Annotated in this window: 54 protein-coding genes and 1 tRNA gene (1 of these 55 running past the window's edge); 23 read left to right on the top strand and 32 right to left on the bottom strand. The window is 52.0% G+C overall.

Annotation, left to right across the window (positions count from 1 at the left end; all coding sequences use genetic code 11):
• On the top strand, positions 1-908 hold the 3' portion of the coding sequence (locus ELY38_RS07010; RefSeq protein WP_127060851.1) for a histone deacetylase family protein. It extends 34 nt beyond the left edge of the window; the window shows 908 of its 942 coding nt (coding positions 35-942); the start codon falls outside the window, past its left edge; the stop codon is at positions 906-908.
• 55 nt (positions 909-963) lie between these two features.
• Complete coding sequence (locus tag ELY38_RS07005; RefSeq protein WP_127060850.1) at positions 964-1,596, top strand: helix-turn-helix domain-containing protein; 633 nt, start codon at positions 964-966, stop codon at positions 1,594-1,596.
• A gap of 19 nt (positions 1,597-1,615) precedes the next feature.
• Here ELY38_RS07005 and ELY38_RS07000 read toward each other — a convergent pair whose 3' ends face one another.
• The 7 genes from ELY38_RS07000 to ELY38_RS06970 all read right to left on the bottom strand — a co-directional run bounded on the left by ELY38_RS07000 (position 1,616) and on the right by ELY38_RS06970 (position 5,948).
• Positions 1,616-1,966 (bottom strand): TusE/DsrC/DsvC family sulfur relay protein, encoded by a 351-nt coding sequence (locus ELY38_RS07000; RefSeq protein WP_127060848.1) that lies wholly within the window; start codon positions 1,964-1,966, stop codon positions 1,616-1,618.
• A gap of 1 nt (position 1,967) precedes the next feature.
• Entirely contained in the window at positions 1,968-2,255 is a 288-nt protein-coding gene (tusB, locus tag ELY38_RS06995; RefSeq protein ID WP_127060846.1) for a sulfurtransferase complex subunit TusB, read from the bottom strand.
• 10 nt (positions 2,256-2,265) lie between these two features.
• Complete coding sequence (gene tusC, locus ELY38_RS06990; RefSeq protein ID WP_127060845.1) at positions 2,266-2,631, bottom strand: sulfurtransferase complex subunit TusC; 366 nt, start codon at positions 2,629-2,631, stop codon at positions 2,266-2,268.
• 12 nt (positions 2,632-2,643) lie between these two features.
• On the bottom strand, positions 2,644-3,033 hold the full coding sequence (gene tusD, locus ELY38_RS06985; RefSeq protein WP_127060843.1) for a sulfurtransferase complex subunit TusD: 390 nt from the start codon (positions 3,031-3,033) through the stop codon (positions 2,644-2,646).
• 81 nt (positions 3,034-3,114) lie between these two features.
• The gene (locus ELY38_RS06980) at positions 3,115-3,795 is read right to left on the bottom strand and encodes a Bax inhibitor-1/YccA family protein (RefSeq protein WP_127060841.1); all 681 of its coding nucleotides are present in this window, start codon (positions 3,793-3,795) and stop codon (positions 3,115-3,117) included.
• Positions 3,796-4,211: 416 nt separating this feature from the next.
• Positions 4,212-5,219, bottom strand: a complete 1,008-nt coding sequence (locus ELY38_RS06975) for an aldo/keto reductase (protein WP_185858931.1) — start codon at positions 5,217-5,219, stop codon at positions 4,212-4,214.
• Positions 5,220-5,366: 147 nt separating this feature from the next.
• A complete protein-coding gene (locus ELY38_RS06970) occupies positions 5,367-5,948 on the bottom strand; it encodes a hemerythrin domain-containing protein (protein ID WP_127060840.1) in 582 nt (193 codons plus the stop codon).
• 208 nt (positions 5,949-6,156) lie between these two features.
• Between ELY38_RS06970 and ELY38_RS06965 the strand changes: the two genes are divergently transcribed.
• Complete coding sequence (locus tag ELY38_RS06965) at positions 6,157-6,339, top strand: hypothetical protein (RefSeq protein WP_127060838.1); 183 nt, start codon at positions 6,157-6,159, stop codon at positions 6,337-6,339.
• A 99-nt stretch (positions 6,340-6,438) separates the two neighbouring features.
• On the opposite strand, the gene ELY38_RS06960 is transcribed toward ELY38_RS06965, so the two are convergent.
• From ELY38_RS06960 to ELY38_RS06950, 3 genes are all read right to left on the bottom strand, one after another.
• Positions 6,439-6,651: a hypothetical protein gene (locus tag ELY38_RS06960; RefSeq protein ID WP_127060837.1), complete on the bottom strand. Its 213-nt coding sequence runs from the start codon at positions 6,649-6,651 to the stop codon at positions 6,439-6,441.
• 275 nt (positions 6,652-6,926) lie between these two features.
• Positions 6,927-7,145: a hypothetical protein gene (locus ELY38_RS06955; protein WP_127060835.1), complete on the bottom strand. Its 219-nt coding sequence runs from the start codon at positions 7,143-7,145 to the stop codon at positions 6,927-6,929.
• 830 nt (positions 7,146-7,975) lie between these two features.
• Complete coding sequence (locus ELY38_RS06950; protein ID WP_127060834.1) at positions 7,976-9,115, bottom strand: mechanosensitive ion channel family protein; 1,140 nt, start codon at positions 9,113-9,115, stop codon at positions 7,976-7,978.
• 376 nt (positions 9,116-9,491) lie between these two features.
• On the opposite strand from ELY38_RS06950, the gene ELY38_RS06945 reads away from it, so the two are divergent.
• A complete protein-coding gene (locus ELY38_RS06945) occupies positions 9,492-9,866 on the top strand; it encodes an SPW repeat domain-containing protein (protein WP_127060832.1) in 375 nt (124 codons plus the stop codon).
• A 275-nt stretch (positions 9,867-10,141) separates the two neighbouring features.
• Positions 10,142-10,954, top strand: coding sequence for an MBL fold metallo-hydrolase (locus tag ELY38_RS06940; protein WP_222845114.1), 813 nt, complete (start codon positions 10,142-10,144; stop codon positions 10,952-10,954).
• A gap of 113 nt (positions 10,955-11,067) precedes the next feature.
• Here ELY38_RS06940 and ELY38_RS06935 read toward each other — a convergent pair whose 3' ends face one another.
• From ELY38_RS06935 to ELY38_RS06895, 9 genes are all read right to left on the bottom strand, one after another.
• Entirely contained in the window at positions 11,068-12,213 is a 1,146-nt protein-coding gene (locus ELY38_RS06935) for an NAD(P)/FAD-dependent oxidoreductase (RefSeq protein WP_127060829.1), read from the bottom strand.
• Positions 12,210-12,929 (bottom strand): methyltransferase domain-containing protein, encoded by a 720-nt coding sequence (locus ELY38_RS06930; RefSeq protein ID WP_127060827.1) that lies wholly within the window; start codon positions 12,927-12,929, stop codon positions 12,210-12,212. Before ELY38_RS06930 ends, ELY38_RS06935 begins: the two co-directional genes overlap by 4 nt.
• A gap of 14 nt (positions 12,930-12,943) precedes the next feature.
• Complete coding sequence (locus ELY38_RS06925; protein WP_127060825.1) at positions 12,944-13,990, bottom strand: type III polyketide synthase; 1,047 nt, start codon at positions 13,988-13,990, stop codon at positions 12,944-12,946.
• A gap of 50 nt (positions 13,991-14,040) precedes the next feature.
• The gene (locus ELY38_RS06920; protein WP_127060824.1) at positions 14,041-14,505 is read right to left on the bottom strand and encodes a hypothetical protein; all 465 of its coding nucleotides are present in this window, start codon (positions 14,503-14,505) and stop codon (positions 14,041-14,043) included.
• A gap of 242 nt (positions 14,506-14,747) precedes the next feature.
• A complete protein-coding gene (locus tag ELY38_RS06915; RefSeq protein WP_127060822.1) occupies positions 14,748-15,083 on the bottom strand; it encodes a hypothetical protein in 336 nt (111 codons plus the stop codon).
• Positions 15,084-15,544: 461 nt separating this feature from the next.
• On the bottom strand, positions 15,545-17,365 hold the full coding sequence (locus ELY38_RS06910; RefSeq protein WP_127060821.1) for a hypothetical protein: 1,821 nt from the start codon (positions 17,363-17,365) through the stop codon (positions 15,545-15,547).
• A gap of 951 nt (positions 17,366-18,316) precedes the next feature.
• Positions 18,317-18,703, bottom strand: a complete 387-nt coding sequence (locus ELY38_RS19610) for an acyltransferase (RefSeq protein ID WP_222845120.1) — start codon at positions 18,701-18,703, stop codon at positions 18,317-18,319.
• 1,753 nt (positions 18,704-20,456) lie between these two features.
• Positions 20,457-20,547: transfer RNA gene (locus tag ELY38_RS06900), tRNA-Ser, on the bottom strand.
• 58 nt (positions 20,548-20,605) lie between these two features.
• A complete protein-coding gene (locus ELY38_RS06895) occupies positions 20,606-22,312 on the bottom strand; it encodes a potassium/proton antiporter (RefSeq protein ID WP_127060818.1) in 1,707 nt (568 codons plus the stop codon).
• A 292-nt stretch (positions 22,313-22,604) separates the two neighbouring features.
• Here ELY38_RS06895 and ELY38_RS06890 point away from each other — a divergent pair, with 292 nt between their 5' ends.
• Positions 22,605-23,594 carry an ABC transporter substrate-binding protein gene (locus ELY38_RS06890; RefSeq protein ID WP_246009082.1) on the top strand — a complete coding sequence of 330 codons (990 nt, stop codon included), beginning with the start codon at positions 22,605-22,607 and terminating at the stop codon, positions 23,592-23,594.
• A gap of 39 nt (positions 23,595-23,633) precedes the next feature.
• Positions 23,634-25,022, top strand: coding sequence for a 3'-5' exonuclease family protein (locus ELY38_RS06885; protein ID WP_127060814.1), 1,389 nt, complete (start codon positions 23,634-23,636; stop codon positions 25,020-25,022).
• Positions 25,023-25,039: 17 nt separating this feature from the next.
• On the opposite strand, the gene ELY38_RS06880 is transcribed toward ELY38_RS06885, so the two are convergent.
• The 3 genes from ELY38_RS06880 to ELY38_RS06870 form a co-directional block, all read right to left on the bottom strand.
• Positions 25,040-25,846 (bottom strand): alpha/beta fold hydrolase, encoded by an 807-nt coding sequence (locus tag ELY38_RS06880; RefSeq protein WP_127060813.1) that lies wholly within the window; start codon positions 25,844-25,846, stop codon positions 25,040-25,042.
• A 52-nt stretch (positions 25,847-25,898) separates the two neighbouring features.
• Positions 25,899-26,567 carry a 7-cyano-7-deazaguanine/7-aminomethyl-7-deazaguanine transporter gene (locus tag ELY38_RS06875; RefSeq protein ID WP_127060811.1) on the bottom strand — a complete coding sequence of 223 codons (669 nt, stop codon included), beginning with the start codon at positions 26,565-26,567 and terminating at the stop codon, positions 25,899-25,901.
• 133 nt (positions 26,568-26,700) lie between these two features.
• Positions 26,701-28,614, bottom strand: a complete 1,914-nt coding sequence (locus ELY38_RS06870) for a propionyl-CoA synthetase (protein WP_127060809.1) — start codon at positions 28,612-28,614, stop codon at positions 26,701-26,703.
• 350 nt (positions 28,615-28,964) lie between these two features.
• Between ELY38_RS06870 and ELY38_RS06865 the strand changes: the two genes are divergently transcribed.
• Positions 28,965-29,285, top strand: coding sequence for an ArsR/SmtB family transcription factor (locus ELY38_RS06865; protein WP_127060807.1), 321 nt, complete (start codon positions 28,965-28,967; stop codon positions 29,283-29,285).
• Positions 29,286-29,307: 22 nt separating this feature from the next.
• On the opposite strand, the gene sohB is transcribed toward ELY38_RS06865, so the two are convergent.
• Entirely contained in the window at positions 29,308-30,351 is a 1,044-nt protein-coding gene (gene sohB / locus ELY38_RS06860) for a protease SohB (RefSeq protein ID WP_127060805.1), read from the bottom strand.
• Between the two features lie 150 nt (positions 30,352-30,501).
• Here sohB and ELY38_RS06855 point away from each other — a divergent pair, with 150 nt between their 5' ends.
• Positions 30,502-30,810, top strand: a complete 309-nt coding sequence (locus ELY38_RS06855; RefSeq protein ID WP_127060803.1) for an SCP2 sterol-binding domain-containing protein — start codon at positions 30,502-30,504, stop codon at positions 30,808-30,810.
• A gap of 46 nt (positions 30,811-30,856) precedes the next feature.
• On the opposite strand, the gene nudC is transcribed toward ELY38_RS06855, so the two are convergent.
• The 4 genes from nudC to ELY38_RS06835 are packed head-to-tail and all read right to left on the bottom strand — an operon-like array spanning position 30,857 to position 33,639.
• The gene (nudC, locus tag ELY38_RS06850) at positions 30,857-31,636 is read right to left on the bottom strand and encodes an NAD(+) diphosphatase (RefSeq protein WP_127060801.1); all 780 of its coding nucleotides are present in this window, start codon (positions 31,634-31,636) and stop codon (positions 30,857-30,859) included.
• The gene (gene dnaQ / locus ELY38_RS06845; protein WP_127060799.1) at positions 31,629-32,366 is read right to left on the bottom strand and encodes a DNA polymerase III subunit epsilon; all 738 of its coding nucleotides are present in this window, start codon (positions 32,364-32,366) and stop codon (positions 31,629-31,631) included. Before dnaQ ends, nudC begins: the two co-directional genes overlap by 8 nt.
• Positions 32,366-32,836: a ribonuclease HI gene (rnhA, locus tag ELY38_RS06840; RefSeq protein ID WP_127060798.1), complete on the bottom strand. Its 471-nt coding sequence runs from the start codon at positions 32,834-32,836 to the stop codon at positions 32,366-32,368. The genes dnaQ and rnhA overlap by 1 nt, the downstream gene beginning before the upstream one ends.
• A gap of 5 nt (positions 32,837-32,841) precedes the next feature.
• Positions 32,842-33,639, bottom strand: a complete 798-nt coding sequence (locus ELY38_RS06835) for a methyltransferase domain-containing protein (protein WP_127060796.1) — start codon at positions 33,637-33,639, stop codon at positions 32,842-32,844.
• Positions 33,640-33,737: 98 nt separating this feature from the next.
• Between ELY38_RS06835 and gloB the strand changes: the two genes are divergently transcribed.
• The 6 genes from gloB to ELY38_RS06805 are packed head-to-tail and all read left to right on the top strand — an operon-like array spanning position 33,738 to position 41,478.
• Entirely contained in the window at positions 33,738-34,505 is a 768-nt protein-coding gene (gene gloB, locus ELY38_RS06830) for a hydroxyacylglutathione hydrolase (RefSeq protein WP_127060794.1), read from the top strand.
• Positions 34,506-34,535: 30 nt separating this feature from the next.
• Positions 34,536-35,750: a transglycosylase SLT domain-containing protein gene (locus tag ELY38_RS06825; protein WP_127060793.1), complete on the top strand. Its 1,215-nt coding sequence runs from the start codon at positions 34,536-34,538 to the stop codon at positions 35,748-35,750.
• Between the two features lie 32 nt (positions 35,751-35,782).
• On the top strand, positions 35,783-37,699 hold the full coding sequence (locus tag ELY38_RS06820) for an extracellular solute-binding protein (protein ID WP_127060791.1): 1,917 nt from the start codon (positions 35,783-35,785) through the stop codon (positions 37,697-37,699).
• Positions 37,700-37,743: 44 nt separating this feature from the next.
• Positions 37,744-38,817, top strand: coding sequence for a microcin C ABC transporter permease YejB (locus ELY38_RS06815; RefSeq protein ID WP_127060790.1), 1,074 nt, complete (start codon positions 37,744-37,746; stop codon positions 38,815-38,817).
• 2 nt (positions 38,818-38,819) lie between these two features.
• Entirely contained in the window at positions 38,820-39,893 is a 1,074-nt protein-coding gene (locus ELY38_RS06810; RefSeq protein ID WP_127060788.1) for an ABC transporter permease, read from the top strand.
• Entirely contained in the window at positions 39,886-41,478 is a 1,593-nt protein-coding gene (locus ELY38_RS06805; protein WP_127060786.1) for an ABC transporter ATP-binding protein, read from the top strand. Before ELY38_RS06810 ends, ELY38_RS06805 begins: the two co-directional genes overlap by 8 nt.
• 118 nt (positions 41,479-41,596) lie before the next feature.
• Here the strand turns inward: ELY38_RS06805 and ELY38_RS06800 are convergent, their stop codons facing one another.
• Positions 41,597-42,301, bottom strand: coding sequence for a pseudouridine synthase (locus ELY38_RS06800; RefSeq protein WP_127060784.1), 705 nt, complete (start codon positions 42,299-42,301; stop codon positions 41,597-41,599).
• Positions 42,301-43,116: an amidohydrolase gene (locus tag ELY38_RS06795; RefSeq protein WP_127060782.1), complete on the bottom strand. Its 816-nt coding sequence runs from the start codon at positions 43,114-43,116 to the stop codon at positions 42,301-42,303. The genes ELY38_RS06800 and ELY38_RS06795 overlap by 1 nt, the downstream gene beginning before the upstream one ends.
• 73 nt (positions 43,117-43,189) lie before the next feature.
• Between ELY38_RS06795 and rarD the strand changes: the two genes are divergently transcribed.
• Positions 43,190-44,095 (top strand): EamA family transporter RarD, encoded by a 906-nt coding sequence (gene rarD, locus ELY38_RS06790; protein ID WP_127060780.1) that lies wholly within the window; start codon positions 43,190-43,192, stop codon positions 44,093-44,095.
• Here the strand turns inward: rarD and ELY38_RS06785 are convergent.
• A complete protein-coding gene (locus ELY38_RS06785) occupies positions 44,069-45,724 on the bottom strand; it encodes a methyl-accepting chemotaxis protein (protein WP_127060778.1) in 1,656 nt (551 codons plus the stop codon). The genes rarD and ELY38_RS06785 overlap by 27 nt on opposite strands.
• Positions 45,725-45,946: 222 nt before the next feature.
• On the opposite strand from ELY38_RS06785, the gene ELY38_RS06780 reads away from it, so the two are divergent.
• The 7 genes from ELY38_RS06780 (at position 45,947) to ELY38_RS06750 (ending at position 55,743) form a co-directional block, all read left to right on the top strand.
• The gene (locus ELY38_RS06780; protein WP_127060776.1) at positions 45,947-47,647 is read left to right on the top strand and encodes a SulP family inorganic anion transporter; all 1,701 of its coding nucleotides are present in this window, start codon (positions 45,947-45,949) and stop codon (positions 47,645-47,647) included.
• A 220-nt stretch (positions 47,648-47,867) separates the two neighbouring features.
• Complete coding sequence (locus ELY38_RS06775) at positions 47,868-49,028, top strand: TAXI family TRAP transporter solute-binding subunit (RefSeq protein ID WP_127060775.1); 1,161 nt, start codon at positions 47,868-47,870, stop codon at positions 49,026-49,028.
• A 72-nt stretch (positions 49,029-49,100) separates the two neighbouring features.
• Positions 49,101-51,110, top strand: coding sequence for a TRAP transporter permease (locus ELY38_RS06770; protein WP_127060773.1), 2,010 nt, complete (start codon positions 49,101-49,103; stop codon positions 51,108-51,110).
• Between the two features lie 87 nt (positions 51,111-51,197).
• Positions 51,198-52,637 (top strand): enoyl-CoA hydratase/isomerase family protein, encoded by a 1,440-nt coding sequence (locus ELY38_RS06765; RefSeq protein WP_127060772.1) that lies wholly within the window; start codon positions 51,198-51,200, stop codon positions 52,635-52,637.
• The gene (locus ELY38_RS06760; RefSeq protein ID WP_127060770.1) at positions 52,634-53,827 is read left to right on the top strand and encodes an acyl-CoA dehydrogenase family protein; all 1,194 of its coding nucleotides are present in this window, start codon (positions 52,634-52,636) and stop codon (positions 53,825-53,827) included. Before ELY38_RS06765 ends, ELY38_RS06760 begins: the two co-directional genes overlap by 4 nt.
• Positions 53,828-53,837: 10 nt before the next feature.
• Positions 53,838-54,953, top strand: a complete 1,116-nt coding sequence (locus tag ELY38_RS06755; protein WP_127060768.1) for an acyl-CoA dehydrogenase family protein — start codon at positions 53,838-53,840, stop codon at positions 54,951-54,953.
• Positions 54,954-54,963: 10 nt separating this feature from the next.
• A complete protein-coding gene (locus ELY38_RS06750; RefSeq protein ID WP_127060767.1) occupies positions 54,964-55,743 on the top strand; it encodes an enoyl-CoA hydratase/isomerase family protein in 780 nt (259 codons plus the stop codon).
• On the opposite strand, the gene ELY38_RS06745 is transcribed toward ELY38_RS06750, so the two are convergent.
• Positions 55,725-56,684 carry an NAD(P)H-dependent flavin oxidoreductase gene (locus ELY38_RS06745; RefSeq protein ID WP_127060765.1) on the bottom strand — a complete coding sequence of 320 codons (960 nt, stop codon included), beginning with the start codon at positions 56,682-56,684 and terminating at the stop codon, positions 55,725-55,727. The genes ELY38_RS06750 and ELY38_RS06745 overlap by 19 nt on opposite strands.
• Before the next feature lie 81 nt (positions 56,685-56,765).
• Positions 56,766-57,497, bottom strand: a 732-nt coding sequence (locus ELY38_RS06740; RefSeq protein WP_127060764.1) for an electron transfer flavoprotein subunit alpha/FixB family protein, incomplete at its 5' end; no start/stop codon positions are given.

Genomic DNA, 57,497 nt, shown 5'->3' with positions numbered 1-57,497 from the left:
CATTGCACCATATGGGGCCTGAACACCCAGAATGTCCGCAACGTCTGGAAGCGATCCGAGCGCGCCTTTCGCTTGCCGGGTTATTACAGCAAACCATGCAGGCGGATGCCAAGGAAGCCTGCTTTGACGCTTTAGCTAAAGTCCATCCAGCCCGGCACCTGGATGCTCTGGAAAAGTGTGTGCCCCGTGAGGGGATTACTGCTCTGGATAGCGAAACACTTATGAACCCGGACAGCCTGAAGGCCGCCAGAGTAGCGGCTGGCGCCGTCATTAAAGGTGTTGATCAGGTATTTAAAAACCAGGCTGATAATGTTTTTTGCGCGGTAAGGCCTCCTGGTCATCACGCTGAAGCCACTGATGCAATGGGATTTTGCTTTTACAATAATATAGCCGTAGGAGCTGCCCATGCCCGGGATACCTACGGCGCCAAACGTATTGCCATACTCGATTTTGATGTTCATCAGTGCAACGGCACTATCGATATTTTTAAAGACAGCCCCGAGGTGCTTATCTGTACAAGCTTTCAGTACCCTTTCTACCCTTGGCGTTATCTGCGAAGCGAATGGAAAAATGTAGTGAATACACCGTTAGCAGCGGGTACGGAAGGCCACGAGTTCCGTCGTCTTGTCGAGCAGCAGTGGCTCCCTGCCCTACATGCCTTCAAACCGGACTTGATAATGATTTCAGCAGGCTTTGATGGGCACCGAGACGATCCCATGAGCGATATCTGTCTGGAAGACGAGGATTACTATTGGGTTACCCATATGGCGATGGAAATCGCCACGCTCTACGCTGATAACCGGATAGTTTCAGTACTTGAGGGCGGCTACAACCCCAAATCGTTAGCCAGCGGTGTGGAAGCGCATTTGAAAGCATTACTAGGCCTTCCGTTTTCCGAAGTCGCTTAGGATACCCTAACGCTATGGTATTATGGCTGTTAATGCTGTTTCCTACGTGATGACTATGACCGCCACTTCTGAAGAACATGCTGCGCTACGTATTGCCTCGGGGCGTAAGGCGTTTGTTGAGCCGCTATGCCTGGGTGAGCGACTCAAACAGATACGTCTGGCCAACCAGTGGACTCTGGAAGACGTAAGCCAGCGCACCGGCCTGGCACGCTCGACCCTCTCTAAAATCGAGAACGATCAAGTGTCACCCACGTTCAGTGTGGTTCAAAAGCTGACCACCGGGCTTAATATTGACCTGCCGCAGCTGCTCACGCCTCCCAAACGCGAGCGTTACACCATGGGGCGGCGTGATCTGACACGTAGAGGGAAAGGGCAACTGCACCCAACGCCTACCTACGAGCATGAGCTGCTCGGCCATCAGCTTGCTCAAAAGCGCATGATCCCTTTCAAGACTATTGTACGTGCGCGTAGCTTTGATGAATATCATCAGTGGGTGCGTCATGACGGCGAAGAGTTCCTGATGGTACTCCACGGCGATATCATGTTGTATAGCGAATTTTACGCGCCGCTTATGCTAGCTGAGGGTGACAGTATCTATTTTGATAGCGACATGGGTCATGCGCTGGTATCTACCAGCGCCGAGGACGCTATCGTACTGTCGGTATGTACCCGAGGCGACGAAGGATAACTGCTTTTAAAAAGCAGTTTTAAAGACAGTTGGTTGGTTTTGGCAATCCGGCAAGGCGCGCAATCCGTTTTGCTGGGCTACCTGGAAACAGCGTCATCAGATAAATCGACTTGCCCTTCTCTTCACCCAAAGCGTTTTTAGTTGCTTTAACCAATGGCCGCATGGCGGGGGCCATTTCATAGCGTTGATAAAAATCTCGTACTACTTCAATTATTTCCCAATGGGCTTCTGTCAGCGGCAAGCCTTCATCTTCGGCCAGCATTTCAGCTACTGGTTTTGACCACTGGTCCTGATTAACTAAATACCCTTCAGGATCTAACCCAATTTTTTTGTTTGAATCAAGATAACGGTATATTTTCGTATTTGACATACTAGTACCACGTTAGCGTTTGAGTATGCTGCTCAGTCAGGCCAACAAACCCTTGCATATCTACCGTCGCAAATGTCTCGCTATCAATAAGCTCGCCCAGCCCCCAGGCAGCAACATCTTCTGCTAACAGATAGATACGCGATTTATATAGCGTCCAACCTTCCCAGCGACCATCTAACGCCGCCAGCACACCTTCTTCGATAAGCACAATAGCATCATCATCGGCTATTGCTTGCTGCAGCTGGCGGGCTACATCGCTGTCAGGCCCTTTGGTTAAAATATGCAACATGCTCATCCCACTAAAAATTAAGTATCTGCGAATAGCTTTTCATAAACGCGGGCAGCGCATGAGCCTCTATAAGCTGTACGTTATCGCGTAAGTCAGAGCGCGTTAGGTTCAATGCCACCAGCGTCTCCTCAGACGTCCATAGCTGCTCAATATCGTACATTTCCAGCATGTCCATGGTGGGTCTGGTGGCTTTCATACCTGGGGCAGCAATGCCCTGCTCTTTAAGTAACGCTGTAACACCTTGCCCGAGGAACAGTAAATCAACCGGCTGGCCAAACGCAGCGGCTACCAGTGCTGCGTCTAGCCCTTCCCGCAGCAAATTGGAGCTGTAAGGAGCATGCCGAATGATAACCAGTAAGCTGTTTGATTCTTCCATCAAGCCTCCCAGTTAGGCAAACGTGACCAAGCGATCACAGCGCTGTTGTAAAGTTAAAAGCTGACCAAGCCCGGTTAATTCAAACGGCGCTTCCAGATTATACGACGTTTTGCCGTGCCGCTTTGCTTCTGCTTCGTTCATGACACCTCGCCTTAAGGCAGCAGCAATGCATACATCTAGAGAAACCTGATGGGTTTCATGCAATTCAACCCAAGCCTCGCGCAGATTGAGTTCATCCTGCGGGGGTGCCATTAGGGAGGACGCATTGTGTACGCCCTCATGATAGAAGAACACGCCGTTCAACCGGTGCCCTTGTGTTAACACCGCATGGGCAAAACGTAATGCTGAGTGCGGTGCCGGGCTGGTATACGGCGCGCCCATCACCAATAAACCATACTCCATGGCAACAAACTCAACTCGATAGTTAAAAAAAAGCAGACCCTACAAGGTAGGGTCTGCCTGTGTACTAACCGCTGTGGGCAGTTAGTCGTTGCTCATGATACCCAAAATAGACAGCAGGCTCACAAACAAATTATAAATAGAGACGTACAGTGTAACGGTTGCCAGGATATAGTTCGTTTCACCCGCACGATGAACAATTTCGCTGGTCTGATACAGGATTGCAGCAGATGCAAACAGCACAAAGCCTGCTGAAACCATCAGTGAAAGCGCTGGAATATTGAAGATCAAACCGGCAACCATGGCTAGAACCAGAACGATCGCACCGGCTAGCAGGAAATTACCCAGAAAACTGAAATCTTTCTTAGTCGTCAGAGCAACTGCTGAAAGACCAAAGAACGTCAAGCCAGTCATAGCCAGCGCGTTCATGATCAGCGCACCACCATTAGGCAGTGTTAGATAGGCCGAAATGATTGGCCCCAAGGTAAAACCCATAAACCCTGTGAACGCAAAAGTCGCCAGTAGACCCGCTGCTGAGTTTGCGGTTTTATGAACCAGGAACATCAGCCCATAGGCACCAATAAAGAACACAAAAATGTTCATTTGCTGGATACCCATGGCAACCGATGCACCTGCCATTACTGCAGAAAACAGCAGTGTCATTGCCAGTAATGCATAAGTGTTACGAAGCACTTTATTGGTGCTGACGCTATTGGCCACGCCGCCTGATCGCGTATGGGCCGTGTTTAGGTCGTTATAAGCCATGTATTTATGCTCCCTAAAATAATATTACCGTTAATAGACAAGCATGCCGGTACCAAGTTCCATACGCAAGCCCTTATCGAGCCAAGCATGCGCGCTCAACTTTTTTTTAACGCACGAGAATAAAGTATCTGTGGCTATAACCTTTTAACTTTCCTGCTCATCTTTGTTTCTTTGCGGCGTAACAAGCGCATTGGCCGTCGGGCGAGCGTCTTGTGATGAGTATAGCCGGGCATCGACAAGATGAAGCACGGCAAGCTGTACAAAAAGCACAATGAAACAAACTATTAAGCCTTTAATCACTATGATATTCCTGAGCTGGGCTAGCGACAACCAACCGCTTATTGCATGCTAGCCAAAAGCACGCTGAAAGCAATAGCCGCACTACGTATATTTCGTAGCAACAACCACTCCTGCCTTCAGGCTGGAGTAAATGCCTCAGTATCAATATCCCCTTGCTGAGCCAAACTATAGCGCTCCCCATGCACCTTATCTGGCGTCATCATGCCGTTAAGCTTCTCTAAAGAAGGTGTATCGAGCACTAGGTTCTCAGCACTAAGGTTCTCACGCATATGAGCAACTGAGCATGTACCGGGAATGGGTACTATATGGCTGCCTTGGGCTTTGACCCAGACTAACGCCAGCTGAGCCGGGGTGACATTGAGCTCCTGGGCAATCGAGCTGAAACGTTTGAATAACGCCAAGTTCTTTGGCAAGTTATCGACATTGAAGCGCGGCATGTTAGCTCGCATATCTCCTTCTGCAAACGGTGTATCTACCTGTATCGCCCCGGTTAAAAAACCGCGCCCAAGCGGGCTAAATGCTACCAACGCAATCTCAAGTTCCTTGCACGCGTTCAGTAGGGCTATTTCTGGGTTTCGGGTCCAAAGCGAGTACTCGGATTGGACGGCTGCAACCGAGTACTCTTTGTACGCTCGGTAAAGGGTATCTGCCGACACTTCGGATAAACCCACACTTCCGATTTTCCCCTCATCTACTAGCTTACCTAGTGCCCCCACACTCTCCTCAATGGGCACATTACGATCCAAACGATGCAAATAGTAAATGTCGATATGATCGGTATTGAGTCGTGTCAGGCTCGCCTCACACTGCTGGCGCAATATCTCAGGTCGCCCGTTAACAACTCGCTGGCCGCTTTCCGGGTCTATGGACATACCGCACTTACTGGCCAGCAGCAGCTGACGCCGCTTGTCTTTTAACGCCTTTCCCAATAAGCGCTCATTAGCGGTTGCGCCATAAAGAGTGGCCGTATCAAAGTGGCGATACCCCATTTCAAACGCTTCGTTTAACGACCAGAGCGCTTCATCCTCTGGTATTTTCTGCCCATAGCCATGTGATAAATTCATGCAGCCAAGGCCAATTGTAGGTGATGCAACCTCTACCAAGCGCCGGAAAAACGTCGACATAAACATTCTCTAAGGTAAATAGTAATTCATTGTATGCATCACTAGATCTTACAATACAAGAATGGAAGCACCGTTACGATGAGTCGCATTCACTAAAAAAGCCCTGCCGAGAACCCGGAGGGCTTAAAAAATCTTCTACATCAATTATTAACCAGTGTGACGCCCCTGCAGCTTGTCCAAGAGCCTATCGATCATCCCTACGCCTGGCCCAACGCTCTTGTGGAACAGTTCAGAGTGGGGTGCGCTTGGATGTGGGCGCGTAGGAGCAAGCTTTTTGGCATTTTCCACCTTGATACCCAGATCAATAAGCTCATCTTCAGGAATGCTTGCGCGCAGCTTAGGGAATTGGTCAGATTCTTCATCATCAATATGATGACGCAACTGTTTTTCCATTTCTTTAGCCAAGGCCATGAAATCAGGCTGAGAAGGATCGACATCTTCCAGCTTCTTCATCACCTTAACAAGCTCGTCATGCTCTTTCTTATCGTGCTCTACTTCTTCGCTGCCATTCTCAATATGCTTTTTCATTGCAGGGTAAACGTACATCTCTTCAGCAACCGCATGACGCATAACTTCGGCTATTGCCGTATCGATCAAGTCTCGCCGCTGCTTGGGGTCGCTGCTGTTTTCCACCTGGGTTAATAACTCCACCATATCCCGATGGTCGGCCGTCAAAATGCTGACGACATCCGAGGTGTGGCCTCCGCTTACTGCTGTGTGGTTATCCATACCATTCTCTCCCTTCATTAGCCTAACAAGAACCGCCAGTTCAATTTCAACCTAGCACCGCCTTTGAGCAATTTCCAAGTTCACTTTCTGACGTCTGCCTAATGTTAAGAAGCTTTTCCCCCAGCTAGCCATCTGATTGTTGACCAAGTACTCAAACATTGCTTGATGGGCTACGTTATAAAGACGTTTAAGAGCCAAGGAGTGGAGCATGTCAACATTTGTGGTCTATCGTGCGGTCAAGGAAGGTCTTGAAATTGATTCACAGCCTGAATGGTGGATAGTGGATATGCGAGATGAGAGCGAGCGAGATGGAGAGCTGGTTAGGCAACGCTGTGCTACCAAACCAGAAGCTGATGAAATAGTAAACCAGCTAAATGAAACGTATAGCTAATAGCCAACCAGTTTTACTTAAATTAAAGTCAGCTATTTTTATCAACTCCAACGTAACCGCCAACCTTCAGGCTGGCGGTTAATGTGTCTGGTAATACACTTAATCCTTGTCACTTTTTGCACTTAGCGATCTAAGAAACTTTTCGACCTGATGATCTCCCTCTCCTTCATCCTCTATCTCTTTAGATAATGTCTTCTTGTCTCCAAGCAATGCATTGCAAGAGTTGCAGTAAATATTCTGATCTTCATCTGAATTACTGGGAATGCGTAAATCTTCGCTACCACACTGAGCACATTTTTCAGGAAATGCCATTTAAGATTACTCCTTGCCTAACGTCACAATATAATGCTGTGTACATCTACAGTTTAGCCGAGAATATCGATAGCTGCGTAGCTAGTTAGCTAACTAGTAAGTATCGCAATATTTAAAAAATATTAAATTAATACATAGTGCTTATTAGACTTGGAGCCTCTACTGCTGCGGCCCTATATACCAGGCCGTTAAGCGCGAACAGAGCTAAAAGCTAAGGAAGTGTGAAACTGCCAGCCGCAAAAGGCTGGCAGCAAGGGGTTAATTAAGAGTTAAAATCAAATTTTGGTCTTATTACCCGTGATTTCATCAGTAACCTTGCGAAGTCCTTTCTCAATAGGATGTTCGCTTTCACCAGAATCTTCTTGGTCGTGATGCGTATGGGAATCATAGAGTTCGGCACCACAAGCGTTACATTCATTAGTTTTAGGGGTATGTGTCTCAGCATCCGTTACGTATTCATGACCACATTTTTGACATTTGGTATGATGTGTCATTTTCATTCTCCTTAATGAGCTTATCCATTGGGCACTTTAGATAAGGCTAAGTTCCAAGGATAGATTAAAGACTACCCATTCACAATGATGGACAAGGTACGTTTACCGTAATACTCACTTCTGTTAGCCCACTTAATTATTTGATGAATAAACCATATCATCTTGAGGTTCTATATTATGTAAAACATGGCTCACAAAAAAGCTGGGCACTTGAACTATCCCAGCATGACTAGTCTATAGTTTGAAGGTAAATGTGCAAGCAAGCCTCGTTATCAAGGCACAGGAGGTTCATATGAGAAAGTGGATATTATTGGCACTCGTAAACTGGCTCAGAAAGCCAGCGAATCGTCAGAAAGCCAAAAATGCATGGAATGAATTTCGTGGTAGTAATGTGCGCAGACGCCCGTCTAATCAGGCGCGTCCCACACCACGTGATTCTTCCACACATCGCGCTAATGATACCTTCGACCGCTAACAACTAATGCCCCGTCAGACAAATAGGCGGGGTTTTTACTAGCCCTCTCGCCAGCTTAGCTGGCCAGCATCCCCCGTAATGAGCAATCGAGCGCAAAAATGCCGCTCGGGGCTGCCTGGATAAAATCAAGGCCCAAAGATAAGCGCTAGGCACTGAAAGCCATTGGTACCGCGGCCAATCAAATCATCTACCGAAAAATCCGGTCAGTAGCCTTGTCGAACTCGACTCCAGCCATGCCTTCTGTCAGTAGGCCGTATTGCCTGTGAATATCGCCACGAAGAAGTCGCGCCAGTGTGTATTTCCTGTATGCCTTTGAATCATGACGCCACTCTCTTGGCGCTACAAAATGATCTCCTTAATATGAGGCTTGGGATGCATCCTTCGAAAGATGCATTGGAGCTTCCTTGCCGGGCATGCTTGCTTCAGGCAAAGGAATCTCGTCGAGAAATTCGAGAGCGCGCACAGGCATGGCAAACTTGATGTCGCGTTTATCAAGCTCTTCTAGCAAAGAGAAGTTAATCGCTTGCTGAATATCCATATAGAGATTGTAATCCGAGCTCAATACGTAATAAACGACCTCAAATTTCAATGCATAATCAGCGAATGTACTTAAATGCGCGCGATCGAAGCGGGTTTCGCTCATTGAGTTAATGATCTCCTTGACCAAAGAAGGTATCTCGCGCACTTTATCTATCGGCGTCCGAAAGGATATCGCTAAATTAAACACCACACGCCGCTCACTCATCCTGTGATAGTTGTGTATGGTTTGCTGAAGTAGCTTGGTATTCGAGCAAATGACCTGCTCACCGCTCAAGCTGCGAATACGCGTGGTTTTCATGCCAATGTATTCAATTGTCCCTGCGATATCGTTGAAGACAATAAAGTGGCCTGTCGTGAATGGCTTATCGACGCCAATAGATGCAGAAGCGAACAAATCACTAAGTAATGTTTGCACCGCAAGAGCAATAGCGATGCCTCCAATTCCCAAACTGGCAACAAATGCGGTGATATTCACACCCAAGTTCGCTAGTACCGACAGTAACACAACGGCCCAAAGTACGATGCGAACCATCAGCGCAACCATGGTGACCGTGAGCTGGTTATCCTGACCAGCCTTATCACTAATGGTCTTCTCTTTCCATAAAGCAATAGCGGCACCAACCCATAGACCGAACTGCAGGGCCAGAACCAAAAACCATAAGTGGCTGACTCGAGCTTCCCACACTGGGCCCAAATCAACTACAACCAAGCCTATTTGTAAGGCCATTGCTGCAATGAGCAGGCGGCTAGTATGTTTAAAAACCTCTATGCCATAATGGCTCCAGCGCCCTTTGCTACGCGATAACCAATTGACAACACGAGTAATAATAGAGTTCATCAGTATCCGAAGCGCGAAGTAACTGGCAACAGCGATACTTAGCACTAAGATGAAATTCAGAAAAGCAGGCTGGGATACCCATTCCTCCCATGAGCGCCATGACTCCCAATCAAACATATATGATGTCCTTTTATGAAGTATGCACTGACAGTATGGCTAATAAATCAGGACATGCTTAACGAGACAGCTGAAGCGAATCCTATTTTGAAGCCATTCCGTATATGAAGATAATAGCAATATAGTCGTCAGAGTATGTTTCATAGCGTGCCCCGCCTGCCCTAGATAGCCTGATAGGGCTTAATAAATGACAGGGCGGTCTGGAGTAATGGGTTGTAACGTACTCAATTCAGCCTATTCGCCTTGAGTTAATACTCTTATGATACTAGGAAAACCTACCCCTACCTTCTACTGGATTACCACCTCCCCTCTGCTATGTTGATAGTAACGGGGCTGCACCCTCGTTTTAATCACTTGGCATATAAGGAGGTTCGCTATGCGTTTCATTTCAACTCGAGTACATGGAATGGTTGATTATCTGATGGGTCTGCTTCTCATCGTAGCTCCCTTCCTTTTTGACTTCGCCACGGGAGGTGCTGCTCAATGGGTACCTATTATTCTAGGTGTCATTATGCTGGCCTCAGCCATCATGACGAAGTATGAGCTTGGGTTAATGCACCTTATCCCTATGCCCCTACATCTCACTCTGGATCTACTCAGCGGTATTCTTCTGCTGGTTTCTCCTTGGCTATTCGGCTTCGCGGATACGGTTTACCTACCTCATGTAATCCTCGGCCTTCTTGAGATCGGCGCCAGCCTTACCACAGAAAAGCAGCCAAGAAATCTGACAGATTTAAAAAACCGGGCCTGAGTGCCATTGGAATTGCGATACTAAGGAGTGGAAACCACGTTAGAAAAAACTGTCCCTGCATGAACTTCGATCAGGCGGCCAAAATGTTTCAACGCGTTAGGAAAGTCGCGTATTCCTGACACCGGAGCGATCTGTGGCCGCCTGACATACCGCATCTACACCGGGACAGACTGTAGATGGCTGTTGCCTGTTTCGAACTTGGCGACTACAGGAGGGCATCAGTGATTATCCATCACCTGAACTGTATTTCGACATGCCCCATCGGAGGCAAGCTCATGGATGGCCAAACTCGATCTTTGGTCAAGCGCGGTCATCTTACCTGCCACTGTCTGTTACTTGAAGCAGATCATGGGCTCATTTTGGTAGACACTGGCTTGGGACTTGAGGATGTACGTAACCCGAAGAGCCAGTTGAGCGGCTTCTTTCTCGCTATGGTAAGCCCCGATTTTCGAGAAGAAATGACGGCAGTTCGTCAGGTGGAAAGTTTGGGATTTAACGCCTCCGATGTCCATCATATCGTTTTGACCCATCTGGATTTCGATCACGCAGGCGGGCTAAACGATTTTCCCCATGCCACCGTTCACATGCTGCAAGAAGAACGCGACTACGCGCTAAAGCAAAGGACATGGCTGGACCGACAAAGATTTCGACCACAGCAGTGGCCAACCGAGCAACACTGGCGGTTGTATGGAATCGACGAAGGGGAAGACTGGTTTGGCTTTTTCTCTATTAGTCAGCTTGAGGGCGTGCCCAATAATATTCGCTTGGTCCCGTTGCCCGGTCATACACATGGCCACTGTGGTGTGGCGATAAAATTGGCTGATAAATGGCTATTGCAGACTGGCGACGCCTATTTTTATCATCAAGAAATGGATCCGCAATCGCCTTTCTGCACTCCTGGCCTACGTTTCTATCAGACCTTGATGGAAAAGGATCGCCAGGCGCGGCTCAATAATCAGCAGCGCCTACGTGAACTGAGCCGCGCGCAAGGCAATCAAATAGAGCTTTTTTGCGCTCACGATGTCGTGGAGTTTGAACGGCTATCGGGCCGCTCCGCGCGAGTACCAGTTCAGCATCTTCGCCTCTGATTAACAAGAACGATACTTAAGATTGAAAATCGTGACAGTTTCAGTCAGACAGCACTCTTTGGAACGAGAGCTACTGTTTTTCAACTTTAAATCATAGCCGCTCTACAAGACACTTATTGCATACAGTGAGATAGGCCAACCCGCGTTCGGAGTACCATTTCACGTGGCAATGTTGGCCATAGCCTTGCGCAAGCGAAAGCCGCTGTACGTCCCAAGCGATTGGATAGCATACTGGCAAGCACCTCGGCATTCCGCACCGGTTGCGTTAGATCGTTAAAGGCTAACTGTTGATACGTCCTGGAATCGCCACCAGTGGTGTGAACGTAGGCTGCGAGTGAAGCCGTATGCAAGGCAATGGCAATTCCATCGCCTGCAAACGATGGAATCACAGCTGCTTGGTCCCCCAGCGAGAACAGGTTTGGCACCGAGTCATTGGGTGAATGGATATACCCATAAGGAATCCCGGAGACGGCCAGGGGGTCACACCAGCGCGGCGTTAACGTGGCAAGACGCTGCTTCATATGAGAGGAAGTACGACCAAGCCAGTTGAGTACCCTAAGCCAATTACCGCCGCATGCTTTGTATATATCTTGGCTGATCAAAAAACAAAGATTGACATCACCCTTCTCTATCGGCTCCAGGCCAGCGTAACCACCATTGAATAAATGAATTTCAACGGTATTCTTCCATTGAGCCTGTTGTAATGTGCTGGGTCTAAAGTGCATTTTGAGACCAATCAAGCCATAGCGGTTAGACGCTTTCACATTACGCTTCCAGTTGCGCAGTTCATGCTTTCCACTAGCAAGAAACACCGTTTGTGCTGACAACTCTGTGCTGGTTTGCCCTGCGCTAGACTGGCTTCTGGCAACCAACTTCCAACCTTCGTGGGTGCGAGATAACTGTTTGACCGCCGTTCCAAGCGCAACGTTTGCCCCCGCACATCCCGCCTGTTCAATCAAAGCCGAATCCAACAGGCGTCGGGACAGACTCCATGCGGTAAACGGCAAATCGAAGGTAAGCTCGTTTTCGCCATTATAAATCCGCACATTGCGAATTGGCTCAGCCCCTAATGCCGCTAAATCCAAGCCCAGCTCCTTTAAGTTTTGCGCGGCTTCATAGCTGATAAATTCTCCGCAAACTTTGTGATGCGGGCCCGGTTTGCGTTCCAGAAGGCGCACCGGCATGCCTTGCCGGGATAATTTAATGGCCGCGGCAGCCCCCGCTGGCCCGCCGCCTATTATTACTGTTTCATCGCTCATCGGGTGGGTACTTCCTTGTTACAGGAAACGCAAAGACGGAAAGGAAAAAACCACTGAACGCGCACATCTCCATCAAGCCCCGCTTCATTGATCAGGCGCCGCCAATCCTTTACCGTTAAAGCGCGCGCCACCGATACAGCGGCATCATTACGGATCAGCCGATTACGACTAAAGAGTGCGGTCGCCCCTTTAATAAAATAATAAGGAATGGGATGCCGATGCAGATCGTTAATAAACCACCCTTTGCCCGCGCGACTGTCCATCCAGCACAGAAAATCCACAATTTGCCGGTCGGTAAGGTGATGGGTAAATAGCGACGATATAATGATATCGATGGGCTGACCTGGCTCGAACGCAAACACATTCGCAGTTTCGTAACTTATGGCAGGAGGATGCGCCCAGGATTCGGCGGATTTCTTTGACCATGGGTTCAGGTCGACACCAACCAGACGGTGACCGGCTTTCCCCGTAATCCGAGCAGGCCATTTTTTGGCAATCTGACGCAACATGTCCCCGCCACCACTGGCTGCATCAAGCACAAAGAGGCGTTTATGGTTTTCTACCCAAGGGCGAAGCCATTGCAGGGTCGGACGATAGGCCAGCGTGAGATGATTGATACGCTCAAGGCCTTGGAGGCAATCGTGGAATTCTTCAAACGAGATGTCGTCTTCATCCATGAGTTCCTTTTCGTCGCTGCGTTGACTGAAATCCTGCATAACTCGCTTTATCCCTAAAGAACGAATCGCATGCTTTCGACTGTTAGCCCGGGGCCAAACGCCATTGCCAAGCCAGATCCTGACTTTTTGGGGTTATCCAACATACCTTGAAGCACGAACATGATGGTGGCCGATGACATATTGCCAAATTTCCTCAGCACTTCCCGCGATTCGGTAAGCTCTCCCTCCTCAAGCCCTGCCCCCGCCCTTACCGCATCCAACACCGTGCGCCCGCCGGGATGAATGGCCCAGAGCGCAATATCACTGTGTTTAGCACCGTCCAGCAACGTGTTCATTACAAACGGTAGATTATTGGCAATGGCACCGGGTACCTTGCCCGATAAGTGCATATCGAAGCCTTGGTCACCTATATGCCATGTAATTAACTCTTCGGTTTCCGGCAGAACATCCGAGTTGAAACTTTGTATTTCAAGCCCAGCAGGCATCGCCGACACGATACTTGCCGCGCAGCCGTCAGAAAAAATTGCGAACGATAAAATCTCTTCAAGCGTTCCCGCAGGCTTGAGATGCAGGGTGCAGAGCTCAAGATTAAGTACCAGCACCTTGGCGTGCGGCTCCGAGCGAACAATATGCCGAGCCAGCTTGAGCGCGTTGATCGCGGCGAAACAGCCCATAAAGCCGACGGTGGTGCGTTCAATGCTCGCGGGCAATCCATAATGCTTAATCAATTGATGATCCAGCCCCGGTGCATAGAACCCAGTGCAGGTTGTTGTTATCAAGTGGGTAGTGCCGGTTAGATCAAGCTGGTCCAGGGCTCGCTTTGCCAAAGTGAAAGCAAAGCGTTCGTAAAATTCCATGCGCGCCTGAGTACCAGGAAAAGCGTCGTTTTGATAGAAATTTGCCGCATCCAGCTTATCGTCATCCAAATGAGGTTGAAGAAACGAATACCTATGCTCTATCTGTGACCGCTCAGCCATCCGTTGAAAGACTTTGACTGAGCGCGTATCCGGCAGAAGTCGCGGTGCGTAATCAATAAACTTACTATGTATATCAAAGTCCGGGACAGCAGAGGCAATGTTATTGATGTAGGCCGGGTTCATTTCCTAGCTCCTCACTATCTTTGTATTGCTTGAATTCAGAGAGACAAGTTCTATTTATTACTGCAGTTATTTTCTAAAGACATTTGCAACAAGAACAAAGGAAAGCCCAGCCCTGCTATCAATTCATGTTTAGAAGTAAGGGCGGATAAACTTGACCGAGAGGCTCTACCCATTGGGCTAGATAGGTTGGTATCTTTTCGCAACAGGAAGGCCATATCATCCCAGACCGTTTCATTTGACTCCTTGTTGATCAGGTGTTGATTTTCTGAAGAGAGCAGACTGGTGGGTTCGCTCATGCTGATCGTTCCGTCCACTGAGGCGTCGAGATCCGCTAGAATGGCTAACAGCGATCGCGTGGCATCGTCCGTGGCATAAATAGTCAGCACATTCCCCGGCGGGGACAGGGAAGCTCTCTTCTGGCGGGATAGACTAACAACACCACTCACGCGCCCGATCCTTTCAAGGATATTATCGATAGTTCTCGACGGGGCGCTAATCTCAATGGAACGTGACATTACTAGCTCCTATAACATCCGTGTTTTTGAACTATAGGTGTTCCTTCCAGGCTCGCTAGCATTGCTTGCACCGCACTATTTTAGCGGTCCATCCAATCTAATTTTAAAGAAGCTCCCCTTGGCTCTGACAAAAGAATGCTCACTCGCTTCGTGATGACTTCTTCAATGACACCCGATCTTTTCCCTTGCTTCGGCAGAAAAGACGCTTACAAAAGGGTCGCCAACCCTTGACCAAGGGTCGATCAATTGCTCGAGACAGGCGTCAGAGGCTCGTCATCGATATCGGGATCATGATGAAACGTCGCAGCTAGTGTATTAGCCCGCTCTTCTATCTCTGTCCCCCCTTTTACATCTAAAAGAGGCGGATCAATCACCACGTTGCTCTTCTCGACGGCGGCGTTGATCACCAGCTCAAACCTGGGATCATCATAGCGATAGACGAACTCATGTAGTACCTCATCATCATTGATAATACGCAAGCCAGCTTGTATCAATTCAAGATCTTGGCCTCGCACAACAGCCTCTTCCATAGTGTCCACGATATGTAGCGTCACTTGTCCAGTCCATTGCAATGGCATGTTCCACCTCCTTAGCGGTGCGTATACTAGAAGCATAGCCGCGACTACCCAAGATGAAAGCTCGCATCGCTCATTCCAGTTGCCAATTAGTTCTATCGAGAGGCAAACTCCGAACAACAAAAAGCCGCTGAAATCAGCGGCTTTTCCATAATACTTGGCGGAGAAACAGGGGATGAGAATTCTGGCTTGGGGGCTAATCATATTCTTCTTTGAGTCCACACTACCTCGCTCTATTCCCTTTGCTGACATCCCTGTCCAATATTATTCGGGGCGTTCAACGCAGCAGCGCTACTTCCCTTATGTGGCAGCCTGATAGATTTCTTCCCATAACTGCGTAAGCTAATGAGTGTTCCTATCCACGGTTACTGGGCAGGATCAACACTCCTCTACCAGCCAGTCCGGACCCTACATTTCTCTTTGCAATCTTTTCTTTCATCCTTGCAATCGACACCAGAACAATACTACTTCAGCTGATTAACCGATACGGAATGGGGCTTGGTGGTCGGTATTTTTGATAGCGATGACCATCGCCGGAATATAGCCTTCAGGTTTCGATCCAACCTACCTCCAATTCTCAAGATCAATCCATAACAGCCCAAACTAGAACTAGCTGCAAAGCAACCCTGGGGCCATAAACGCGCTTTGGAAGGACGGCGCAGACGAAAAATTGCCAAGCACACATCGCGTGCCGTAAGGGGGCTAGCGAGGGGCCTGACAGATAGCCCTGCATGATCTGTCTCTACCGGCATCGCCCCCCAAGCCCTAGCCTCCCACCTCCCTGGGGTATACCAGAATTTTTTGATCAACTCTGCACTAGCGGCTCGTGTATCCGCCCCAAGGTCAACAGCTTTTGGATCCAGAAAAAGACTATCGACGAAGGTTGCACATGCTTGTCTCAGCAACGGCTGCCCTGCTTCAATAGCAGCGGTATTCTGTTCGGCCTTTAGGGCTGGCACTATCTGCCCTTCCGTTTCTGAGTAGCCCTGAACCAGCCCATGATCTCCGCTGCATGCTAGTTCGATTATGTGTGTCAGGTCCGGAATTACTTTAATATACCCACTTTGACGGCTTTCATCGCAAAAATAGGCCTCTCGTTGACAATAGCTCTCGGCCTGCTCACCACCCTGCATCAATTGGAAATAGAATGCTGCAGGCGTCACGGCTCCTGCCTTGACTACAACTTGAGAAAGCGAATTCAGCATCTGGCCCCGACCACATGTATCAACAAGCCCCCATTCCCCAACATCAAGCATACCCTCTTGCTGCGCGTATCGAATCAACAAGTCCCTAGCATCCGAGGCTCGCTGGAGAATCATTTCGGCCGGAGTTCCATGTACAAGCACATCGCCCAGCGCTTTGCGCGATTTCTCAGAAAGGGGCGTACTCCAGTCGCGTTCGGAAAACCCAGCCTCCAATAGCGAAGCGCGTATATCCTCTGGGGTGAGATTGACTCTCGCAAGATAGCTTCGGACCGAGCGCTCTCCCGTTCTCCGTAGAATCCATGTGAGTGCTGCATCATCAATTGTACGTAGTTCTGCGATACGTAGTGCTTGGCGGCTACCGTAGAAGTACCTCAGCTCTATGTCTAACCCCGCAATTTTCTTCGACATACGCTGTGCAATGTCGATCAGAATCTGTCCATCGCGCGAAACGAAGTACAACCTACGCAGGCCCAGGTGCTTCGCGCGTCGCAGAATCCACAAAACATATCCAGCGAGTACCGGTGCGATAACGCCAGCTGACACGTCCCTAAGCGCAGCCTGCACCGGAGACGGTGCATCTACAGAAAGCCGGGTCATGCGAGATGCCCCCGCCATTACCGACGTCAGGCCATCCGTAGCAACGGAGTATGTCTCCAGAATCTGCTCGTATCTATTCAGGTGCGCATGCTCGAAATATTCGGCACGGATCCCTGCCTTCCGCGCTGCCAATATATCCGCTCCGTAGTTGTCACCGATGTGCGATATCATTCCCAGCGATACCGCCTCACGCTCTGCCATATCCCGGAAAGAATCGCCGTATCGCTTGGACTTCTCTGTCTCACATGACACGTAGCAGGAATCTCCTTTTTGAAATAACCCCAGATCAGCTAATCGCGCCTTGAGAAAATCTGAACTCAAGTACATGTCTGACAGAAATACAATCCGATTGCCGCGTGTGCGTGCATGATTTATATGTGTATGCATTCCAGGAGTCGCGCGAATCAACTCGGTTTCAAGCGCACGCTCAGACTCAGCCAGTGCCTCGGCATCTCTCTCCGACATTTTTAGAGAATCGCTCATCTCTCGATAGATTGTCTCCAGAGTTACATCATACGGACGAGCTATTCGTCTTGCCCGACGCTCTGCCTCCCTACGATGCTCTGCAAATGCAGCGGGAGTGCATTCTAAAAGCCCACTGGCGCAGAGTCGCCTCCCGAGCAATAGGAAAACGGCGGAAGGCGCTCCTACCAGCCGCGTCAATACTGTGTCGAACACGTCATACGAAGCAACCTGGTTCCCTAGGGCACGAACCTCTATACCCGTTACGAGCTTGGATGTAGCAGTAATATGTGTTTTTGTATTCATATCAGCATCTCACATTAGGGTTACGCACTACCGGTTGAAAAGGCGAGCTTCAGAGAAAACGCATTAAAGCTTTCATACCGCAAAAATCTTGCTTGGCTCCGGTGCTTACGACAGCCTAAGCGGCGCAGCAAACAACGTGCGCAAGCCAAAAGTGCGGGACTCAGATTCCCTACCGGGCGGTATCGATCAATGTTTCGCTGAAGCCGATGACAAATTCACTATTGACCACTGGGAGGGCAACACAATGTTCAAGGAGCACAGGCAGTCTGGATTGATCATGCTAGTGGAGCGCTGCGGCTATCTGCTAGCATTAAGGCTACTTAACGTTACCGCAGAGCTTATAAAGAAGGCTTGGTTCAGCTACTGAAGCCCGTTGTGGAGCATTTCAGACCATCAAACTGGACGGCAGGGGTTAAGGTGGTGACAACAACGACCTATTTCTGGGTCTCCCTACTGCTCTGGGCAACGAGGGACTAACGAGAATATCTATGGCCTGATACGGCAGCACATCCCCAAGGGTACGGCCTTCCGACAGACCACTGATGCTGAATCGCGCGAAGTGGCAAGGAGTGAACAATCGATCCGAAAGCGCCTCAGTTCTCAGGCGCCAGCACAGGTGATTCTGGCGATACTCAAGAGCCCCGTGTACCGCAGGCGCTACACTAATTATTTGATTTCAGACGCGCATCGGTCATTCGCATGACTCGCTGAATGCGCGAATCTCTTCCATGTTTGCGCCTCCATATTCCATTGCTTAATGACTTTTGCGGGCGCTCCAACTGCAATGCTGTACGCCGGAATGTTTTTAGTTACTACGCTATTGGCCCCAATTACAGAATACATCCCTATATTTACCCCGGGCATAATAACTACGTTCGCTCCAATCCAGCACCCCTTTCCTATAGTAATTGGATACGGTCCAGAAAGCGGCTGATACTTAAATGCAACATTTACACTGCCTAGGCCATGAGATGCGTCATTGATAAACACATTTGGCCCAAACCCAACATTATCTTCAATCGATACCCGCCCTTGCGCAAACACCTGAAGCATACTGTTGGAAGTTACGTTATTGCCTATCACAATTGAAGGTTGGAACGTCTTTATCTCAACGTCGACACCGGGCGGCCGAAGCCAATTACCCGGATACTCAGTGATTGCAACGAGCTGACTGTATGGTCCCAGTTTGACATGATCTCCGACCGAGATACATTGTGGGTTGATTAGCTTACTCGGTGAACTAATATGGACATTAGCGCCACACCGCCGAAGTCCTGACAATACCTGTTTTTCCCGCACTGCCTCGAGTTCTCTATACAGTCTTGTCAGTAAAGCCCGCTTTGCACGTCGCAGCATGATTATCCTTTTTATATTGTGGCGTTACATAAATTTGGAATGTTTTCGGTATCTCGATGCAGAAGAGGATTTAGCCAAGTGACGTGACGTATTACCTTGTTGATAATTTAATTAAAAAACAAAGGCCATCCTTTCAGCGCTTGCAATGAACACATCAGCAGTATCTCTCCCAAATCTATTAAGCTGATTACTTAGCGCTGCAAGATATATTACACGACCCCCTTCTACATCCATCGCCCGTACCCGGGAATCAATATCGGAGCCTCGCTTATACTTCGCCTGCTCGGCCTCCACCGCTTTATCCTGCCTAGCGGATGTAACAACGGCTGGCCATCCCTACAGCGGCGTGGTCATTTTCGACTGGATTACTCGAATCCAGCTAAAGGTACATCTTCGTACGCGATAGCAACCGACAAGAAAATCTGGTTTTAAGATCCAGAAAGAAGGAAGAAGCATTTCTAATTTTTCACGCATTTTCCCTATTCTTCCCACGCTACCGCCCGGGAGTTTTTATATGGCATTCTCCGAAGCCGATACGCTAAATTTACTTTTGGTTACAAAATATTACTTTGTATATAAATGTTACGCCATGTCATATTTTTAACAAATATAAATAAATGGATGCTTAAAAGCACTCCTATAAAGGATGTGAGACCGCTTGATATATATACTTGCGGGAAGTATCAGATAAAATCATCTTCCAAAGATGATATATCTAGCACTTATGTGTTAGGCAGATAGAAGCGTAAACTGCTATTAGCCTAATAAACGTGTTTTTTACATTGGCTAAAAGCATGATAAGGCTGGGCGAGAAGGACAATGACTTCGAAAAGTCGCACACTTTAGGCTCCCCCCCTTTCCGGTTTCGGCGGCCGCACTGGTAATCTCTTGAGCGATGGTAGTTTCATCAATAAGATTTAGGGAAAATGCTTCTTTCGGGTGGAACAAGCGGGCTTGCGTATTTACAAAGACCGAAACCTCTAACACACGACAACCTGCAACGGACTCAGTGAATTCAAAATAAGCCGCATCCACATGCTATTGATTCCATGAACCGACTGACCGGTAATTGGCTTATGGGCAACGTACTGTTTTTATGATCACTCGAAAGTAGGTATAAAAAAAGTAACCCCTATTTCCCCATCCATACAGCTAACTTCGTAGGTTTCGATAAACATGACGCCGCTAGATAGGAAAGCGGCAAAGTTAACAATGACGGTAATGAACTTGATGTACGTATTGGCTCGAATAAAATCGACTAGTTTTTACATCCTATGGCGTGGCAACCTTCGGTATGGACGTTGAGAAAGATCTCTTCGATGCTAGCGTTTTAAAGCAGCGCTCTGGACACAGTAAAAGGCCGGTGCAATTAATAGAAGGCATGCTGGGCAGAAAACGAAGGCCTAGAAACGAAAAAGCCCCTGAAGAATCAGGGGCTTTTCGAGATAAGTGGCGGAGGGACAGGGATTCGAACCCTGGGTAGGTTATTCACCTACGCCGGTTTTCAAGACCGGTGCATTCAACCGCTCTGCCATCCCTCCGGCTTATGGGTGCGTATATTACCAACATTTCTTTGGAAGTCAACACCTTCTAGCTAAATTAGTACAATCGTAAGCCCACGCGGGTAATCGTGCCTTTCTCCATTTCGCTAACGACCCAGTGAATACCGTGCCAATCCACATCGTCACCCACTACCGGGTGCCCGCCTACACGCAGCCCTACGAACTCGGCAAGGGTCATGTCCTGCTCCCCTGGGCTTAGCGTTAAACCATACGCCTGGGCCACGTCTTTCATCTGTGCACTGCCCTCAAGCGTAAAGGTACCAAAGAAGGCCCGCTCCTGTTTAAGCTTGGCATCTCCGTTGAACAGGCGGTTCAGCGTATATAAATCTTCTGTACGTCCAATGACACAAACCACATCGCCCATCTTTAAACGGGTACTGCCCTTGGGATGTAGCATGGCATGGTTACGAAACAGGGCAGAGATCAGCGCGCCGGATGGGAAACGCAGCAGGCGGATGGGTACATCTTCCAGATCCTGGTTCTCAATCACGTAAACAAACATCTCAAAATCGTTATCAGGCAGGATGCCCAGCGGCCCCCGGCGATTTGGCGTTGTACCTATAGGCACTTCAACCTTTAACCAGCGGGCCATTAACGTAAGCGAGCCGCCCTGAATCAATAGCGACATCAGCACAACGGCAAAGGCCACGTTGAAATAGAGCGAGGCATTCTCGACCCCCCCGATAACTGGGAAGATGGCCAGCACAATCGGTACCGCCCCTCTCAAGCCTACCCAGGCAATAAAGAAAGTTTCTCGCCAGCGGAATTTGAAAAATGGCTTGATGGTAATCAGTACGGCGAGCGGGCGAGCAATTAAAATAAGCGCCAGAGCGACTAATGCTGACGGCAAAGCCACTTCCCAAAGCTGGCTAGGTGTTACCAAGAGCCCCAGCACCAGGAACAGACCAATCTGGCTAAGCCACGCCAGGCCATCGTGCACGGGAAGAATAAAGTTCAAATGGCGACCTGGCTGGTTACCGATCATTACCCCGGTCAGGTAGATAGCCAAGAACCCGCTGCCTCCCAGCACGCTGGTCAGTCCAAAGATACTAAAGCCCAGTGCAAGCGCCAGCATGGCGTAAAGGCCAGGGGCCAAGTCGAGCCAGCGCAACAGCTTGGCACTTAGCCAGCCGCCACCGATTCCAACCAGTACGCCGATTCCAAACTGCGAAATAAAGAACGCCAGGGTTTCTAATGGCCCACCGATATCGCCAACCAGAAACTCCACAAGCATCAAGGTAAGGAAGATGGCCATCGGGTCGTTGGTACCTGACTCAATTTCAAGCGTCGCGCCTACCCGCTCATTGAGATTGACACCCCGACCGCTCAGCATGGAGAAAACAGCAGCGGCGTCCGTAGAGCCCACGATAGCCCCTACCAATAGCCCCTGCACCAGAGTTAAGTTGAATATCCACATGGCAATCAAGCCAACGATCGCGCTGGTGATAAACACCCCGAGCGTTGCCAGCGAAAGCGCTGGCTTGAAACCTACCCGAAAAGTTTTGAGACGAGTGCGCAAGCCGCCATCAAGCAAAATCATGGCAAGGGCAAGATGGCCTATGGTGAAAGCCATCGAATAATCGTCAAACACCAAGCCCAACAGGCCTTCTTCACCGGCAAGCATTCCCAGCCCCAGGAAGATAAGCAGTAGAGGAACGCCCATGAGCGAGGAAAGGCGGCTCGCTAATATACTAAGCGCCATTAGGGAACCGCCTACTAAAAAGAAGGTATAGATCGCGTCCATGTCTCTCCATCTCTACATCAATGCCGCACTATTATTACACGCTACCGGTGAATTTACTGCGCTAACTCTAAAGGCCTGCTTGCCAAAGGGCTGGTCATGGGCCAATTGACACGGCTAAACTCCGCCCTCTCGATATCAGGAGTTAGTCATTATGTTGCGTTGCCTTTCGCATGTTGGGCAGTTACGTTTTATCATATCAATATGCTGCATATTGTTTTTATATTCATCGGCTTACGCCGAAGAAGCCATTCAGGCCCCAGTTACAGCCCCATTATCGCTTGAAAGTGACGTGGTGCTTCCTGAAACGATTCGGCAATCTACAGACAGTGAAGAGGCTGATGAAGTGCCTTCGGCCGCCCTGGCGTTACCACCACCGCTTGAGCCACCCCCGTTAAAAAAAGTTTCCTTGATGCTGGATTGGTATTTAAGCCCTCAGCATGCGTCGCTAATTGTGGCTAAAGAACGCGGTCTGTTTACCGCTCAAGGGCTTGAGATGGAGCTGCAGACGCCGGCCGACCCTTCAGTGGCGATTAAACTTTTAACCGCAGGTGAAGTGGATCTAGCCTTGACGCGCCAGCCGTTGCTTCACCTGTTTGCTCACGAAGGCGTGCCTGTTACACGTATCGCCACTCTCATTGAAACACCGCTGACCGCCGTTATCGTGAAAGGTGAAGCGCAGCCTGAAAACACCAGGCACTTGGCAGGCCTACACTATGGTTACTCGACCCGCGAAGGAGTTAACCTGTTAGTACCCGAGCTGGTGCCGCGCTCCGTCCGGCAGACCGACGGCTTTCTTGTGCCACAAAGCGTTCATTTCAATGCGGCTAGCGCCATGAGTGAGGGAAGCATTGATGCCGTTGCCGATGGCTTTTACCATTTTCTTCCCCATCAGTTATCTGCGCTTGGCATTACGACACATACAGTGCGCTATAGCGATTTAGGCGTGCCGCGCCATGATGGGCTAGTGATTGTCGCCAACAGCAACTCCTTGGCAAAGCATACCGATACGTGGACGCGCTTTTTAAACGCGGTAGAAGAAGCCAACGACTGGATAGTGGAAAACCCTGCGGCAACCTGGCAGCTGATAATCGATACTAACCCCATACTGGATAATCCAACCAATGCAGCAGCATGGCCGGACATATTACGCCGCATGGCACTTAGGCCCGCAGCACTGGACTCCAGGCGCTATGCCAGCTTTGAAACTTATCTACTTCAAGAGGGCCTAATTGACGAAGTATTACCGGTATCACGCTTGGCCGTTGATCCTTTTGCGCTTTGACTTTACCCCTTTAAGTTTTACCCTCGACCAGGGAGTGTCATGACAGCCCCGCTCATCTTTATTGACTTGGAAACAACGGGTACCCGCGCCACGCGGGACCGCATTACCGAGATTGCGGCGCTAAAAGTTATCGATGATCAACCAGTTGACGGCTGGTCCAGTTTGATCAACCCAGGCATTCGCGTACCTGCCAATATCAGCCAGCTCACCGGCATTAATGACGACATGCTGGCTGATGCCCCCTACTTTGAAGACATCGCCGAGTCGCTACGTGAATGGCTGGGCGATGGTCATACGTTGGTCGCTCACAATGCACGTTTTGATTACAGCTTCCTGCGTAACGCTTTCAAGCGAACGGGCAATGATTACCGGGCCCCTATTATGTGTACGCTGCGCTTATCACGTAGATTGGCCCCGCAGGAGCCGCAGCATAATTTAAAAGCGATCCTTGCACGCCATGCTATCGAACAAACTCGCGCCCACCGTGCAGAGGATGATGTTAATGCGTTATGGGCGCTATGGAAGACGTGGCAGGCTCGTTATAGCGATGAGGTCTGGAGCTACGCACTGGCGGAGGAGTTGCGTCATCGTACGCTACCTGCTCACCTGGATAGCCGTCAGTTGACGGATTTACCCGAATCGCCCGGCGTGTATTTTTTTTATGGGCATAACCGGCTGCCGCTGTATGTCGGCAAAAGCGTCAACTTACGCCGTCGGGTGCTTAGCCATTTCCAGCGCGATTACCAAGATAATAAGGCGATGCGACTCGCCCAGCAGATTCATCATATCGAATGGGAAGAAACGGCAGGCGATCTGGGCGCCCAACTGCGTGAAGCCCAGCTGGTAAAATCACTGATGCCGATCATGAACCGCCAGTTACGCAAGCAACGCAAACTCACCACCTGGTATTGGCCGAGCCAAGCGAGCCAGCCAGCACTGATCAGTGGTGATGTGCTTACCAAGCCTTATGATGGGGCTCTTTACGGGCTTTTCCGAAGCGCCAAGGATGCCAAAGATACGCTACGCACTATCGCCGAAGAGAATAAGCTCTGTCCCCAGGTGTTAGGGCTTACCAAGGGCAAAGGGCGTTGCTTCGCCAGTCAACTGGGGAAATGTCTAGGCGCCTGCCAGGGTAAGGAAACCCTGCCTGCGCACACTCAGCGTGCTCAGGAGGCGCTAGCCCAGTTGCAAATCAAGGCGTGGCCTTGGCCGGGGCGAATTATTATCCAAGAAGGCCCATCGGCTAGCGGGAAGCGCACCTGGCATGTGGTTGATCACTGGTGCTACTTGGGCAGTGCCGATACGCTTAAAAAAGCTCAACTCCTTACCCAGGCTACCCTTCCGGCGTTTGATGTGGACAGCTACCGTATTCTGAACCGCTTTCTACGTACCCCTGAGCAGCATGGCCTTCGCGTAAAAGCACTATAGCGCTGAACAAGGCGCTCTCAACGATCGTAATGTTGGATAAAGGCATCAACCGCCTGCTGGAAAGCGTCAGGCTGTTCAGCATGCAGCCAGTGACCCGCTTGTTTGAGCGTCACGATACGCGCCTTGGGCAGAATATCGCGCAAAGCAGGCAGCATATCGTCTGTCACATAGTGAGATTCTGCCCCGCGAAGAACCAGCGTGGGACCATCAAACGGCGCATTACCCGCGGGCAGACCAATAATATCGCTGTAGCCGCGCTGTATCTCATCCAGCCCCACTCGAAGTCCTAATACGTTATCGTCGTTACGCACCAGGTTAGTGGCTAAAAACAGTCGCGTTGCTCGGGAATCCACATGTTCAGCCAACAGATCATCGGCTTCGCGGCGATTTTTCGGCTGGCCTTCCCTCGCCCGTTTAAGAGCTGCAAAGACGTCATCATGCCCATGTTGATAGGCCACCGGGGCAATATCACCTACCAGCAGTGAAACCACGCGCTCAGGCGCCAGCCTTGCAAGACTAATAGCTACCTTGCCGCCCATAGAGTGCCCCAGCACGTGCGCCTGGGTAATAGAAAGCTTATCCATCAGGGCCAGCACATCCTTACTCATGGTGGCGTAGCGCATGTCTTCACTATGCGGTGAGCGGCCATGATTACGTAAATCGACGGCAATAACCCGCCGTGAGCGCTGCCAGACCTTCAAGTGGGAGCGCCAGTTGTCTGCACTCCCCATCAAGCCATGGATTACCACCAGCGGCGTGGTGTCCTTATCCGCCTCACTGGCCATATCCAGAAAATGCAGGTCTACGGTGGCAGCGTCAGTCATATCAATTCCCTAAACGGTTCAAACCAAACGATTCAAGTGGCGTGCCGTGGCGTTAAGCAGTACGCGGCGCAAGATCGGCGTGGCCGGTCCAGACCATCAAGCGACGAGACAACCAAGCCAGCAGCAAACCATACAAGGGTAGAAAGAACAGCAGGCTAATGGCGAGCTTTATCGCATAATCAACCGCAGCAATCTCCATCCAGTGAGCCGCCATAAACGGGTCGGGGCTATTGTAAAAGGCGGTTGCGAAGAACGCATAGGTGTCAGCTAAGTTGCCCAGCACGGTTGAGCACACCGGCGCTATCCACCAGGCGAGCCGGCGCAGCCGATCAAAAACCTGTACATCCAGCAACTGGCCGATGACATAGGCCAGGAAGCTTGCCAGCGCAATACGCGCGACAAACAGGTTCCATTCGCCAAGCGCCTCTACCCCCGCAAAGCTGCCCCGGGGAAATACAACGGATACCACGTAAGAGACAATCAAGGCGGGCAGCATGACGCGCAAGATAATCGCCCGCGCAGGCCCTTTACCGAAAAGCCGGACCGTCAGGTCGGTCGCCAGAAAGATAAACGGGAAACTGAACGCTCCCCAGGTGGTATGAAACCCGAAAAGTGTAAACGGTAGCTGAACAAGGTAGTTACTGGCGGCAATAATGCCGATATGGAACGCCACCATTACCATCAGGCAGCGGCGGTACTGGGTATCGCTTAATGCAAACATGTAGGAAGACCTTTTTTACAAGCCAAGAGGGGTTAGGGAACCCTCGTAAGAAAGCGTATAGCGCTGTTGGCCGCGCATTATACGCTTTCTTAACCGCAATTGAAGCCGCCTGACAACTTACTGCATTAAGGAATCAACCAAGCGGCGCGGCTTTATCGGCAGAACCGACGGCGCGTTCGCACATGGCGGTATGTACATCGTTGAGACTGGTAGGATCATCAATAGTGGAAGGAATACCAAATGCCTTTCCATCCGCTATATTACGCAGCAGTTTGCGTAGTATTTTACCCGAGCGGGTCTTGGGCAGGCGATTAACCACCAGTACCTGCTTAAAGCAGGCAATCGGGCCGATAGTGTCACGCACACGGGCGATGAGCTCGTTTTCAAGGGTCACTTCATCACCATCGAACCCATCTTTCGGGATTACCAGACCAATGGGAACCTGTCCTTTGAGCATATCATGTATACCGATAACCGCGCATTCGGCAACGGCTGGGTGAGCGCCTACCACTTCTTCCATCTCGCCGGTCGATAGACGGTGGCCTGCTACATTGATCACATCGTCAGTGCGCCCCATGATAAACAGGTAGCCCGATTCGTCGAAATAACCGCCATCCCCGGTGAGATAGTAGCCCGGAAATGCCGCCATGTAGGCACTATGGAAGCGTTGCGGATCCCGCCAGATGCCGATTAAACAGCCAGGCGGCATAGGCTGCTTGATAACCACGCTGCCCTGCTCCATAGGGGCGGCCTGCTCCCCGTCACGGCCCAGAACCTGAACGTTAAATCCAGGAACAGGAAACGTAGCGGACCCCGCTTTGATAGGCATGTCTTCCAGGCCTGGCTGGTTAGCGGCAATTGGCCAGCCGGTTTCAGTCTGCCACCAATGGTCGATAACCGGCACGTCGAGCAAATCATCCAGCCAATGAAAGGTCGGCGGATCAAGCCGTTCACCGGCCACATACAGATATCTCAAACTACTGATATCGTACTTAGCTAATAATTCTGCAGCTGGATCGGCTTTCTTGATGGCGCGAAACGCCGTTGGGGCGGTGAAGAAGCTTTTCACCTTGTACTCTTCGATCAGGCGCCAGAAACTTCCAGCATCTGGCGTATTGACCGGCTTACCCTCATACATGACGCTCGTGCAACCGCGCAGTAGCGGCGCATAAACGATGTAGGAGTGACCCACTACCCAGCCAACATCTGATGCAGTAAAAAATACCTCGCCAGGCGCCACGGCGTAAATGGCCTCCATGGAGTAGGCAAGCGCCACAGCGTACCCCCCCGTATCCCGCACCACCCCCTTGGGCTTGCCTGTGGTGCCTGACGTGTACAAAATATACAGAGGGTCTGTACTTTTAACGGGTACGCACTCAGCAAACGGAGCGCTGGCAATTACTGCGTCCCAATCGTAATCGCCCTCTGCAAGCGTTGCCGGATGAATGCTACGTTGATAAACCACGCAAGCCTGGGGCTGGTGAGTGCTCAGTGCCAGCGCTTGATCCACAATCGGCTTATAAGGAATAACGTTTTCAACCTCAATGCCGCAGGAAGCCGTCACCACTACTTTGGGTTCAGCATCATCAATTCGCATCGCGAGCTCATGAGGCGCAAAGCCACCGAACACCACGGAGTGAATGGCCCCCAAGCGCGCGCAGGCGTACATGGCCACCAGTGCCTCCGGAATCATGGGCATATAAATCACCACACGATCCCCCTTCTTCACGCCCATTATGGCAAGCGCTCCGGCGAAATGGGCCACTTGATCACGCAATTGGCGATAGGTCAGCGTACGTTTGGCATGGGTAACTGGTGAGTCCCAATAAATCGCCGGCTGGTCAGCTCTGCCCTGTTCAACATGGTAATCCAGCGCGGCGTAGCAGATATTGATTTCACCATCGCTAAACCAACGTGCATGCTGCTGATCATCATAAGTGAGGATTTGGGTAGGTGGTGTATACCAGGGCAAGCGCCTAACCTGCTCGGCCCAGAAAAGCTCGGGATGCTCATCTGCTTGTCGGAAAGCTTCATGATAGCGGCTCATGGCGACCCTTTATTTATTGTTAGACGCAACAACGCGTATAGTTAACACTCTATAAAGGATACGCCGGGTTGACTCTCATACTATTGTCTAAAAATTTGCCAAAAAAGTTAGAAAGAGACTAAAAACGCCTTTATTGCGCTTTATTATTAACAAAATTGCTCACTATCATTGATTAATCGTTAAACAAATACTTGGACAAAATTCGCTAAATTACTGATTATTGATTTAATAATCTTAATGCCACGACAATGTCCTAATAATTTATAAAAAACGACACCTAAAAATGCTGCAATTACAACTACCTGTGCTGAAATAACAACCACCTGTACAGTGTAGGCTAGGAGATTATCATGTCTGCGTCCTCAAACGCTGCTGCACGCCTGCTTGAGAATAACGGCCAAGCCCTGGAAGCCGGGACCAACCTCTTAAAAGCGCTGGCCAATGAAAAGCGCCTTCAAATACTGTGTTTGCTAGCCGAAAAGGAGCTGTCCGTTACACAAATCAATCAGCAGCTTGCGTTGAGCCAATCAGCACTCTCTCAACATTTGGCTATTTTAAGACGTGATGAGTTGGTCAACACGCGTCGCGAGTCACAAACCATCTACTACTCGCTAAACAGCGAAAGCGCCAAGGCGATTTTAAACACCTTGGCACACCACTTCACGGCATAAGCAGGCGATCAATAAACATGATTTAGCGCCGCTGCCAGCCCGAAGCGTCAAGCATGCCCAAGACTTTCAGCGTGGCATTTTCGATACCTGCTGAAACCGCCATCCCAAACCGACGGCTAATGGTTTTGGGTGGTTCAAGCTTAACGCTATACACATTGGCATCTGCCATACGCTCTACCAGATAGGCCTCGCTGGTACCCAAACTGTCGATCAACCGGTTGGTGAGCGCCTCACTGCCGTACCATATTTCCCCGGTAGCCAGCGTCTCGATATCCATCTCGGGGCGATGTTCGCTGACATAGTCCTTGAACAGATGATGGGTATTTTCCAAGTCTTCCAGGAACTTCGCCCGGCCTTCTTCGGTATTTTCTCCCAACATAGTGAGTGTGCGCTTGTATTTACCCGCAGTAAGCAACTCAACATCGATATCATGCCGCTTGAGCAGCCGGTGGACATTAGGAATCTGCGCCACCACCCCAATAGAGCCAATCACAGCAAACGGGGCGGCCTTAATATGTTGAGCTGTACAGGCCATCATGTAACCGCCGCTAGCCGCCACCTTATCGATGCATACCGTTGTGGTAAGCCCAGCTTTCTGAAGACGATCAAGCTGTGCAGAAGCAAGCCCGTAAGCATGTACCAGCCCCCCTGCTGATTCCAGGCGTACCACTACTTCATCGGCGGGTTCGGCGATATCGATAATTGCTGACACCTCCTGGCCAAAACGCTCGGTTTGGGAAGCCTTCAAGTCGCCCTGAAAGTCCAGTACCCACACTTTTGGTTTTAAAGAGGCCCCGTCTGAATGTTTGGCAGCCTTTTGACGTTTCTTATCTTCGTTGCGAAATGCTTTGACCAGCTTTTTTCGGGCGCCTGAATCAGTGGCGGCCAAGCGCAAGCGGCGCTTGCGAGAAAGGCGCTGCTCATGTAATGGCTCTATATGCAGCTTTAGATCACTGTCGTGCGCTCCTTTGCTGCGCAGGACAAGAAGTACTACAAGCCCCAATAGCACCATGATAATGGTGGTTTGCACCAGGAACGTTCCCATTTCAGCCATCCATTCACTCACGTACACTCTCCTATGGCGAGATTCACCACTTGCGTTTGATACCGTGTTACACCGCTTGATTAAAACAATTGTTTAAAATACTCTCACTCACCTTATCAGGTTAATACCCCTTATTTATATGCGCTTTCTATAGCCAATGGAGATCCAGTTATGTCAAATAATGCACTTGAAAAGCTGCAGGCTCGTTTTAACCCAGATGCCGCTAAAGGCATGGATGACGTATTCCAGTTTCACTTTTCCGATGCAGGCGACTATTACCTAGTAATCAATGACGGTACCCTTGATGTTCAGGAAGGTGAGCATGATGACCCCTCCGTTAGCCTGAGCATGAGCACCGACACGTTAAAGGGCATCATGAATGGTGAAATTAACGGTATGACGGCCTTTATGACCGGGAAGCTCAAGGCTACAGGCAATGTCATGCTGGCTACCAAGCTCACCAGCTTGTTTCCCAACTAATGTATCTTATTACCACTTCACCTTGTTGGTAACAGCTGGCGCTTTTTTAACGCCAGCGTGCCAAATGCGTTTCAATCAACTCGCGTGAAATAGAGTATGGCGGCGGCAGTGACGGCAGCTGCCGCGGTGAAAACCATGCCGCATCACTGATTTCCACCCCATCAATTCGAATGCGCTTGGTCGTGGCTTCAGCAAAAAATCCAAACATCAATGAGTGCGGAAACGGCCATGCCTGACTCTGGTGATAGCGTAGCTGATCGATATGCACGCCCACCTCTTCAAATACCTCACGATGCACGGCCTCTTCTGCAGATTCGCCAGGCTCGATAAAGCCCGCCAGCGTCGAGTAACGCCCAGGCGGAAAACGCGGACTACGCGCCAGGAGCATGGCTTCACCACTGGTCACCAGCGTAATGATACACGGAGAAATCCGCGGGTAGTTGCGATGTCCACAAGCGTGGCAGTGCATGGCAAACTCAGCCTCAAGCTTTGTAGCCGGCGCCCCACATCGACCACAAAAGCGATGGTTTTCAAGCCATGCACTTACCTGTAATGCGGTAGACAGCAGACTAAACCAATTGGCGGGAAGTTCCGTCATCCACTGGCGTCCATCGATCCACTCGTCGTTTGGTTCTTTCTCGACCAACAAAGCGACCGGTTCGTCATTCCAATAGCATAGTGGCTGCATATCCTCAGACCAGGGCTGGTTGGGCTGCAGCGGCGTTAACGGCTGGTCGTCGTTTAACGGTGCAGGCGCCAGCCAGCTGCGCGAGACAATAATGACCCGCCCCTCACGCACATGATGGGGAATTTCACGCCTAAGCATCGTGACTGTATTCCTCGAACCAGGTGAGTTTATGCGCCTGGCATTTCGCCTGATGAGCGGCGTGCTCTTCAGCGGTGGGCCGAATAACGCGCAGTTGGCCAGGTGTGAGAGTAAGTCGCTGCACCGCAAGCCCTTCATTGGAAGGGTTGGCCTGCTGCTCTTCGGAAGGCGCTTTCGCGTCCAACGTCAATGCTGTCTGACCACCCGTCATGGCCAAATAGACATCGGCCAGAATTTCCGAATCCAGTAAGGCACCGTGAAGTACACGGTGGCCGTTATCAATATCGTAGCGTTTGCACAACGCATCCAGACTGTTGCGCTGGCCGGGGTGTAGCTCACGCGCCATGGTCAGCGTATCAAGCACGCGGCAGTAATCGCGCACTGGCCCCAAGGGTGAACCGCCGCGTGCTCGATTAAGCAGGCCTAGCTCGTGATCAATGAAACCCACATCGAACGGCGCGTTATGGATAACCAGTTCAGCACCTTCGATAAAAGCCCAAAACTCATCGGCAATCTGGGCAAAGACCGGCTCGTTGGCGACTTTTTCGTTATCGATGCCGTGGATTTCCACGACTTCGGCATCAATATGCCGCTCAGGGTTGATATATTGGTGGTAGGTGCGACCGGTTAAACGGCGGTTGATCATTTCGACAGCGCCTATCTCCACGATGCGATGGCCATCTTTGGGATCAATACCAGTCGTTTCGGTATCCATTATGACTTGGCGCATCACGCTCTCCTCTTCTGGTGTTCATCAATGGCTTCATTGGCGAGCGCATCGGCACGCTCATTGCCGGGATGCCCGCTATGCCCTTTTACCCAGTGCCACTCCACCCGATGGCGGTGAGTCTCTTCGTGTAGCGCCTTCCAAAGCTCAGCATTTTTAACGGGCTGCTTGGCAGCCGTTTTCCAGCCGCGTTTTACCCAGTTGTGAATCCACTGGGTAATTCCCTGGCGCACATACTGGGAATCTGTCCATAAGGCTATCTCACAGGGCTTGTTGAGCGTGCGTAACGCCATGATCGCAGCCATTAGCTCCATACGGTTATTGGTAGTGTCAGCTTCATAACCCTTCAAGGTTTTCTCATGCTGGCCGCTCGAAAGAACAACTCCCCACCCGCCTGGGCCAGGGTTTCCACGACATGCGCCATCGGTGTAAACCGTCACCTGGGGCAGGCGCTCGGCATCTTGGTTACTCAATCTTTCTATCCTTTATCAACTGACGATGGCTTAACTTCCTGCTGAGCGTGCAACTGCGCAGGTTTGCCGCGCCGTGTCGCGCCTAGTGACGAGGAGGAAACCGGGCTTGGCAGCGAAAATCTGACGCGTTTTACATAGGCGTTCTGCTGGCGACGCTGCGCCTGAATCATGTAACTCTCACCGCATGGCAAGTTGTGCCGGCGGCCAAGTGCTTCCCAGCCCTCTTTATAGGAAGCTTTTATCAAGCCTCTGAAACAGCAATAGTCTACGCGCTCGACCTCAAAGTCGACAAACGCCAGCCAGTCGCGTAACCGGCTGGGCTTGTGCCACTGACCATTCCAGGGAAATTCCGAGCGGTGTTTGCGCCATTGCCGTGTAAGCCCTTTGGGGCCGAGGGGGTTGAAACCGAATAGCACCAGCATGCCGTTATCAGCGGTCACACGGGCGGCTTCTTGCAGGGTATGATGGGCATCGTTCAAATGCTCTAACCAGTGATGAATAATTACAACGTCCATGCAGTGGTCGGGTAATGCCAGTTGGTCTGGGGGGCACACTAATGTTGATGGATTGGTTTCCAGGCCCAACGTTGGCGCCCAGCGAATGGGATGAGGAATAGCAGACATGTTCATTAGCGCCGGGCCCATTCCTATCTCAAGGCTATGCCGTCCCGCTCGGCTATCAACCACCGGCCCTAAGCAGGCACGCTGCACCTCCCAAAGCGCACGTCCGGCGTCTGTTTTCCAGTAAGACTGGCTATTTAGCAAACGCATGGCAGCTGTAGTTGCCGTTGTCGAATTTGACATGAACAGCGCTTCCCTCCAAAGTAACGGCTTTTAACGTCCGATCTGCGTTTTTTCAACGTACTTAACAGCAGTTTTGTAACCCTAAAAGGATCTCGCCCATGATGAGCGTGACACCGATTCCCGCCCTTAGCGACAACTATATTTGGCTACTAAGACAAGATACCAGTCAAAGTGTTTGCGTGGTGGATCCCGGTGAAGCCGATCCGGTGATCGAGCTTTTAGAACGTGAATCACTGACGTTGAATACCATTTTAATCACCCATCACCATCAGGATCATACAGGGGGCCTGGCCAAGCTGATCAAGCGCTATGCACCTCGCGTGATTGGCCCGGCAAACCCGAGCATTGAAGGTATTGATCAAACCGTGGGTGACGGGGATGAAATACGCATCATGGGCCGGGTTTTTGAAGTTATGGCGACGCCTGGTCATACGCTGGACCATATCAGTTTTTATGCCCCTGGCATTCCAGGCCTGCTGTTTTGTGGAGACACCTTATTCTGCGCTGGCTGCGGCCGGCTATTCGAAGGCACGCCGGAGCAGATGCACGCCTCGTTGACAAGGTTTACGGAACTCTCTGGAGATACACTGGTCTTTGCTGCCCATGAGTACACACAAGCGAACCTTGTTTTTGCCCAAGCGGCTGACCCTGAGAATGACGACGTGAAATACGCCTTAAAGGAATGCGAAAAGGCCAGGGCTCTGAACCGCCCCACCTTACCCAGCACGATAGGACGCGAGCTGAGAATTAACCCTTACCTGCGTGTCGGCACACAAAGTGTACGTAAAGCAGCAGGTACCCAAGGCGCTAATGATAACGACCTCGCGACGTTCGCCACTCTGCGTGAGTGGAAGAACCGATTCTAAGTACGCTATCGAAACTAAACGAAATCCATTATGACCTATCGAACGATTCGCCAGCGCTTGGTACTAAGCGCTGGCAGCACGGTAATTATGGGCCTGTTAATGGCCGCGGCAGCAAACTCTCAGGCTTCGGCGCCCGCCTATGACCCCTCATACTCGGATGCCTCCTTAAGTAATAACAAGACGCCTTCTACACCTGTTTATCCTACGCCGTTTCAAGCGCATTTCTGGGAAGCGCTGGCGCTTGAACCCCAGGATGCCTGGACCACACTCCGCCATAGTTTCCAATGGCAGGATCTCAAGCTACCGCCAGAAGCGCAGGCTCGGGTGGATGAGTGGATCGAATACTACCGCGCCAGCCCTCATAACATTGCCACCATCACAGAGCGCGCAACTCCCTGGCTTGCCTGGATCAGCCAGCAGGTTAGCGAGCGCAACTTACCCGGCGAAATCGCTCTGATCCCGTTTGTAGAAAGCTCTTTTGATCCCAGCGCCCGCAGTCACCGCGGTGCAGCCGGACTTTGGCAATTCATGCCAGGCACCGGCGATGCACTGGGCCTGGTACGCAACGGTAGCTACGATGGGCGCCTTGATGTCATCACCTCTACCAATGCGGCACTGGATTATCTGGAGATGCAGGCAGATGAATGGTATGAAGGCGATATCATTCTGTCGTTGGCGGCTTACAATGCCGGCGCTGGAACGGTTAATCGCGCGCAGCGCAAGGCACTGAGCCAAGGCCTTGGGGGAGATTACTGGAATCTTTCATTACCCCATGAAACGATGCAGTACATCCCCAAGCTAAAAGCAATCGCCACGATTATCAATGATCCAGAACGTTTTAACGTATCATTGCCCGATATTCACGTAGAGCCTGCGTTTGCCAAGGTTCAACTTGAACAGCCGCTGAGCATCGCCCAAGCCTCTCAACTTCTGGATGTTAGCCAATCGGCGCTAGCCGAGCTAAACCCTGGACTGCTTAACGGCAGTATCGACCCACGCAGTGCACAAACGCTTCTAGTGCCGGAAGAAGTCGATACACAGGTATTAGCTCAGCTTTCGCAAACCACCTCAACCGACCTTGCTGCAACACAATCGTCGGCGATTCATCGCGTTGAACGTGGAGATAACCTGTCAGCGATTGCCAGTCGCTATAATGTTACCCAAAATGATTTAATACGTTGGAATGCACTCGACCGCCCTGAATCGTTACAGCCAGGCCAGCTCCTGACACTTTCAGGGCATTAAATTGAAGGCTCTGTTCATACGGGACGTACTCAATGCTGCGCGGTGTGCTTTTTGTAAAAACGTTTTTAATCGTTAGCTGTTTTCTGGTGAGCCTATTAGCGTCTGCCTCGGAAACGGGCGCTGATCTTTCCGACACTATAGGGAGCTCGAGTCTCACTCCCGCCGATACGCTACCCTCCAACAGCGCACCCATTGAAACCATGCACGGGTTGTCGCTTTATGACAGCCCTGAGCTTCCGGCTGATTTTGCTTACTTCCCGCATGTCAATCCTCAGGCGCCCAAAGGCGGCAGTATTACGCATACCGCCGTAGGCAGCAGCTTCGATTCGACCAACCCATTTATCATTCGTGGCACCCCGGCCACCGGTATTTCTCAGATTTACGATACGCTGATGGTAAGCAATCCGGGCGAGCCGTTCAGCGTGTATGGCCTTCTGGCGGAAGGAGTGCGTCTGGATCCTTCTCGCAAGTGGATCGAGTTCGATCTGCGCCCTGAAGCACGTTTTCAGGACGGCGAGCCGGTAACCGCTTATGACGTGGTTTTTTCCTTCAACCTGTTGCGCGATGAAGGCAACCCTTTCTACGCCAGTTACTATGCCGATGTCGAAAAAGCCGAAGCCTTGAATGAGCATCAGGTACGTTTTGAATTCAGCAGCACTGAGTCTCGCGAACTGCCACTAATCGTGACGCAGTTGCCGATACTTCCACGCCACTACTGGGAACCTCGTGACTTCACCACGCCGACCCTAGCTAAACACCCAGGTTCTGGGCCATACCGCATCAGTGAAGTGGACCCTGGGCGGCGTATCGTGTATCAGCGCGATGAGAACTACTGGGGCAAAGATCTCCCCGTCAATGTGGGACGCTACAATATTGATCGTGTGATTTACGACTATTACCACGACCGGGATATCGCCTGGGAAGCCTTCAAGGCAGGGCTGACAGATTTCAGGACAGACGCCCGCGCTGCCACCTGGGCGATTGGGTATGATTTCCCTGCCTATCGTAAAGGCTTGGTAAAACGCATTACAGTACCTGACGTTAGCCCTTCCTTGATGCAGGCGTTCGTCTTCAACCTGCGGAAAGAGAAGTTTCAAGACCCTCGCGTTCGCGAAGCGCTCAGCCTTACCTTTGATTTCCCGTGGCTCAATACCAATATTTTTTATAACGCCTACCAGCGCACCGAAAGCTATTTCCAGAATTCGGAAATGGAGGCCGTTGGCCTGCCTTCTGATGAAGAGCTTGCGCTACTGGAACCTTATCGCGAGGAGCTACTGGCATCTCATCGCTCTGAGCGCCTGTTTACCGACCCGCTGCCGATCAATCATCCTACAGATCTGCGGGAACGTCTGCGTAAAGCGCTCGATCTACTCTATGAAGCGGGCTATCAGGTTGTCGATGGTGTATTGACCCACTCCGAAACTGGCCAGTCGCTAAGCCTGGAAGTCATGCTTTACGATGCAGCTCTAGAACGCGTGGTTCAGCCCATGTTGCGTAATATGGCCCGCCTCGGGGTACAAACGTCCATGCGAATCGTGGATATTAATCAGTACCTTAATCGCCTGCGCAACTACGATTACGATATAGTGATCAGCCACTTCCCCCAATCGAACAATCCCGGTAACGAGCAACGTGACTACTGGAGTAGCGCGGCCGCCGAGGCACCACAAAGCCGTAATCGTATGGCACTGGCCAACCCGGCAGTAGACGCCTTGATAGAAAACATTGTCAGTGCTGATAGCCGTGACGCGCTTGATACCGCAACCCGCGCGCTGGATCGCGTGCTGCGCTGGGGATTTTACGCTATTCCTCATTACCATTCCGGGGAGACGCGTATTGCGGTGTGGGACAAGTTCGGCTATCAGGAGCCTTTCCCCGCCTATGGTATGGATTTGGATTCATGGTGGGTCGACACCGAGCGCGAAGCACAATTACAGCGCCGCGATTAATACCAATGGCTTTAGCGATATCTTAATCATTCGTGGAGTGCACTGTGGCACGCTATACCTTACGCCGACTGCTACTCATGATCCCGACACTGTTCGGCATCATGCTGCTTAACTTCATGATTGTTCAGGCGGCCCCTGGTGGGCCCATTGATCAGATGCTGGCCCGCTTTGAAGGCGCCAATGCTATGGCCAGCACGCGCCTGGATATGGGGGGCGCAGATATCCAGGTAAGTGACGATTCACGCGGGGCGCGGGGAATTGACCCACGTTTTATCGAACAGCTGGAACAGCAGTTTGGCTTCGATAAGCCCGCTCACGAGCGTTTCATCGGCATGATGGCGGATTATCTGACACTTGATTTCGGCACCAGCTTCTTCCGCGACCGCCCCGTTATTGAGCTGATGATCGAGCGCCTGCCGGTGTCTATTTCGTTAGGGTTATGGACTACGCTACTGGTCTACCTGATCTCGATTCCGCTGGGGATTCGTAAAGCCTTGCACCATGGCTCGCGTTTTGACGTATGGACCTCGGGCCTTGTCATTGTGGGCTATGCGATCCCCGGTTTCCTGTTTGCCATTTTGCTGATAGTGCTGTTTGCCGGGGGCACTTACCTGGATTGGTTTCCGTTGCGCGGGTTGACCTCTCCCGGTTTTGCTGACCTATCGATCTGGGGCAAGATAAAAGACTATTTCTGGCATATCACATTGCCCGTTACGGCGGCGGCCATTGGCAGCTTTGCCACATTAACCATGCTAACCAAAAATAGTTTCCTGGATGAGATTCATAAACAGTATGTGCTGACTGCCCGTGCCAAAGGGGCCGCCGAGCAGCGCATCCTTTACGGCCATGTTTTTCGCAACGCGATGCTGATTATTATTGCTGGCCTGCCCGCCGCGATGATCGGGATTTTCTTTACCGGCGCGTTGTTGATTGAGGTCATCTTCTCGCTCGACGGGTTGGGGCTTTTGGGTTTTGAAGCCGTTATGCAGCGTGACTACCCGGTCATCTTTGGCACGCTTTTTTTATACACCGTGATTGGTCTGCTGCTTAAGCTGGTATCTGACCTTACCTATGTGTGGGTAGACCCACGCATCGATTTTGCTTCAAGGGAGTCGTGAAGATGGGCTGGACAACATCACGACTTTCGCCGATTACCCTGCGCCGACTGGCGGCCTTCAAAGCCAACCGGCGGGCGCACATCTCGCTTTGGCTCTTTGGGGTACTGTTTATTCTCAGCCTGATGGCGGAGCTGATTGCCAATGACAAGCCTCTGATCATGCATTTTGAGGGCCAGTGGTATGTGCCGCTGTTGGTGGACTACCCGGAAACCGAGTTCGGCGGTTTCCTACCTACCCGTACCGACTACTTGGACCCGTTTATTCGCGAACAGATCAGCGATAAGGGTTGGGCGATATGGCCGCTGATTCCGTTTTCGTACCAGACACTGGATATGCAAATGACGCGCCCTTCTCCTGCGCCGCCCAGCAGCCGCCACTGGCTGGGTACCGATGACCAGGGACGCGATGTGCTAGCTCGGGTCATTTACGGTTTTCGGCTTTCGGTTGCTTTCGCTTTAGTACTCACGGCAGGCTCACTGGTAATGGGGGTACTGGCAGGTGGTGTACAGGGCTATTTTGGTGGCAAGGTAGACTTGGTGGGCCAGCGAGTTACCGAGATCTGGTCGGGTCTGCCGGTGCTGTTTTTGCTGATCATACTGGCAAGCTTCGTACAGCCGGGATTCTGGTGGCTTTTAGGCATTATGCTACTGTTTTCATGGTTAGGCCTTGTCGATATCGTGCGCGCCGAATTTCTTCGTGCCCGTAACCTTGAATATGTGCGTGCGGCCAAGGCCATGGGGCTACCTTCACGGCTTATCATGTGGCGCCACGTGCTGCCCAATGCCATGGTGGCCACGCTTACGTTTATTCCATTTCTGTTTACCGGCGCGATTGGCACGCTTACCGCACTGGACTTCCTGGGCTTTGGTCTGCCGCCAGGCTCGCCCTCCCTGGGAGAGCTGGCCGCCCAAGGTAAGAACAACCTTCACGCCCCATGGCTGGGTATCACCGCTTTTATGACACTGGCTATCATGCTTTCGCTGCTGGTCTTTATAGGTGAGGGTCTGCGCGACGCATTTGATCCACGCCACGTCAAAGCAAGCGCCAAGCCCACGCAGGAAACAAAGCATGCCTAAACCGCTACTTCGATTAAATAATCTTACCATCGCCTTTGATGGTAACACGGTAGTAGACGGCCTATCCTTTACCCTGAATGCAGGCGAGACGCTAGCGATTGTGGGTGAGTCAGGCTCGGGTAAATCTGTCTCGGCACTGGGGGCTGTCAACCTATTGCCCAGCAATGCCAAGATACGCGGCGAACGCTGGCTGGAGGAGACCGACCTCAGCCAACTCTCCAGCCGAGAATGGAATGGTGTACGGGGCAACCGGGTTGGGTTCGTGTTTCAGGAGCCCATGACCTCGCTCAACCCCCTGCATCGTATTGGCAAACAAATTGGCGAAACGCTGCGCTTGCACCAAGGGCTTGATGGTCAGGAGGCCCGTGCACGCGCTAAACAACTTCTGGAGCAGGTTAAGCTGCCGCGTACCGATGAGCTGCTTGACGCTTGGCCCCATCAGCTTTCAGGTGGCCAGCGCCAACGTGTGATGATTGCCATGGCTATTGCCAACAACCCGGCACTGCTGATTGCCGATGAGCCCACGACCGCCCTGGATGTTACAGTACAGAAGGATATTCTGGCGCTTTTAAAAGAGCTGCGTGATCAACACGGCATGGGGATGCTGTTTATCAGTCATGACCTTAACCTGGTGCGCCGATATGCCGAGCACGTATGCGTCATGTATCAAGGCAAGGTACAGGAAATCGGCCCGGTAGAAACAATCTTCAGCCGTCCTCAAAGTGATTATACCAAAGCGCTTTTAGCGGCTGAGCCGGAGGGCAGGCCTGCACTATTAAACGCCACCGCCCCACTTCTGACCGCGCGTCAGCTGAAAGTAAGTTTTGCGCGTCCCAAAGCAGGCTTGTTCAAGCGCCAGCCACCTGCCTTTGAAGCCGTCAAGGCAACTGATCTGACCATTGCTTCAGGCGAAACGTTAGGTATCGTTGGCGAATCCGGCTCTGGTAAAACCACTCTCGCCTCGGCCATTATGCGCCTGGTGCAAAGCAAGGGTGAGATTACCCTTGGCGATGCGTCGTTGAGCACGCTTTCAGGAAATGCATTAAGGCGTCAGCGCCACCGGTTCCAGATGGTCTTTCAGGACCCTTATGGAGCGCTGTCACCCCGCATGCCGGTTTTCGATATTGTCAGCGAAGGTTTGCGCTTTCATTACCCCAAACTCTCAAGAAGCGAAGTCACCGAGCGCGTGCATCAAACCCTGCGTGAAGTGGGTTTGCCAGAAAGCTGTGCTGCGCGTTACCCCCATGAATTTTCCGGCGGCCAGCGCCAGCGGATCGCGGTAGCCAGGGCGATTATTCTCGAACCTGAGCTATTGGTGTTGGATGAACCCACCTCGGCATTGGATCGTACGGTCCAAAAACAGCTAATTACATTGTTGCGCCAACTGCAGCAGCGCCGCCAATTAAGCTATCTATTTATAAGTCATGACTTGGCCGTTGTGCGTGCAATGGCGCACCGCATCATGGTGCTCAAGGATGGTGAAGTGGTAGAACAAGGCCCCTGCCTTGAGGTGCTAGACTCTCCACAGCATCCCTATACGCAGGCATTGATTGCCGCTGCCCATTTGCGTCATTTTTCTAGTTAACAAGAAATTTGAAAATGGGAGGTATATTTTCTTCTTTTGTTGCCTATACAAGATAACGGTATAAATAAAAAGAAGGAAAAAGCGCTCGCCATCACGAGCGCTTTAATAGGTTGCAGCACTAGAAGCTGGCAATCTCTTCGGGGGTCAGTTCACGCCACTCTCCCGGTGCCAAATCGTCGGGTATCGCGATTTCACCAATGGATTGACGGTGCAGCGCATTGACGTGGTTACCCAAAGCGGCAAACATGCGTTTAACCTGATGATAGCGCCCCTCGGTAATGGTCAGCTCAGCGCGCTGCGGTGTAAGAAAACGCAGCGTGGCCGGCTGAGTAGGCGTCTCTTCATCGTCTAACATGATGCCTTCTGCCACCTGCTTCATCGCCCATTCGGCCTTGCTGCCTTCTACAGGCTCCGCCAGTTCGGCAATATATACCTTGGCACAGCGGTGCTTTGGCGAGGTAACCCGGTGGGACCACTGGCCATCATCGGTAAGCAATAATAATCCTGTGGTGTCTACGTCCAGTCGCCCCACGGGCTGTAGCCGCTCCACCTTGGGCAGGTCAATCAAATCGATAACGCGCGGATAAAGCCCTCGCCTTGCGGTGCACTCCACGTCGGTCGGTTTGTGCATCATCAAGTAGCGAAGCCCTACCAGAGCGAGCTTTTCTCCATTGAGCATCACTTCATCCTGCGCGGTATCCACCTGGATAGATGCTTGCTTGACGGGCTCGCCATTCAGGGTGACTTCGCCGTTTTTGAGCGCCCGTTTGGCAAGGCTACGGGTTAACGGGCTGGCTTCACTTAAAAAGCGGTCAAGGCGCATTATTGGCCAACTCTTGGCAACAGTGAAAAGTGATCGGCATCTTGCCAGGCTGGAAATTTTTCACGAAAGGCATTCAGCTCCGTTTTATCAAGCGTGCCCGTTTCAATAAACGGAGCATTTTCGGGATGATCGATGAGTGTTTCACCTTTAAAATCGACCAGCATGGAGTCGCCACTGTAGGCCAGGCCCTTGGCGTCTTCACCAACGCGATTGACCCCTACCACATAGGCAAGATTTTCAACGGCTCGCGCTTGCAGCAGGGTTCGCCAGGGCTTGCGGCGTGGGGCTGGCCAATTGGCTACACATAGCAACGCATCATACTCGAAGTGCTCCCCTTGCGCTGGCTGCTGGCGCATCCAAACGGGAAAGCGCAGGTCATAACAGACGCTAAGCAGCAGTTTAAAGCCTTTCAACTCGACTATTTGGCGATTTTTCCCCATGCCGTAGCGCTCATGCTCACCGGCCATGCGAAACAAATGACGCTTGTCGTAATAGCTGATCTGCCCGTCTGGGGTGGCCCATATCATCCGATTGTAATACTGCCCATCATCTTTAATGGCAACGCTACCGGTTATTACGCAGTTACGCGCTTTAGCCTGGGTTTGAAGCCAGGCAACGCTCTGGCTTTCCTCCATCGGCTGGGCCATTTGTCTGGAATTCATCGTGAACCCCGTGGCAAACATTTCCGGCAGTATGATGAGGTCGGTGTCGCGACTGTCCAGCTCGCCCAGTAAACGCTCAAGCTGTGCATGGTTGGCCTGGGGATCTTCCCAGCGTAAATCGCACTGTACAAGGCTCGTTTTAAGCTGAGTCATAGCACTTCTCCTTTCCGCCAGTGTGTTTTTTCAATTGTGTGATAGATTAGCATTTTTAAATGATGAGGCTGCTATGCATTCCACGCCAGTACGCGACCCTCAGGCAGTCAAAGGTGTTACGTTTGGTTTAACGGCCTATGTCATGTGGGGCTGTTTCCCACTTTTTTTCGCGCTCTTTGAGGGCATCCCCGCCTTTGAAGTACTTATTCATCGCATTCTGTGGTCGTGCCTGTTTCTGGTTGGTTTGATCACCCTGCTAAAGCGCTGGACTCCGGTGATAAGCGCGTTGAAACAGCCTCGGCGCTTGGGTCGTGTGCTTCTCTGTGCGCTATTGATTGCGTTTAACTGGGGGCTTTATATCTATGCGGTGGAAAGCAAGCAGGTACTACAGGCAAGTTTGGGGTATTTCCTGACGCCCTTGATCAACGTTGCATTGGGAATGCTGGTGCTGCGAGAAGTCATGGAACGGCTCCAGCTGGTAGCTCTGGGGCTTGCCAGCCTGGCTATTGTCATTCAGTTTGCCATGCTGGGCGAGCTGCCCTGGATCAGTCTGCTGCTGGCACTCAGTTTTGGCAGCTACGGGCTATTTCGCAAACAGGTACCGCTTGATGGCTTGTCGGGGCTATTTGTTGAAACCCTGCTGCTGTTTCCATTGGCGCTGCTGGCGATTACCTGGCTTGGCTGGCAGGGGGAATCACACTTTCTTCATGATACTCCCATGAGTGCGCTGCTGATCGCCAGCGGCGTCGCTACCGCATTGCCACTACTGGCATTTGCAGGTGCCGCCCGGCGGCTTCGGCTATCTACGCTGGGTTTTCTTATGTACATCAACCCAACCATCCAGTTCTTGATTGCCCTGTTCATCTTTGGTGAATCGTTAGGGGTGATTCAATTGGCTACCTTTATCATGATTTGGCTAGGGCTTGCGCTCTACTCCTGGTCTTCATGGCAATCACGCCCTCGCCAGGCGGTTGCCTAATTGTATATTAAGATCATTTACCGGCTCTGCCATGCCAGTTTCGTTGCCAGCACTTGAGTGCTCAGGTTGATACCCTACTCGAAAGCCGCCCCAGTGCTTGCCATGGATATAAATTGGCACGGAGAGATCATGCATGATCTCTCCGGTATCACGTTTATAGGTTTGCAGCAGCAGCGGCTGGGTATGCGTACCGCAACGGCTCCCGGTTGCATCGTCAAAAATGCGCTTGCTGCGGGAATACTTTAGGTCGTGCTCGTAATCACCGGTAGGCGGCTGACTAACGGCAGCGTTATGGGTAGGCACATAGCCATGGCGATCACAGGCGATGGCATAACTCAGCCCGTACTGTATCAATAGTGGCTCCTGAAGATTGGGTAGGTGTTTGTCAGTGAACTCATCAAAACCGGTACGATACAGAGGCGGCTTAGTATCCGGTATTGCCTTAAAATCCGGTTGAAAGAGAGCCGATGTGGTTAGATCGCCTCGCGCGATGGCCTTTTCAAAGAGCTTGCCCATCTCGTCAGCGGCCTGACGGGCCGCAATAAATACTTGTTGATGCCGCCCTTGAAGTCGCTGCTGGGCAAGTTCCCCATCAACACCCTCGGCCGCTTCCATCAACGCCCGCGCCTGTGCGGCCAAGTCATGCATGTTACGCGTGCCTTCATCTACATCTATTTCCAACTGGTGCAAACTATCGGCAACGGTTTGGCTGTGCGCCTTGGTGCTTGCCATTGACTCGGCAACGCTGGTAATTTCGCTCTGCACCTGATCAAACTCACGGGTAATAGTGCCGAGGCTCTCGCCGACCTGCTGCATGCCTTGAGAGCGCTCACGGATACGCGCCATTAACGACCCCATTGTCATAACAACCTGCTGCCCGCTTTGGTGCATATCCTTCACCAGCGCCTCGACGCTTTGGGTAGCGGTTGATGTTTTCAGGGCCAGGCTACGCACTTCTCCAGCAACAACGGCAAATCCTCGCCCATGTTCACCAGCCCTGGCTGCTTCAATAGAGGCATTGAGCGACAGTAGATGCGTTTGCTCGGCAATACCTTCAATCATTGAAGTGACATTACGCACCCGCTCAATCTTTTCATTGAGCGCCGTCAGCATTTCCAGCGCTTGGTCTGAACGCTCGGCCACATCACTCATATCGCGAATGATAGCGGTAAGTTCATCCCGATTATTATGACCAGCCTGGCGAGCACTTTCGGCAAGCGAAGCCACTTGGCTTGCGCTGACGCTTACTTGCAGGATAGCGGCATTGATAGCGCCCATGCTGGCCGAGGCTTCACGCGCCATGGTTTCCTGTTGGGCTAGGCGCTGGTCCATTAGGTCAGCGTAGTGAGACACCTCAGCCGAGGCTATGGCCGTACTGCTGGCACGCTTCATTAACCGATATGCCATGGCTTTAAGTGAACCATAGTCGCGCAGCGGCTTAAATCCCCGAACCTTGTTTAGGCGCTGCTGGTCTGCCATGTAAACGCTGAACAGAGCATTACTGATAAGCCCTGCCCCCGCCAAACTGGCACAGGCAAGCGCAAGGTACTTCAAGGCAGTACTGTGAGATACCAGCTCAACCGATAACCCCAGCAATACGAAAGGCAACAACAAGCCAAGTAGCCGCATAGAAAATACTCTTTTGTAATTAGCGTTATTGAGCAGCGCTAGCGATATTTATAAGACGTAATTTTAATGATCTTAGCGGGTTACCCGCATGAAAGAAGTAACACTTTGGGAGAAGAGAATGGGGTTTTTTAAAGCCATACCCCGTAATGATTGACATAACACGTTAATATAGCAGTCTAACTAAAGAACTAACGGTTCTTAAAACATACTGGCCTGGATTTTATGCTAAAGCGCTACCTACCTATTTTAACGTGGCTGCCGCTCTACCAGAAGCGCTTACTGGGCGCTGACCTGTTGGCGGGCTTGATTGTAACGATTATGGTAATTCCACAATCGCTGGCTTATGCATTACTGGCGGGGTTACCTGCCGTGGTAGGCCTTTATGCGAGTATTTTGCCGCAGCTTCTTTATAGCCTGATGGGTACCAGTCGCACGCTTGCCGTTGGACCAGTGGCCATTATTGCACTCATGACAGGGGCGGCACTTTCATCTATTGCCCAACCCGGCTCAGCGTTGTATCTGGAAGCGGCGCTGATTCTCTCGTTACTCTCGGGTTTTATTCTGGTTGTAATGGGCGTATTGAAAATGGGCTTTTTTAGCAACTTCTTAAGCCATCCAGTCATTTCGGGTTTTTTGACCGCCTCTGGCATACTCATCGCCGTAAGCCAGTTAGGTAGCCTACTGGGCATCTCCAGCAGCGGCTTTACACTAATTGAACGATTTAGAACGCTGATTCCCAACCTGCCGACCTTGAATACCTACACAATGGTAATCGGTATGGGCACACTGCTGTTTCTGGTTGGTATGCGCCTTTACGGCAAACGGACTCTGACAAAGCTTGGCATGCCAGGCGCTCTTACCGATTTAATCATCAAGGCAGGGCCCGTTTTTGCAGTTATTGTCACTACGCTTGCCACTTGGCATTGGCAATTGGCCGATGCAGGTGTGGCCGTCATTGGCTCGCTGCCAAGCGGCCTGCCGGCGTTCAGCTTTCCTTGGGGGAATGCCTCGCTTTGGCAAGCGTTATTGATTCCTGCCCTACTGATAAGCTTGGTCGGCTTTGTTGAATCGGTATCCATGGGCCAGATGCTGGCCGCCAAGCGGCGCCAACGGATTTCGCCCAATCAGGAGCTGATTGGCCTGGGGGTGGCAAACCTGGCAGCCGGCTTCACTAGTGGAATGCCGGTTACCGGTGGCCTATCACGTACCGTTATCAATTACGACGCGGGTGCGCAGACGCCAGCGGCTGGCGCTTTTGCAGCGCTAGGCATCGCTTTGATTACGATGTCATTTACCGGCTGGCTTTATTATCTGCCCATCGCCACGCTGGCTGCGACTATCACCGTTTCCATCCTGACGCTGGTGGATGTTCCCATGCTTTACCAGACATGGCGCTATTCGCGTAGCGATTTTGCCGCCATGGCCGTCACCATATTACTTACCCTGGCCGAGGGGATCGAGACTGGCCTTATCGGCGGCGTTACGCTGTCGATCGCGCTATTTCTGTACCGCACCAGCCGCCCCCATAGCGCGGTAGTTGGCCGGGTGCCCAATACGGAACACTTTCGTAACACCGCTCGCCATGATGTGGAAACCGTCAGTAATGTCGCTTTGCTGCGTATTGATGAAAGCCTCTATTTTGCCAACGCCCGCTATCTGGAAGATACCGTTTACAACTTGGTTGCAAGCCATCCTGAGCTTGAGCACGTGGTGCTTATTTGCTCAGCGGTCAACCTGATTGACGCCTCAGCGCTTGAAAGCCTGGATGCCATCAATGCTCGATTGAAAGACTCCAACGTAAAACTGCATTTAGCCGAGGTGAAAGGGCCGGTAATGGATCGACTCAAGAAAAGCGATTTCCTGAATAGCCTGACCGGGCGCGTTTTTTTGAGTACTTATGCAGCATGGCGAGAATTCTCCTGACAAGCTTCAATTATCTTTCGTTTAAGAACCAAGCCTTGGCTTGGTTTTTTTATGCCTGCTGATTACTTCTGAGAGGAGCTACTGATAACAGCATTGACAGCTACCCAGCGGCGTTACTACTATCACCTGACCACTTAGCAAAATACGATACCGCATAGCAAAACATAAAGTAACTATATGTAACTGTGATTGTATACAACCACAATAAAGGAGCATCCAAATGCGTCCGTTCGCTCATCGCCTACTCATTGCCGCTTTGCCTTTATCTCTACTTGGCGCAGCGGTAAGCCACGCCAATGACGTTGAACTGCCCTCTACCATGGCATGGACCGCCTACGGCACTAATTCCAGCGGTTATGCTCAAGCCGTCGCCATCGGAAACATGCTGCAGAATAAATACGGCGCGTCAGTGCGTATCCTCCCAGGCGACAATGATGTATCCCGTATGACGCCGCTAAAGCAGGGCCGCGTTGACCTGTGCGCCTGTGGTATTGCCAGTTATTACGGCGCTGAAGGCGTGATGATGTTTGCCGACCGCGATTGGGGCCCTCAGCCACTGCGCGTCATTACCACCTCGACTGCTTCCTTTGGCCTGTCGCTTGCGGTTGCGGGAGATCTGGACGTTGAAACACCGGCTGACCTGGCAGGTAAGCGTATTGCCTATATCCGTGGCGACGATGCGCTTAATAAAGGCACCGAGGCGTATCTGGCCTTTGGTGGTCTGACCTGGGATGACGTTGAACGGGTCGATTACCCGGGCTATGGCCGCTCTTTTGACGGCATTATTGCAGGCGATGTGGATGCCTCCTTCACCACGACCGTTACTCCACCCGCCCAGCAGCTTGCCAGTAGTCCTAGGGGTGTTAGCTGGCCTGTTCTGGACCCTAACGACGAAGCAGGCTGGGAGCGCATGGCGGCTGTTGCGCCCTACTTTCGCCCTCACGAGGTCACCAGTGGTGCGGGAGGTATCAGTGCCGATAACCCCTTAGCCAGCGCCAGCTACCCTTACCCCATTGTGGTTGCCAATCAGGATTTGGATAACGCTGTGGCTTACGGCTTGATTAAAGCTATGCAGGAAAATTACGACGACTACAAAGACAATGCCCCGGGCGCGGTCGGATATGCGCTGGAGTACCAGGATTTACAGTGGGTCGTGCCGTTTCACGATGCAGTAGTGGAATATTACAAAGAGGTCAACGTGTGGACCGATGAAATGCAGGCACATCAGGACCAGCTTGTAGCGCGCCAGGATGTTTTGCTGACTGCCTGGGAAAGCTTCATGCAGGATGCGCCCAGCGACGATGAGGCATTTGCCACTGAATGGATGGAAGCCCGGGCGACAGCGCTGAGCGATGCCGGCTTCGAACCGATCTTCGAGTAATACGCTACGGGGCGGCATTCGCCGCCCCTCTTGCTGATTGATGCATCCTTCCATGACCACAGATATCCTGCCATGACTACAGATACTTCACCTGCCAGCAATCAGCAGGTCAAAGAAAAGATCAGCCAAATTCGCAAGCTTCCCTCCGCGCTGAGTTGGGTGCCTGCGTCTGTCACCGTTATCTTGATGCTGATGACACTGGATTACCTGTTCAACCTGGGCCTGCTGACCTTTGTGACAGGGCTTGAAACGCAGTTCTATTATGCTGTTGTTGCACTACTTCTGCCGCTAGTGTTCTTACTCTGGCCTATCCGAAGCCATCAGCAAGAACAGCCCATTCCCTGGTACGACTATGCCCTGAGTGCCATCACGCTGGCCGTTGGTGGTTACTTTGTGTACAACGCGGTGCCTATCCTGGAGCGTGGCTGGGCCTTTTCGGCCCCCGATATCGCTATTTACGCAAGCTATGCCTATTGGGTATTGATCATTGAAGCAGCTCGCCGGGCAGGCGGTTTACCGATTGCCATTATAGCCGGCGTATTTTCGCTTTACCCGCTAGTAGCTGACATTGTTCCAGGGCCTATTCAGGCGTTTCCCTCTACCCTCGAACAGACCGCCATGTATCACACCATGAGCACGGAAAGCATCATGGGAGTGCCGCTGCAGGCGTTTGCGGGACTGGTCATCGGTTTTCTGGTATTTGGCGTTGTGCTGCAAAAAAGCGGTGGCGGAAAATTTTTCATTAACCTGGCATTTGCGCTGTTGGGCCATGTTCGCGGCGGCCCAGCCAAAGTATCAATTTTCTCCAGCGGGCTGATGGGTTCCATGAGCGGTAGCGTCATCAGTAACGTGTTAACCACCGGGGTACTTTCAATTCCGGCCATGCGGCGTATCGGCATGAGTCGCTCTTTTGCAGGTGGGGTGGAAGCCTGCGCCTCTACGGGGGGCGTGTTAATGCCGCCTGTCATGGGCGCTACTGCGTTTGTCATGGCGATGTTTCTGGATATTCCCTATTCAGCGGTTGCCCTTGCCGCGGTTATTCCTTCTATTCTTTATTTTCTGGGGCTGTTTATCCAGATCGATGCCTACGCCGCGCGTCACAATATAAAGGGTTTGCCCGCCATTGAGCTGCCCTCGCTCAAGCAAACGCTGAAAGAGGGCTGGTACTTTATTTTTGTCTTCGCGTTACTGGTGTGGATGCTGCTGATCATGCAGCGCGAGGCCGTAGCGCCTTTTTATGCCACAGCACTTTTACTAGTACTCAACCAACTTTCCAAGCACAACCGCTGGAGCTGGGCGGATGTCGCCGATACGCTCTCATCAGCGGCGAAGCTGTTCGCCGAACTTATCGCTATTCTGGCAGGTGTGGGCATGTTGGTCGGCGCGCTTTCAATGACCGGGCTTTCCGGCACCATTGCCAACGATTTCATCAATATTGCAGGCGGTAGTGTGCCACTGCTGCTGATCATGGGCGCAGTGACTAGCTTTGTGTTGGGTATTGGCATGACCGTGACCGCGGCCTATATCTTTCTAGCCGTAGCGCTGGCACCCGCGTTGATTCAAGGCGGCGGGCTGGACCCCATGGCCGTTCACATGTTCATCCTTTATTGGGGAATGTTGAGCTTTATTACACCTCCAGTTGCACTGGGTGCTTTTGCGGCCGCGACCGTTGCGGGTGCCCGTCCCATGGCAACCGGCCTGCAGGCCATGCGCTTGGGTAGCGTAATTTACTTTATTCCGTTCCTGTTCGTGCTCAACCCAGCGCTGATCATGCAGGGTGCGCCGTTGATGATAGCCGCCGTATTCGTTCAAGCGGTGATTGGCATCATCCTGTTTGCCTCTGCCATGCAGGGCTATCTGATGGGAGTTGGAAGACTGGGTTACGGCACACTGCAGGAGATCGTTATCCGTGGGCTGGTGCTGATAGCGGGGCTGCTATTGGCGCTTCCAGGTGGAGGGATGGTGCCGTTTAGCCAGTGGGAATTAGTCGGCCTGGCCGTTGCAGCACTGATACCCGGCGTGCTGCTGGCGCGTTTGAGCCAGCGTCATCATCAGCGCTCGCCTAATGCTTCTATTGTCTAGTGGCTGGAGCGTCCTGAGCGACCTCGACTAACTATCATGCAAACTCAATCATACAAACTTGATCATACAAACGATGAGAGACCCACTATGTCCGTTCATTATCAGCGCCATGGCAATATAGGCGTTATTCAAATTGCCAATCCGCCGGTTAATGCCCTGAGCCACGCCGTACGCAGCGGCCTCGTTAGCGCACTTGATGAGGGTATCGCCGACACGGACGCTAACGCGCTGGTTGTGCTCGCAGAGGGCCGTACATTCATTGCTGGCGCGGATATTCGTGAGTTTGGCAAGCCTCCACAAGCACCTTTGCTACCCGATGTGATTACGCAACTGGAAGCCTGCCCGAAACCGCTCATTGCTGCCCTGCACGGTACGGCCTTGGGCGGTGGCTTGGAGGTAGCCCTGGGCTGCCATTACCGTGTTGCACTGCCGGGTACCCGCATAGGGCTACCAGAGGTCAAGCTTGGCCTGCTGCCGGGGGCAGGCGGTACCCAGCGGTTGCCGCGACTGGTGGGCGTCGAGCGCGCATTGGAAATGATTACCAGCGGACGCTTCGTTGAAGCAGAGGAAGCGCTTGACGCGGGGATCATCGATGCCATCAGCAATACCCAGACACCGCTTGAAGCGGGCTTGGCGGCGGCCAAGGAAATACTGGCGGGAAACCAGACGCCGCGGATCACGGGCAAGCTTCCCGCACCAGCGGCCAATCCTCGCGCAATCGCTTCAATGCGTGAATACCTCGAACAGCATTCTTCCGAACTGTTCTCTCCCTTTCGCATTATCGAGGCGATCGAGGCTTGTGTAACCTCCGACACGCTCAAGGAAGGCTTACGTCGCGAGCGCGAGCTGTTTTTGGCCTGTATGGACTCCCCTCAGCGCGCCGGGCTTATTCATCTCTTTTTTGCCGCGCGCAGCCCGCATGTGGTGCCTGGCATTGAAAACGCCAGCGCTTTTAACAACGTGGCACTAATGGGCGAGCACCCGCTGTTCGAACGCCTGAAAAAAGCGGCTCAACGAGCAGGCATTACCCTAACCAGTGAGCCAAGCACTGCCACTGAGCTGTGTTTACTAGCACCCTATACCCCGGCAAACGTTAATGTGGGTTGTCCTGTGGTTGCACTCAAGGAAGTCGGCACGGACAACGATAGCGATACCCCACTACGCCTGGTCATCGCCGCCAACGACAGCTTGGTGGAACTCACCAAGCTGAGTGCCGAACCGCTCACTCAACAGCGGGCTGCCCTTACTCTCAAGGCTCTGCGTTTAAACGTGGTGGTCAGCCAACAGCAAAGCATGCTTGAGATAATGCATGCAGCCATTGGGCAGACCACAAGCGGTGAAACACGCCCGGCTCTTGAACAGGCGAGTGCGCACATTGCACAAAAAGGCTTTTGCTACCGTGAAAGCGATATTGATCTGCTGGCCGTTGAAGTACTGGGCTACCCGCGCCATCTAGGTGGGCCTCATCGTCAGGCCACGCTCACACATTCTCCCTTGGAGACTGCAACCCAAGAGGTATCATCATGAACCTCACCTTTAGCCCTGAAGAGCAGGCCTTTCGCGATGAGGTGCGCCATTTCCTTGTAACTGCACTACCTCAGGACATCAGCGAGCGCGTGCGCTTGGGGCGTCACTTGCGTGCCGATGACCACCTGCGCTGGCAGAACATTCTCAGCGAAAAGGGCTGGCTTGCAGCCAACTGGCCAAAGGAGCACGGCGGCCCAGGCTGGGGGCCGGTGCAACGGCATATATTTGATGAAGAGTGCGCGGCTGCCCACGCCCCCACCATCGTGCCCTTCGGCGTTAACATGGTCGCGCCTGTCATCATGAAATTCGGCAGTGTCGAGCAGCAGCAGTATTACCTGCCGCGCATTTTGCGCAACCAGGATTGGTGGTGCCAGGGCTACTCAGAACCAGGCGCAGGCTCTGATCTGGCAGGCTTGAATACTCGCGCCGTACGCGAAGGCGGTCACTACATCGTTAACGGCCAGAAAACCTGGACCACGCTGGGCCAGCACGCCAACATGCTGTTTTGCTTAGTGCGCACCGACCCTCATGCCAAGAAACAGGCAGGCATCAGCTTTCTGCTGATTGACATGCAAAGCCCCGGAATCACGGTACGCCCTATTATTACCCTCGATGGTGCCCACGAGGTTAATGAAGTGTTTTTAGACAACGTCCAGGTACCGGTTGAAAACCGTGTTGGTGAAGAAGGCCAAGGGTGGACTTATGCCAAATATCTGCTCACTCATGAGCGTACGGGCATTGCAGGGCTGGGTCATGCAAAGCAAGCGCTTCGCCACCTGAAGTCGCTGGCCAGCCGCATCGAGCATCGCGGTAAACCGCTTCTTGAGCAGTCCAGTTTCCGCCACCGTGTCCTCAAGGCTGAACTTGAACTCATGGCGCTGGAAGTTACCAACCTGCGTGTGATTGCGGCTGCCCGGGATGGCGGCGTTCCCGGTGCAGAAAGCTCGCTGCTGAAAATACGCGGTTCAGAGCTTCGCCAGGAAATCAGTGAGCTTACCCGCCGTGCGCTAGGGCCCGCCGCCCTGCCGTTCTTTCCCGCTTTCCTGCATGGTGATGATGGCCTGGATGAAGCTAGTGCCCAAAACGCTGCCGCCAGCGCCCAGTACTTTAATCGCCGAAAATTGTCGATTTATGGCGGTGCCAATGAAATACAAAAAAGTATCGTCGCCAAAACCATTTTAGGTATGTAAGGAAGTCGCCATGGATTTTGCTTTAACCGACGAGCAACGCATGCTCGAAGAGACGCTCACCCGTTTGGTGACCGACCAGGTTTCTCCCGAGCAGCGCCGCCTCATGCTTGGCGCCCCTGCAGGTACTAGAGCATTGTGGCGCACCTTTTCTGAGCTTGGCCTACTGCATATGCCCTTCAGTGAAGAGGTAGGTGGGCTAGGCGGCGATGGCACTGATCTGATGATTATCATGCAGTCGCTTGGGCGGGGTCTGGTACCCGAAGCCTATCTTGCAGGTTTGGTACTACCTGGCCAATTGCTGGCACTTACCGCAAGTGATAAGCAACAAGCACGTTGGCTTGCGCCACTGCTTGAGGGCGATCATCAGCTAGCCTTTGCCTGGCAGGAGTACAGCGCACGATATGATGCTCTTACGATATCCAGCCAAGCTATTCAGCGTGATGGGCAGTGGCAGTTAAATGGTAGAAAAGAGGTAGTACTGAATCTGGAGGCCGCCGCAGCAACGCTAGTTACCGCACGTCTTGATAATGGCAAGCTGGGCCTGTTCATGGTGCCTGCTGGCGTATCAGGAACCTCTACGCGTCTCTATCGCACTATCGATGATAGACCCGCTGGCGACCTTACCCTTGAACACGTCACGCTGCCTTTTGAAAACTGCCTGAGTGAAGACGTGAGTACTGCACTTGCCGAGGTACTGGCTCTAGGCCGGGCAGCACTTTGCGCAGAAGCCATTGGTGCCATGGAAGTGGCTTGTGATCAAACCCTGGCCTATTTAAAAGAGCGCAAGCAGTTTGGGCTGCCACTCTCAACTTTTCAGGCGTTGCAGCACCGTATGGTGGATATGCATCTGCATCTTGAACAGTCTCGTTCCATGGCGATTCTGGCTGCCACTAGTCTGGACCTGCCAAGCAGTGAGCGGGATTACAAAATTGCCGCCGCCAAAGCGTACTGCGGTGAGTCAGCACGCTTTATCGCCGAACAGGCTATCCAACTTCATGGTGCCATGGGCATGACCGAAGAGTGTTATATCACTCCCTATGTCAAATATCTGGTGATGTTCGACCACTACCTGGGCGACAGCGACTATCATCTGGAGACGGTAAGCAGTCTTTTAAATGCTGCCTAAGGAGGGTTGAGTGTCTGATCACATACGGGACTTGGTCAACGTCAGTGAAATTCAACATGGCATTGTCGAGGTAACGATTGCTCGCCCGGACGTACGCAATGCCTTGAATGAAGCCACAGCACTGGCACTCAATGAAGCGCTGGCAGCAGTGGCGGATGATCAGCGGGTCCGCTGCGTGATTCTGCGCGGCGAAGGCAGCGCGTTTTGTGCTGGCGCTGATCTGGCGGAATTTGACAAGCCAACCTCCCAGCCTGCCAGCAAGCGTTTGGAAAAGCTTTTCCTGCCTGCACTACGCAGTTTAATGGCTATGGATAAACCGGTAATTGCTGCGGTTAGTGGAGCGGCGGCGGGTATTGGCGTGTCCTATGTTCTTGCCAGCGACATGGTGGTGATGGGCCGCTCTGCCTACCTGAAGCTCGCCTTTATCAATATTGGCCTGATCCCTGACGGAGGCGCCTGCTGGCATTTGGTTCGCCAGCTTGGTCATGCCCAGGCGTTTGAGATGGCCGCTCTGGCAACACCGATTTCAGCTGAGCACTGCGTAACGCTCGGTTTGGCCAACCGAGCTGTCGAGGACAACCGGGTATTAGAAGAGGCCCGTTTACTGGCACATGCACTGGTAGCACAATCACCCCAGGCGTTAAGTGCGACCAAGCGGGCGTTACGTGAAGCGGCAGAGCGCTCGCTTGGCGATACCATGCAACTTGAAGGCGAACTTCAGGATCAGTGCAAGGCAACTGACGACTTCCAAGCGCGGGTTGCCGCGTTTCGTCAACATCGCCGCAAGTGATCCAGCACTTTTCGATAGTCTGCATGCAGCGTGGCTACTTCTTCGGCCACGCTGTTTAGCGCTGTAATACTCCCCACGCCCTGCCCCGCACCCCAGATATCTCGCCATGCCTTTGCCTTGCTGCTGCCGCCCGAGCCGTAACGCATCGCCGTTTTTTCACCTTCAGGTAGCGCGTCCGGGTCTAGTCCTGCCTGCTCAATACTTTGGCGCAAATAATTACCGTGTACGCCGGTAAACAGATTGGTATAGACAATATCTTCCGCACCCGCATCCAGCACCATCTGTTTATAGGCAGCCTGTGCATTGGCTTCTTGAGTGGCGATAAAGCGCGTTCCCATATATACCAGATCCACACCGAGCGCCTGAGCAGCCACAATTTGCTCACCCTGTGTAATCGCCCCCGCAAGTACCAGCGGGCCATCATAAAAGCGTCGCACCTCCGCCACAAAGGCAAAGGGGTTTAACCGCCCGGCATGGCCCCCTGCGCCGTGGCACACCAATATTAGCCCGTCAACTCCCGCATCAATGGCTTTTCTGGCGTGGCGCAACGTGGTGACGTCATGAAAAACAAGCCCTCCATACGCATGCACCTGCTCTACCACCCGATCAGGCGCATGAAGGCTGGTAATCACCAGCGGCACCTTGAACTCGGCACATAGCCCAACATCATGCTCCAGTCGATCGTTGGTGGGGTGCACGATCTGGTTAACGGCAAAGGGCGCCGATGGCCTATCCGGGTGGCGCTTATCATGCTCAGCGAGAGCCTGGGTGATACGCTGTAGCCATTCCCGAAGGGCTTCTGCTGGGCGGGCGTTAAGCGCCGGAAAAGCACCAATAATCCCTGCCTCGCACTGGGCGATGACCAGTTCAGGACCAGAGACGATAAACATCGGGGAGCCGATGACCGGTAAGGTTAACGAGGCGGTTAGGCGCATTAGCATGGGAAGCTCATCTGTTGTTATTGTGAGGCAATACCGCAAAAGGCCCTAGTAGGGCCTTTTGCGGTTTGCATGCAGGAGTATTTACAGCTTGCTCTCAAGCTCGGGCAGGATCTCGAACAGATCGCCGACCAGGCCGTAGTCGGCCACCTGGAAGATCGGCGCTTCGTCGTCCTTGTTGATCGCCACGATCACTTTGGAGTCCTTCATGCCCGCCAGGTGCTGGATGGCACCGGAGATCCCTACCGCAATGTACAGATCCGGGGCGACGATCTTGCCCGTCTGGCCAACCTGCATGTCATTGGGCACAAAACCTGCGTCCACCGCGGCACGCGAGGCACCTACGGCCGCGCCCAGCTTGTCGGCAATGCCGTTGAGCAGCTTGAAGTTGTCGCCGTTGCCCATGCCACGGCCACCGGAGATCACCACCTTGGCACCGCCCAGTTCCGGGCGATCTGACTGCGCCAGCTCTTGTTTTACAAAGCGCGACTGGGTGTTCTCGACCACCACGTCCACGGCTTCCACCGTGGCGCTGCCCGTGTCGCTGACCGCATCAAACGCGGTGGTACGGACCGTCAGTACCTTGAGGGTGTCGTCGCTCTTCACCGTGGCGATGGCGTTGCCCGCGTAGATGGAGCGCTTGAACGTATCCGCGCTTTCCACCGCGATAACGTCAGACAGCTGGCTGACATCTTTCAGCGCCGCCAACCGCGGCAGCACGTTTTTACCCGTGGTGGAGGCGCTGGCCAGCACATGGGTGTAATCCCCCGCCAACTCAACCAGCAAGGCGCCCAGGGGCTCGGCGAGCTGGTGGGC

Source organism: Vreelandella nanhaiensis (assembly GCF_003990185.1).
Lineage (GTDB): Bacteria > Pseudomonadota > Gammaproteobacteria > Pseudomonadales > Halomonadaceae > Vreelandella > Vreelandella nanhaiensis.
The sequence above is the reverse complement of the archived record's forward strand: the minus strand, read 5'-3'. Positions and strand labels throughout refer to the sequence as shown.

What these genes read in the sequence shown, in the direction of transcription:
- ELY38_RS07005 (WP_127060850.1), top strand. Translation starts at nt 964, where the DNA reads ATGACCGCCACTTCTGAAGAACATGCTGCGCTACGTATTGCCTCGGGG.
- ELY38_RS07000 (WP_127060848.1), bottom strand. Translation starts at nt 1,966, where the DNA reads ATGTCAAATACGAAAATATACCGTTATCTTGATTCAAACAAAAAAATT.
- tusB (WP_127060846.1), bottom strand. Translation starts at nt 2,255, where the DNA reads ATGTTGCATATTTTAACCAAAGGGCCTGACAGCGATGTAGCCCGCCAG.
- tusC (WP_127060845.1), bottom strand. Translation starts at nt 2,631, where the DNA reads ATGGAAGAATCAAACAGCTTACTGGTTATCATTCGGCATGCTCCTTAC.
- tusD (WP_127060843.1), bottom strand. Translation starts at nt 3,033, where the DNA reads ATGGAGTATGGTTTATTGGTGATGGGCGCGCCGTATACCAGCCCGGCA.
- ELY38_RS06980 (WP_127060841.1), bottom strand. Translation starts at nt 3,795, where the DNA reads ATGGCTTATAACGACCTAAACACGGCCCATACGCGATCAGGCGGCGTG.
- ELY38_RS06975 (WP_185858931.1), bottom strand. Translation starts at nt 5,219, where the DNA reads ATGTCGACGTTTTTCCGGCGCTTGGTAGAGGTTGCATCACCTACAATT.
- ELY38_RS06970 (WP_127060840.1), bottom strand. Translation starts at nt 5,948, where the DNA reads ATGGATAACCACACAGCAGTAAGCGGAGGCCACACCTCGGATGTCGTC.
- ELY38_RS06965 (WP_127060838.1), top strand. Translation starts at nt 6,157, where the DNA reads ATGTCAACATTTGTGGTCTATCGTGCGGTCAAGGAAGGTCTTGAAATT.
- ELY38_RS06960 (WP_127060837.1), bottom strand. Translation starts at nt 6,651, where the DNA reads ATGGCATTTCCTGAAAAATGTGCTCAGTGTGGTAGCGAAGATTTACGC.
- ELY38_RS06955 (WP_127060835.1), bottom strand. Translation starts at nt 7,145, where the DNA reads ATGACACATCATACCAAATGTCAAAAATGTGGTCATGAATACGTAACG.
- ELY38_RS06950 (WP_127060834.1), bottom strand. Translation starts at nt 9,115, where the DNA reads ATGTTTGATTGGGAGTCATGGCGCTCATGGGAGGAATGGGTATCCCAG.
- ELY38_RS06945 (WP_127060832.1), top strand. Translation starts at nt 9,492, where the DNA reads ATGCGTTTCATTTCAACTCGAGTACATGGAATGGTTGATTATCTGATG.
- ELY38_RS06940 (WP_222845114.1), top strand. Translation starts at nt 10,142, where the DNA reads ATGGATGGCCAAACTCGATCTTTGGTCAAGCGCGGTCATCTTACCTGC.
- ELY38_RS06935 (WP_127060829.1), bottom strand. Translation starts at nt 12,213, where the DNA reads ATGAGCGATGAAACAGTAATAATAGGCGGCGGGCCAGCGGGGGCTGCC.
- ELY38_RS06930 (WP_127060827.1), bottom strand. Translation starts at nt 12,929, where the DNA reads ATGCAGGATTTCAGTCAACGCAGCGACGAAAAGGAACTCATGGATGAA.
- ELY38_RS06925 (WP_127060825.1), bottom strand. Translation starts at nt 13,990, where the DNA reads ATGAACCCGGCCTACATCAATAACATTGCCTCTGCTGTCCCGGACTTT.
- ELY38_RS06920 (WP_127060824.1), bottom strand. Translation starts at nt 14,505, where the DNA reads ATGTCACGTTCCATTGAGATTAGCGCCCCGTCGAGAACTATCGATAAT.
- ELY38_RS06915 (WP_127060822.1), bottom strand. Translation starts at nt 15,083, where the DNA reads ATGCCATTGCAATGGACTGGACAAGTGACGCTACATATCGTGGACACT.
- ELY38_RS06910 (WP_127060821.1), bottom strand. Translation starts at nt 17,365, where the DNA reads ATGAGCGATTCTCTAAAAATGTCGGAGAGAGATGCCGAGGCACTGGCT.
- ELY38_RS19610 (WP_222845120.1), bottom strand. Translation starts at nt 18,703, where the DNA reads ATGCTTCAGGTGTTTGCGCAAGGGCGGGTATCGATTGAAGATAATGTT.
- ELY38_RS06895 (WP_127060818.1), bottom strand. Translation starts at nt 22,312, where the DNA reads ATGGACGCGATCTATACCTTCTTTTTAGTAGGCGGTTCCCTAATGGCG.
- ELY38_RS06885 (WP_127060814.1), top strand. Translation starts at nt 23,634, where the DNA reads ATGACAGCCCCGCTCATCTTTATTGACTTGGAAACAACGGGTACCCGC.
- ELY38_RS06880 (WP_127060813.1), bottom strand. Translation starts at nt 25,846, where the DNA reads ATGACTGACGCTGCCACCGTAGACCTGCATTTTCTGGATATGGCCAGT.
- ELY38_RS06875 (WP_127060811.1), bottom strand. Translation starts at nt 26,567, where the DNA reads ATGTTTGCATTAAGCGATACCCAGTACCGCCGCTGCCTGATGGTAATG.
- ELY38_RS06870 (WP_127060809.1), bottom strand. Translation starts at nt 28,614, where the DNA reads ATGAGCCGCTATCATGAAGCTTTCCGACAAGCAGATGAGCATCCCGAG.
- ELY38_RS06865 (WP_127060807.1), top strand. Translation starts at nt 28,965, where the DNA reads ATGTCTGCGTCCTCAAACGCTGCTGCACGCCTGCTTGAGAATAACGGC.
- ELY38_RS06855 (WP_127060803.1), top strand. Translation starts at nt 30,502, where the DNA reads ATGTCAAATAATGCACTTGAAAAGCTGCAGGCTCGTTTTAACCCAGAT.
- nudC (WP_127060801.1), bottom strand. Translation starts at nt 31,636, where the DNA reads ATGCTTAGGCGTGAAATTCCCCATCATGTGCGTGAGGGGCGGGTCATT.
- dnaQ (WP_127060799.1), bottom strand. Translation starts at nt 32,366, where the DNA reads ATGCGCCAAGTCATAATGGATACCGAAACGACTGGTATTGATCCCAAA.
- ELY38_RS06835 (WP_127060796.1), bottom strand. Translation starts at nt 33,639, where the DNA reads ATGTCAAATTCGACAACGGCAACTACAGCTGCCATGCGTTTGCTAAAT.
- gloB (WP_127060794.1), top strand. Translation starts at nt 33,738, where the DNA reads ATGATGAGCGTGACACCGATTCCCGCCCTTAGCGACAACTATATTTGG.
- ELY38_RS06825 (WP_127060793.1), top strand. Translation starts at nt 34,536, where the DNA reads ATGACCTATCGAACGATTCGCCAGCGCTTGGTACTAAGCGCTGGCAGC.
- ELY38_RS06820 (WP_127060791.1), top strand. Translation starts at nt 35,783, where the DNA reads ATGCTGCGCGGTGTGCTTTTTGTAAAAACGTTTTTAATCGTTAGCTGT.
- ELY38_RS06810 (WP_127060788.1), top strand. Translation starts at nt 38,820, where the DNA reads ATGGGCTGGACAACATCACGACTTTCGCCGATTACCCTGCGCCGACTG.
- ELY38_RS06805 (WP_127060786.1), top strand. Translation starts at nt 39,886, where the DNA reads ATGCCTAAACCGCTACTTCGATTAAATAATCTTACCATCGCCTTTGAT.
- ELY38_RS06800 (WP_127060784.1), bottom strand. Translation starts at nt 42,301, where the DNA reads ATGCGCCTTGACCGCTTTTTAAGTGAAGCCAGCCCGTTAACCCGTAGC.
- ELY38_RS06795 (WP_127060782.1), bottom strand. Translation starts at nt 43,116, where the DNA reads ATGACTCAGCTTAAAACGAGCCTTGTACAGTGCGATTTACGCTGGGAA.
- rarD (WP_127060780.1), top strand. Translation starts at nt 43,190, where the DNA reads ATGCATTCCACGCCAGTACGCGACCCTCAGGCAGTCAAAGGTGTTACG.
- ELY38_RS06785 (WP_127060778.1), bottom strand. Translation starts at nt 45,724, where the DNA reads ATGCGGCTACTTGGCTTGTTGTTGCCTTTCGTATTGCTGGGGTTATCG.
- ELY38_RS06780 (WP_127060776.1), top strand. Translation starts at nt 45,947, where the DNA reads ATGCTAAAGCGCTACCTACCTATTTTAACGTGGCTGCCGCTCTACCAG.
- ELY38_RS06775 (WP_127060775.1), top strand. Translation starts at nt 47,868, where the DNA reads ATGCGTCCGTTCGCTCATCGCCTACTCATTGCCGCTTTGCCTTTATCT.
- ELY38_RS06770 (WP_127060773.1), top strand. Translation starts at nt 49,101, where the DNA reads ATGACTACAGATACTTCACCTGCCAGCAATCAGCAGGTCAAAGAAAAG.
- ELY38_RS06765 (WP_127060772.1), top strand. Translation starts at nt 51,198, where the DNA reads ATGTCCGTTCATTATCAGCGCCATGGCAATATAGGCGTTATTCAAATT.
- ELY38_RS06760 (WP_127060770.1), top strand. Translation starts at nt 52,634, where the DNA reads ATGAACCTCACCTTTAGCCCTGAAGAGCAGGCCTTTCGCGATGAGGTG.
- ELY38_RS06755 (WP_127060768.1), top strand. Translation starts at nt 53,838, where the DNA reads ATGGATTTTGCTTTAACCGACGAGCAACGCATGCTCGAAGAGACGCTC.
- ELY38_RS06745 (WP_127060765.1), bottom strand. Translation starts at nt 56,684, where the DNA reads ATGCTAATGCGCCTAACCGCCTCGTTAACCTTACCGGTCATCGGCTCC.